General features: G+C 35.5%; 54 protein-coding genes and 1 tRNA gene (1 of these 55 only partly in view). 23 read left to right on the forward strand and 32 right to left on the reverse strand.

Annotation, left to right across the window (positions count from 1 at the left end):
• Positions 1-68: 68 nt before the first annotated feature.
• The 6 genes from ACGH6P_RS06285 to fliF are packed head-to-tail and all read right to left on the reverse strand — an operon-like array spanning position 69 to position 6,547.
• Complete coding sequence (locus ACGH6P_RS06285; RefSeq protein WP_411597001.1) at positions 69-1,217, reverse strand: flagellar hook-length control protein FliK; 1,149 nt, start codon at positions 1,215-1,217, stop codon at positions 69-71.
• Positions 1,207-1,671, reverse strand: a complete 465-nt coding sequence (fliJ, locus tag ACGH6P_RS06290) for a flagellar export protein FliJ (protein WP_267349957.1) — start codon at positions 1,669-1,671, stop codon at positions 1,207-1,209. The genes ACGH6P_RS06285 and fliJ overlap by 11 nt, the downstream gene beginning before the upstream one ends.
• 9 nt (positions 1,672-1,680) lie before the next feature.
• A complete protein-coding gene (gene fliI, locus ACGH6P_RS06295) occupies positions 1,681-3,063 on the reverse strand; it encodes a flagellar protein export ATPase FliI (protein ID WP_411597055.1) in 1,383 nt (460 codons plus the stop codon).
• Positions 3,059-3,817 carry a FliH/SctL family protein gene (locus ACGH6P_RS06300; RefSeq protein ID WP_411597002.1) on the reverse strand — a complete coding sequence of 253 codons (759 nt, stop codon included), beginning with the start codon at positions 3,815-3,817 and terminating at the stop codon, positions 3,059-3,061. Before ACGH6P_RS06300 ends, fliI begins: the two co-directional genes overlap by 5 nt.
• Complete coding sequence (gene fliG / locus ACGH6P_RS06305; protein WP_220216119.1) at positions 3,810-4,808, reverse strand: flagellar motor switch protein FliG; 999 nt, start codon at positions 4,806-4,808, stop codon at positions 3,810-3,812. The genes ACGH6P_RS06300 and fliG overlap by 8 nt, the downstream gene beginning before the upstream one ends.
• Positions 4,805-6,547, reverse strand: coding sequence for a flagellar basal-body MS-ring/collar protein FliF (gene fliF, locus ACGH6P_RS06310; protein ID WP_411597003.1), 1,743 nt, complete (start codon positions 6,545-6,547; stop codon positions 4,805-4,807). The genes fliG and fliF overlap by 4 nt, the downstream gene beginning before the upstream one ends.
• A gap of 178 nt (positions 6,548-6,725) precedes the next feature.
• Between fliF and fliE the strand changes: the two genes are divergently transcribed.
• Positions 6,726-7,037: a flagellar hook-basal body complex protein FliE gene (fliE, locus tag ACGH6P_RS06315; RefSeq protein WP_411597004.1), complete on the forward strand. Its 312-nt coding sequence runs from the start codon at positions 6,726-6,728 to the stop codon at positions 7,035-7,037.
• Positions 7,038-7,129: 92 nt separating this feature from the next.
• Here the strand turns inward: fliE and fliT are convergent, their stop codons facing one another.
• The 3 genes from fliT to fliD are packed head-to-tail and all read right to left on the reverse strand — an operon-like array spanning position 7,130 to position 9,318.
• Positions 7,130-7,477 carry a flagellar protein FliT gene (gene fliT, locus ACGH6P_RS06320; RefSeq protein WP_411597006.1) on the reverse strand — a complete coding sequence of 116 codons (348 nt, stop codon included), beginning with the start codon at positions 7,475-7,477 and terminating at the stop codon, positions 7,130-7,132.
• A 14-nt stretch (positions 7,478-7,491) separates the two neighbouring features.
• Complete coding sequence (gene fliS / locus ACGH6P_RS06325; protein ID WP_065558120.1) at positions 7,492-7,872, reverse strand: flagellar export chaperone FliS; 381 nt, start codon at positions 7,870-7,872, stop codon at positions 7,492-7,494.
• Positions 7,873-7,884: 12 nt separating this feature from the next.
• Positions 7,885-9,318: a flagellar filament capping protein FliD gene (fliD, locus tag ACGH6P_RS06330; RefSeq protein WP_411597007.1), complete on the reverse strand. Its 1,434-nt coding sequence runs from the start codon at positions 9,316-9,318 to the stop codon at positions 7,885-7,887.
• 333 nt (positions 9,319-9,651) lie between these two features.
• Here fliD and ACGH6P_RS06335 point away from each other — a divergent pair, with 333 nt between their 5' ends.
• From ACGH6P_RS06335 to flgL, 8 genes are all read left to right on the forward strand, one after another.
• Positions 9,652-10,464: a flagellin gene (locus ACGH6P_RS06335; RefSeq protein ID WP_267349944.1), complete on the forward strand. Its 813-nt coding sequence runs from the start codon at positions 9,652-9,654 to the stop codon at positions 10,462-10,464.
• A 181-nt stretch (positions 10,465-10,645) separates the two neighbouring features.
• Positions 10,646-11,362, forward strand: a complete 717-nt coding sequence (locus tag ACGH6P_RS06340) for an RNA polymerase sigma factor FliA (protein WP_411597008.1) — start codon at positions 10,646-10,648, stop codon at positions 11,360-11,362.
• Between the two features lie 191 nt (positions 11,363-11,553).
• Positions 11,554-11,874 carry a flagellar transcriptional regulator FlhD gene (flhD, locus tag ACGH6P_RS06345; RefSeq protein WP_411597056.1) on the forward strand — a complete coding sequence of 107 codons (321 nt, stop codon included), beginning with the start codon at positions 11,554-11,556 and terminating at the stop codon, positions 11,872-11,874.
• 13 nt (positions 11,875-11,887) lie between these two features.
• Positions 11,888-12,490 carry a flagellar transcriptional regulator FlhC gene (gene flhC, locus ACGH6P_RS06350; RefSeq protein ID WP_267378508.1) on the forward strand — a complete coding sequence of 201 codons (603 nt, stop codon included), beginning with the start codon at positions 11,888-11,890 and terminating at the stop codon, positions 12,488-12,490.
• A gap of 59 nt (positions 12,491-12,549) precedes the next feature.
• Positions 12,550-13,434 carry a flagellar motor stator protein MotA gene (gene motA / locus ACGH6P_RS06355; protein ID WP_065558125.1) on the forward strand — a complete coding sequence of 295 codons (885 nt, stop codon included), beginning with the start codon at positions 12,550-12,552 and terminating at the stop codon, positions 13,432-13,434.
• Between the two features lie 2 nt (positions 13,435-13,436).
• A complete protein-coding gene (motB, locus tag ACGH6P_RS06360) occupies positions 13,437-14,333 on the forward strand; it encodes a flagellar motor protein MotB (RefSeq protein WP_267360993.1) in 897 nt (298 codons plus the stop codon).
• Positions 14,334-14,514: 181 nt separating this feature from the next.
• On the forward strand, positions 14,515-16,158 hold the full coding sequence (flgK, locus tag ACGH6P_RS06365; protein WP_411597010.1) for a flagellar hook-associated protein FlgK: 1,644 nt from the start codon (positions 14,515-14,517) through the stop codon (positions 16,156-16,158).
• A gap of 14 nt (positions 16,159-16,172) precedes the next feature.
• Positions 16,173-17,129: a flagellar hook-associated protein FlgL gene (gene flgL / locus ACGH6P_RS06370; RefSeq protein WP_267349934.1), complete on the forward strand. Its 957-nt coding sequence runs from the start codon at positions 16,173-16,175 to the stop codon at positions 17,127-17,129.
• Between the two features lie 163 nt (positions 17,130-17,292).
• On the opposite strand, the gene flgJ is transcribed toward flgL, so the two are convergent.
• Genes flgJ through flgB form a run of 9 tightly spaced genes read right to left on the reverse strand, consistent with a single transcriptional unit; the run spans position 17,293 to position 24,525 of the window.
• Complete coding sequence (flgJ, locus tag ACGH6P_RS06375) at positions 17,293-18,336, reverse strand: flagellar assembly peptidoglycan hydrolase FlgJ (RefSeq protein WP_411597011.1); 1,044 nt, start codon at positions 18,334-18,336, stop codon at positions 17,293-17,295.
• 16 nt (positions 18,337-18,352) lie between these two features.
• The gene (locus tag ACGH6P_RS06380; RefSeq protein ID WP_267360999.1) at positions 18,353-19,462 is read right to left on the reverse strand and encodes a flagellar basal body P-ring protein FlgI; all 1,110 of its coding nucleotides are present in this window, start codon (positions 19,460-19,462) and stop codon (positions 18,353-18,355) included.
• Positions 19,463-19,473: 11 nt separating this feature from the next.
• Positions 19,474-20,154 (reverse strand): flagellar basal body L-ring protein FlgH, encoded by a 681-nt coding sequence (locus ACGH6P_RS06385; RefSeq protein WP_267349928.1) that lies wholly within the window; start codon positions 20,152-20,154, stop codon positions 19,474-19,476.
• Positions 20,155-20,175: 21 nt separating this feature from the next.
• The gene (gene flgG, locus ACGH6P_RS06390; protein ID WP_267361001.1) at positions 20,176-20,958 is read right to left on the reverse strand and encodes a flagellar basal-body rod protein FlgG; all 783 of its coding nucleotides are present in this window, start codon (positions 20,956-20,958) and stop codon (positions 20,176-20,178) included.
• Between the two features lie 15 nt (positions 20,959-20,973).
• Positions 20,974-21,729 carry a flagellar basal body rod protein FlgF gene (locus ACGH6P_RS06395; protein ID WP_220216103.1) on the reverse strand — a complete coding sequence of 252 codons (756 nt, stop codon included), beginning with the start codon at positions 21,727-21,729 and terminating at the stop codon, positions 20,974-20,976.
• Positions 21,730-21,743: 14 nt separating this feature from the next.
• A complete protein-coding gene (gene flgE, locus ACGH6P_RS06400; RefSeq protein ID WP_267378592.1) occupies positions 21,744-22,955 on the reverse strand; it encodes a flagellar hook protein FlgE in 1,212 nt (403 codons plus the stop codon).
• Positions 22,956-22,971: 16 nt separating this feature from the next.
• Positions 22,972-23,691 carry a flagellar hook assembly protein FlgD gene (locus ACGH6P_RS06405; protein WP_220216102.1) on the reverse strand — a complete coding sequence of 240 codons (720 nt, stop codon included), beginning with the start codon at positions 23,689-23,691 and terminating at the stop codon, positions 22,972-22,974.
• 13 nt (positions 23,692-23,704) lie between these two features.
• A complete protein-coding gene (gene flgC, locus ACGH6P_RS06410) occupies positions 23,705-24,109 on the reverse strand; it encodes a flagellar basal body rod protein FlgC (protein ID WP_411597012.1) in 405 nt (134 codons plus the stop codon).
• 5 nt (positions 24,110-24,114) lie between these two features.
• Entirely contained in the window at positions 24,115-24,525 is a 411-nt protein-coding gene (gene flgB / locus ACGH6P_RS06415) for a flagellar basal body rod protein FlgB (RefSeq protein ID WP_267349920.1), read from the reverse strand.
• Between the two features lie 213 nt (positions 24,526-24,738).
• On the opposite strand from flgB, the gene flgA reads away from it, so the two are divergent.
• From flgA to flhA, 5 genes are all read left to right on the forward strand, one after another.
• Entirely contained in the window at positions 24,739-25,338 is a 600-nt protein-coding gene (gene flgA, locus ACGH6P_RS06420) for a flagellar basal body P-ring formation chaperone FlgA (protein ID WP_411597013.1), read from the forward strand.
• A 72-nt stretch (positions 25,339-25,410) separates the two neighbouring features.
• Complete coding sequence (gene flgM / locus ACGH6P_RS06425; RefSeq protein ID WP_220216098.1) at positions 25,411-25,707, forward strand: flagellar biosynthesis anti-sigma factor FlgM; 297 nt, start codon at positions 25,411-25,413, stop codon at positions 25,705-25,707.
• A 26-nt stretch (positions 25,708-25,733) separates the two neighbouring features.
• On the forward strand, positions 25,734-26,168 hold the full coding sequence (locus ACGH6P_RS06430) for a flagella synthesis protein FlgN (protein WP_065558033.1): 435 nt from the start codon (positions 25,734-25,736) through the stop codon (positions 26,166-26,168).
• Between the two features lie 142 nt (positions 26,169-26,310).
• Positions 26,311-27,450, forward strand: coding sequence for a flagellar biosynthesis protein FlhB (flhB, locus tag ACGH6P_RS06435; RefSeq protein WP_411590474.1), 1,140 nt, complete (start codon positions 26,311-26,313; stop codon positions 27,448-27,450).
• A gap of 8 nt (positions 27,451-27,458) precedes the next feature.
• A complete protein-coding gene (flhA, locus tag ACGH6P_RS06440) occupies positions 27,459-29,546 on the forward strand; it encodes a flagellar biosynthesis protein FlhA (RefSeq protein WP_411597014.1) in 2,088 nt (695 codons plus the stop codon).
• A 107-nt stretch (positions 29,547-29,653) separates the two neighbouring features.
• Here the strand turns inward: flhA and ACGH6P_RS06445 are convergent, their stop codons facing one another.
• Complete coding sequence (locus ACGH6P_RS06445) at positions 29,654-30,289, reverse strand: NAD(P)-dependent oxidoreductase (RefSeq protein ID WP_411597015.1); 636 nt, start codon at positions 30,287-30,289, stop codon at positions 29,654-29,656.
• Positions 30,290-30,478: 189 nt separating this feature from the next.
• Here ACGH6P_RS06445 and ACGH6P_RS06450 point away from each other — a divergent pair, with 189 nt between their 5' ends.
• The 3 genes from ACGH6P_RS06450 (at position 30,479) to ACGH6P_RS06460 (ending at position 34,534) form a co-directional block, all read left to right on the forward strand.
• Complete coding sequence (locus ACGH6P_RS06450) at positions 30,479-30,814, forward strand: winged helix-turn-helix transcriptional regulator (RefSeq protein ID WP_411597016.1); 336 nt, start codon at positions 30,479-30,481, stop codon at positions 30,812-30,814.
• Between the two features lie 211 nt (positions 30,815-31,025).
• Positions 31,026-33,437 (forward strand): McrB family protein, encoded by a 2,412-nt coding sequence (locus ACGH6P_RS06455; RefSeq protein ID WP_411597018.1) that lies wholly within the window; start codon positions 31,026-31,028, stop codon positions 33,435-33,437.
• A gap of 5 nt (positions 33,438-33,442) precedes the next feature.
• Positions 33,443-34,534, forward strand: a complete 1,092-nt coding sequence (locus ACGH6P_RS06460) for a 5-methylcytosine restriction system specificity protein McrC (protein WP_411597019.1) — start codon at positions 33,443-33,445, stop codon at positions 34,532-34,534.
• A gap of 148 nt (positions 34,535-34,682) precedes the next feature.
• On the opposite strand, the gene ACGH6P_RS06465 is transcribed toward ACGH6P_RS06460, so the two are convergent.
• On the reverse strand, positions 34,683-35,231 hold the full coding sequence (locus ACGH6P_RS06465) for a hypothetical protein (RefSeq protein WP_411597020.1): 549 nt from the start codon (positions 35,229-35,231) through the stop codon (positions 34,683-34,685).
• A 206-nt stretch (positions 35,232-35,437) separates the two neighbouring features.
• Here ACGH6P_RS06465 and treR point away from each other — a divergent pair, with 206 nt between their 5' ends.
• The 4 genes from treR to ACGH6P_RS06485 all read left to right on the forward strand — a co-directional run bounded on the left by treR (position 35,438) and on the right by ACGH6P_RS06485 (position 40,889).
• Positions 35,438-36,406, forward strand: a complete 969-nt coding sequence (treR, locus tag ACGH6P_RS06470) for a trehalose operon repressor TreR (protein ID WP_411597021.1) — start codon at positions 35,438-35,440, stop codon at positions 36,404-36,406.
• A 173-nt stretch (positions 36,407-36,579) separates the two neighbouring features.
• Positions 36,580-38,007, forward strand: coding sequence for a PTS trehalose transporter subunit IIBC (treB, locus tag ACGH6P_RS06475; protein WP_411597023.1), 1,428 nt, complete (start codon positions 36,580-36,582; stop codon positions 38,005-38,007).
• 75 nt (positions 38,008-38,082) lie between these two features.
• On the forward strand, positions 38,083-39,777 hold the full coding sequence (gene treC, locus ACGH6P_RS06480; protein ID WP_411597024.1) for an alpha,alpha-phosphotrehalase: 1,695 nt from the start codon (positions 38,083-38,085) through the stop codon (positions 39,775-39,777).
• Positions 39,778-40,295: 518 nt separating this feature from the next.
• Positions 40,296-40,889: a hypothetical protein gene (locus ACGH6P_RS06485; RefSeq protein WP_411597025.1), complete on the forward strand. Its 594-nt coding sequence runs from the start codon at positions 40,296-40,298 to the stop codon at positions 40,887-40,889.
• A 316-nt stretch (positions 40,890-41,205) separates the two neighbouring features.
• On the opposite strand, the gene ACGH6P_RS06490 is transcribed toward ACGH6P_RS06485, so the two are convergent.
• The gene (locus ACGH6P_RS06490; protein ID WP_411597026.1) at positions 41,206-42,270 is read right to left on the reverse strand and encodes a DNA polymerase beta superfamily protein; all 1,065 of its coding nucleotides are present in this window, start codon (positions 42,268-42,270) and stop codon (positions 41,206-41,208) included.
• Positions 42,271-42,285: 15 nt separating this feature from the next.
• Complete coding sequence (locus tag ACGH6P_RS06495) at positions 42,286-43,041, reverse strand: DNA polymerase beta superfamily protein (RefSeq protein ID WP_411597027.1); 756 nt, start codon at positions 43,039-43,041, stop codon at positions 42,286-42,288.
• Between the two features lie 269 nt (positions 43,042-43,310).
• Between ACGH6P_RS06495 and ACGH6P_RS06500 the strand changes: the two genes are divergently transcribed.
• Positions 43,311-43,994: a JAB domain-containing protein gene (locus ACGH6P_RS06500; protein WP_411597028.1), complete on the forward strand. Its 684-nt coding sequence runs from the start codon at positions 43,311-43,313 to the stop codon at positions 43,992-43,994.
• A 49-nt stretch (positions 43,995-44,043) separates the two neighbouring features.
• On the opposite strand, the gene ACGH6P_RS06505 is transcribed toward ACGH6P_RS06500, so the two are convergent.
• The 6 genes from ACGH6P_RS06505 to ACGH6P_RS06530 form a co-directional block, all read right to left on the reverse strand.
• Positions 44,044-46,194 carry a P-loop NTPase fold protein gene (locus ACGH6P_RS06505; protein WP_411597029.1) on the reverse strand — a complete coding sequence of 717 codons (2,151 nt, stop codon included), beginning with the start codon at positions 46,192-46,194 and terminating at the stop codon, positions 44,044-44,046.
• A 258-nt stretch (positions 46,195-46,452) separates the two neighbouring features.
• Complete coding sequence (locus tag ACGH6P_RS06510; RefSeq protein WP_411597030.1) at positions 46,453-48,054, reverse strand: hypothetical protein; 1,602 nt, start codon at positions 48,052-48,054, stop codon at positions 46,453-46,455.
• 40 nt (positions 48,055-48,094) lie between these two features.
• Complete coding sequence (locus ACGH6P_RS06515; protein WP_411597031.1) at positions 48,095-48,553, reverse strand: hypothetical protein; 459 nt, start codon at positions 48,551-48,553, stop codon at positions 48,095-48,097.
• Positions 48,554-48,595: 42 nt separating this feature from the next.
• Entirely contained in the window at positions 48,596-49,816 is a 1,221-nt protein-coding gene (locus tag ACGH6P_RS06520; protein ID WP_411597032.1) for an RtcB family protein, read from the reverse strand.
• A gap of 56 nt (positions 49,817-49,872) precedes the next feature.
• Complete coding sequence (locus ACGH6P_RS06525) at positions 49,873-51,015, reverse strand: slipin family protein (RefSeq protein WP_411597057.1); 1,143 nt, start codon at positions 51,013-51,015, stop codon at positions 49,873-49,875.
• A gap of 721 nt (positions 51,016-51,736) precedes the next feature.
• A tRNA-Pro gene (locus ACGH6P_RS06530) sits at positions 51,737-51,809 on the reverse strand.
• Positions 51,810-52,127: 318 nt separating this feature from the next.
• On the opposite strand from ACGH6P_RS06530, the gene rtcR reads away from it, so the two are divergent.
• Positions 52,128-53,741 (forward strand): RNA repair transcriptional activator RtcR, encoded by a 1,614-nt coding sequence (rtcR, locus tag ACGH6P_RS06535; protein WP_411597033.1) that lies wholly within the window; start codon positions 52,128-52,130, stop codon positions 53,739-53,741.
• Here the strand turns inward: rtcR and ACGH6P_RS06540 are convergent.
• From ACGH6P_RS06540 to hsdR, 4 genes are all read right to left on the reverse strand, one after another.
• On the reverse strand, positions 53,728-54,585 hold the full coding sequence (locus ACGH6P_RS06540; protein ID WP_411597034.1) for a hypothetical protein: 858 nt from the start codon (positions 54,583-54,585) through the stop codon (positions 53,728-53,730). The two genes, rtcR and ACGH6P_RS06540, sit on opposite strands and share 14 nt — an antisense overlap.
• A gap of 3 nt (positions 54,586-54,588) precedes the next feature.
• Positions 54,589-55,926, reverse strand: coding sequence for a restriction endonuclease subunit S (locus tag ACGH6P_RS06545; RefSeq protein ID WP_411597035.1), 1,338 nt, complete (start codon positions 55,924-55,926; stop codon positions 54,589-54,591).
• On the reverse strand, positions 55,926-57,527 hold the full coding sequence (locus ACGH6P_RS06550) for an N-6 DNA methylase (protein ID WP_411597036.1): 1,602 nt from the start codon (positions 57,525-57,527) through the stop codon (positions 55,926-55,928). The genes ACGH6P_RS06545 and ACGH6P_RS06550 overlap by 1 nt, the downstream gene beginning before the upstream one ends.
• Before the next feature lie 111 nt (positions 57,528-57,638).
• Positions 57,639-57,671, reverse strand: partial view of a type I restriction-modification system endonuclease gene (gene hsdR, locus ACGH6P_RS06555; RefSeq protein WP_411597037.1) — the final stretch only. It continues 3,489 nt past the right edge of the window; only the last 33 of its 3,522 coding nucleotides appear in the window; the start codon falls outside the window, past its right edge — the gene reads right to left on this strand; the stop codon is at positions 57,639-57,641.

A 57,671-nucleotide genomic window follows, 5' to 3' on the forward strand; every position in this document is an offset into this window, starting at 1 on the left:
AATATCACCTATTCAGCCTTTTTATTTGCTCATCATTTAAAAAAATAAATGCAATGCCTTACTCAGCTTTACGCAAATATACTCAACCCCGATTTTGCCAAATGGTGACTAACCTGACTAGGTTGATGAATTTCCTCAATGACATTTGAATGTTCGATTATTGGTGTTTGACGATTCTTTGATTGTTGATATTGCGCCGACTGATCAGCATCGTTCATCATTGAAAAGTCACTAATATCGGCTTGCTCTAGTGTGATACCTTGCTCTTCAAGCGAACTTTTCAAATAGGGTAAGGCAGATTCTAAAACGCTTTTGACTACGGCATGAGCAGCCATCATATGCAAGTTCATTTTATCTTCCAACATATCCAATTTTATATGTAATGAACCTAGCTCTTGAGGATTAAGTTTAATATTCGCCGTTTGAATCCCTTGCCGGTTAAACATGATGATCTGCTCAGTAAGTGATGACGGCCATTGTTGATTTGTGACTGCGACAGGCAAGTTTATCGACGTGGTGATTTTTGCAGGCGTCAACATTACCCCTGTTGGATCTTGTCCATGCGACAATGTGGTTATTGCTGTCTCTTGATTGATAGTCATATCGCTTGTGAACTGCTGTATCGAAACATGACGTTGTTGGTTTTGTAATTCTGCTCTAGCATTATTCAACGGAAAACAATTATTTGCGACGGCTGATAATTGACGATTTGAACTCTTTTTCAAAGTGGCTATTTCAGTGTTATTTAAGTTCGCATTAAAATGATGTGGGTTACTTCCCTTTATTGCCATATTGTTTTGCAATGAAAGTTCATCGATTATTGCTTCACGCTCATCAAGGCTATTAACGGGTAATCGTTGATCGTCATCAGTGATGTCTGATGCGAAAGAATTTAATCTATTGATTGCACTATTAAGATGATATGAAAGATGACTTGCCGGTAATTTGTCACGCATTTCCGATTGAATCATACTGGTATCATAAGGGAAAACAGGGAAGATTAATCCATCAAGACTATTGTTTTGATCATCAAATTCACATCCCTCATAGTCAATTTGATTTAGGTTGTTTGGCTGTTCTGGATGCGATAACGGCTTTTCATTGTCAGCCAATAACTGCTGAAAAAGATTCGCATCATTCACATTAGCTTCCTCATCAAGTTGTTTAGATGGATTCGTTGATATTAATTGCATATCACTATTTAAATTAATATTCATGTAATACTCTCCTTGATAACTGTTGCTGGGCAAATTCATCCGTCATTTTTTGCTGTATTCGATTTTGAAGTTGTAATTGCTTTTTGTGCTGTTTTTCTAATAACGTGGTATAGGTATTCAAACTTTTATTGGATTGATTAAGTTCGTTGGTTATCTGTTGTTGTTTAATCGCTAATGTGAGTAGCAATTTTTTTTGTTGTTCGATACCTTGCTCAATATTGGCTATAAATGCGGTAAAATTAGTTAATTCGCATCCTTTAATACCATTCGATAAAGCGCTATTTAATTGCTGTTGATATTCAGCGTAATAATCATTAAGTACCTTAAGTTGTGATTGTGCTTGTTGATGACTTTCGTTTGCTTTTTTTAATCGAATTAAACTATCATCAATCGATTTTTGTGCTAACTGTTTTAAGGTTAAAAAAGCATGTTGTGTCGAATTTTTATTGTTCATGATACTTCCTTACGATCCCATGGCGTTAGGATCAACAATTGCAACTAGCTGTTGATAGGCTTCTTGATAACTACAATGTTCATTAATCCCTTGCTGTAAAAAGGTTTGCATAGCCGGAAATAGCGTAATTGCTTTATCTAATAAAGGATCAGTACCGGCGACATAAGCACCAACATTGATTAAATCACGATTACGTTGAAAGCTCGAAAACAGTTGTTTGAACAGACGTGATTTTTTCTCATCTTCAGGCGCGGTGAGATCAGTCATAACACGGCTAATGGAGGCTTCTATATCAATAGCTGGATAATGACCCGATTCAGCAAGTGAGCGTGAAAGTACGATGTGCCCGTCTAAAATAGCCCGGGCTGAATCAGCAATCGGATCTTGCTGATCATCCCCCTCGGTTAAAACGGTATAAAATGCGGTAATTGCGCCTTTACCATGATTATCATTACCGGCTCTTTCAACCAGAGCGGGTAATTTAGCAAATACCGAAGGGGGATAACCTTTCGTCGCTGGTGGCTCACCGATAGCTAAGGCAATTTCACGCTGTGCCATTGCATAGCGAGTGAGCGAATCCATAATTAAAAGGACATTTAATCCTTGTTCACGAAAAGATTCCGCAATTTTGGTGGCGTAAGTCGCCCCTTGTAAACGTAATAATGGTGATACATCCGCTGGCGCTGCTACCACGACAGCGCGTGACAGTCCTTCTTCGCCTAAAATATTTTCGATAAAGTCTTTAACTTCTCGTCCCCGTTCGCCGATTAAACCAACGACAATAACATCTGCTTGGGTGTAACGTGCCATCATACCGAGTAACACACTTTTACCGACGCCCGAACCGGCAAATAACCCCATTCGCTGTCCTTGCCCAACGGTGAGTAGAGCATTGATTGCTCTAACCCCTACATCGAGCACTTGATGAATGGGCGTACGTTGTAATGGATTGAGTGTTTTACTCGATAAGCCTTGATACTCGACATTTTCCGGTAAGGGTTTTCCGTCTAACGGTTTTCCCATTGCGTCAACAACTCGCCCCAATAACGTCATACCAACCGGTAATAATTTGTGACTAAAATGGGCTAAATCGTATTGTGCGGTGTACACTCTTGCGCCCAGTAAAATACCGTCAGTGGATTCGAATGGCATTAGGTAAAGTGTATGTGCATTAAACCCTACCACTTCGCATTCAACGGCATCGATATGACCTTGGCACTGTCTTTCAATATAACAGTTGGAGCCTAATGGTAATTTTAATCCGACTGCTTCAAGGACTAGCCCAGACGCTTTTACTAATCGACCATAATGACGAATCAATGATAAATCTTTAAGCTGGTTTGTTGCTTGAAGGAGTTTGGTTGACCATTGACTTGAGTATCGCACGTTAATGGTTCTCGCCTTGTAAGTGATCAGACATCATTTGCCAATGTTGATTAATATTGCTATTCACTTCGTTGGTATCTGTCAATAATTTACATCCGCCTTCTTCAACATTTGCATCAGCAATAAATTGCCATTGGTGTGGATTAATATCATCATTTAACATCGGTTCTAACCAGCGTAAATCAGCAGGGTTAAGGTGTAATACGATTGGATCAGATAACATAGAACATTGTTCAACTAATTGATTAATCGTGTGCATTAATTGCTTTTGTTTAACTTTAGATAGGCTACCAACCGTTTTTTGTGCTGCAACTAATGCCAAATCAAATAATTGAGGCACAATTAATTCGTCAATCTCTTTAATGGATTGCTCAAAATTGTTGATTAAGTGTGTGATAGCTTGAACAGCTTGCTTTTTTTCATCATCAAGTTGTTGTTCAATCTGTTCACGACCTTGCTGTTGACCAACTAAATATCCTTGGTCATACCCAGATTGTTTGCCATTTTCAAAGCCCTCTTTATGACCTTGTTCGAATCCTTCTTGATAGGCTTGTGATTTTGCTTCTTGCTTTAACAGTTCTAACTCTTCTTCACTGATAGAGGGAGCCGGTACAACATCTATGTGTTCTGGCTCAGGCTCACTTTCTACTTCGTCAACCTGAGTAGCCATAGATTGTTGTGTTAATGGTGAAAAGCCTGATGACGATAAATCCTGAAAACAGAGCGGTTCCCAGCTTAATTTATCTGAACTATTACACATATTCGTCGTCACCGCTACTTAAGATAACTTCACCGGTTTCAGCTAAGCGACGCGCAATAACCAAGATTTTCTTCTGCTCCGTTTCCACTTGTGATAAGCGCACCGGTGGTCTGTTTTCAAGATCTTCACGTAAAATAGAGGCTGCGCGTTGTGACATGTTGCTAAGTAACTTATCACGTAATGCAATTGATGCACCTTTTAATGCAATAATGAGCGTCTCGTTATCGACATCTTTAAGTAGACGTTGGATGCTTCTATCATCCACTTCAACCAGATTTTCAAACAAGAACATTTCATCAATAATTTTCTGTGCAAGTTCATTGTCGTAATCGCGTAATGCGTTGATAACCAACTCTTCTTGTTGGCTCTTCATTAAGTTAATGATTTCGGCTGCGGTTCTGATTCCGCCTAAGTTATTAAGTTTAATATTTTGTCCGTGTAATAATGTTGATAATGACGTAGATAATAATCGGAGTGCTGAAGGTTCAACACCACCAAAGGTGGCAATACGTAACATTACATCATTACGTAAATCGTCATCAAATAGATTAAGAATTTCCGCCGCTAAATCTCGGTGTAAATGGACTAAAATAGTGGCAATAATTTGTGGATGTTCTTTTTTAACCAAATCAACAGCTCGAGCAGCATCAACAAAATTAAGCATTTCAAGACCGTCGGTGGCTTCTTCAATATCTTTTCCTAACAGCTCATCGAGTAAACGACCAGCTTTTTCACTACCAATAGATTTTTCTAATACTGAACGTAAGTAGCCATTGGTATCTGTATTAAGTACCGCACACTCTTCCAGTGTTTTTTGGCATTCATTAAGAATACCTTTTAACTGTTCTTGTGAAAGCTGTGGCAAAGACATCATCGCACTACTGATTTGTTGCACCTCTTTAGGATTGAGATATTGCATCACTTGTGCAGCGATTTCTTCACCTAACACCATTAAAACTGTTGCGGCTTTTTGTGATTCATTTAAATTCATTCGTTGCTGTCCTCTTTACTGATCCAGCTGCGAATAATTAACGCCATAACACGTGGATCCTTCTCAACAATTTTACGGATGTACTGCTGTTGTTGCATATTATCTTCAAATATCTTCTGCTGTTGTTTACTGTGCGCTTTGTAATCTAATTTTTCATCAATACTTGTTTGGGTATCTGATGTATTATCTGGCGTACTGAAGTATTGTCGTTGTAACTTCATCCAAACATTACGTAATACTTTGCGCCAAATTATCCACGCAATGAAAATATAGATCAGATATTTAATGCCTGTTTTAGTGTTTTCATAAAATTGGTGAGTTTCCCAAAATGCCAATCCGTCATTTTCATCATCAAGTTGATCACTAAATTTTAAATTAGCTACAGTTAAGGTATCGCCGCGTAAATCTGAATATCCCATTGCTTGACGAGCTAACGCTTCAATATTTTTTAGCTCTTCATTATCCAGTTTGACCCATTGTGGCGTATTGTTGTTGGCTTCATTTGTTTTTTCGTCTGTTTCAGATGTTGCAGACACATTATTCACATCGGAATCTGAATGATTAGCATCTGGATCGACATATTTATAATTGACTAACACGGCAACCGATAAACGTTTGATTCTGCCTTCGGGTATCTTACTGTGAACAACTTGCCGGTTAACTTCGTAATTTAAAGTATTATTTGACTGTAAATTATAGATTTTTTGTTTATCATCTTGTTCTTTTGATTCAGGTTGTTCATCAATTGATGCACTTGCGGTTGGCGCAGGTTGATTAGATAGTGCACCGGGGACGCCGCCTATGCCCGCATTATTACCCACTTGACGATTTTCGATTCGCTGTTTACTGCGAATAGTTTGGTTAGCGATATCACTATTTGGATCAAAGGTTTCCGATGTCGTTTCTTGTCGACTAAAGTCAATATCAGCATTGACTTGTACCATGACATTTTTTTTACCTAAAATCGGAATAATAATTTTTTCCACACGCTCACGAACGCTATTTTCAATGCGTTCACTAAATTCTAAATGAGCAACATTAAATGTTTTATCACGATAATTTTCACCCGTAAGTAAATTACCATGCTGATCGATAATGGTAACTTTATCGGCTTGTAATTCCGGTACACTACTTGAAATAAGGTGAATAATGGCATCAATTTGACGTTGTGATAGACTACGACCGGGTAATAAGGTTAATGCGACAGAAGCTGAAGGAAATTTTCGTTCTCTGACAAATAATGAGGGTTTAGGCATAGCTAAATGCACTCTGGCATCATCAATACTACTAATGATTGAAATTGTTCGGGATAGTTCACCTTCTAAAGCACGTTGATAATTGATCTGCTCGTTAAATTGGCTCATCCCAAAACTTTCTTTATCAAGCAATTCAAAGCCAACGGCGCCCCCTTTTGGTAATCCAAGTTGAGCAATGCGTAAACGCGTATCGTAAACTTTTTCTTCAGGAATTAAGATGGTTGAACCAGATGATGTGAATTTATAAGGAATATTCATCTTATCCAATTGACTAATGATTTCACCGCCATCTTTGTCGCTTACATTACTAAACAAAACCCCATAATCGTCATTTTTCATCCATAAGTAAGTCATACTTAAGATGGCTAATATCACCACGCCGGCAATAAGTAGCAGCATTTTTGGATTTTGTTTTAATTGATTGATAAAAGGTAACTTATTTAATATTGATTCGCCTTTTTTACCGACAGTTTGGCTAGTCATAAATATCCTAATTCTAAACTAATTAGATGAATTCTAGAGTTTATTATCTGTGTATTTAGAAAAATCAATAGCTAAAAAAGAAAAGGATTTTCCCCTTACTTGTGGCATTTAAATTTTTTGTTGTATGGTAAATTGAGGATTAGTTGAGCAATTTAAATAAGATTAAAATTTTAACTACATGAATACTTTAAATAATTTTGACAATAGCGTTCTCTCATCGATAAAAGCCCCCAATCTTCTTGAAAAGAAACAATCAATTTCCAATCAATCCGGTTTTGCCACTGAACTAAAAATGGCGTTGGATTCTATTAGCCAAACGCAAATACAGGCTCAAAATCAAGCAAAAGCGTTTGAACTGGGTGACCCCAATATTGCCTTAAATGAAGTTATGGTGAATATGCAAAAATCGACGGTTTCACTTCAATTTGGTATTCAAGTTCGTAACAAACTTGTTGCGGCTTATCAAGAAATCATGAATATGAATGTTTAAGATGCATTAAACATTCATATAAGTGCAAGATCGTTAATGTCCAGTCATTATTTTCAATCTTGCACTTAGCAAATATTTAATAAATTTATCTGTTAAATTAAGTTAGCGACGTGTTGGTAATTTTCAATTTTACTCTGTTGACGGACTTTTTCTCCGATTAATTCCCCTAATTCAACATGCCGTGTGGTAACTAATTGGCTGATTTGCTGTTGATAACTTAAGATATTTTGAATATACATTCGTACTCTATCTTTACATTGCGTGGGGACGTGTTCGGTAGTTAAGGTACCGTCAAGTTCTATAATATTTTCAGATAATTGTGAGTATTGATTTTGCCAACTCAGTAACGTATTCCAATCTTCCTTATGTGCGCTGATTAACATTTGTTCTGTCACATAATCAAGTTGTTCATAGTGTTTTAATAATGTTGTTCCTTTCATAACCATCTCTTTTTTTATTTTGCAATTTCACGCCAAGATTCAGCAATATTGTTGAGTAGGTCAAAACAGTTTTGTAGCTTATCTTGATCGTTATATAAATTAGCCAGTACTAATTGTTGGCTGATATAGTGATACAAGCGCTCTAAATTTTCGGCAATTTCGCCTCCTTTTTCTAAATCTAAACAGCTTTTTAGTCCGTTATCAACGATATTGATTGCTTTTGATATCGCCATTCCTTTACCTGCTATGTTTCCTTTTTGAATGTATAATTTGGCAAGTTTGATCGCATTTAGTGCGCCATCATAGAGCAATACGATCAATTGATGTGGTGAGGCTTGGCTCACACATGTTTCTAAATTAACTTGCTCATAAGCTTGAGATCCTAATTTATACATTATTGTTAATCCTTATTTTTTCATGTTTGCCATCATTTCGAATTGGGTTGTTAAATAATTACTCATACTGTCTAATGAACTAATTAAAACATCTAATTTAGTAAATTGGACTCGATAGCGTTCGACGGTTTGCTCAATTGAATTGTTCACTTGTTCATATCGTTTATCTAACGATTTCAATGTTGAATTTAATCCTGTGGTGGCTGAATCAATCATGCCTTCACTATCTATAAATCCACTGACTTTATTAAATACTTCATTAGCAATACCGGTGGTCTCACCGTCACCGGTAAATAACGTAGCAACAGCATCACTATTTTCACTTAGCGCTTTTTTTAATTGATTTTCATTGATAGTAAGTGAACCTTTGTTATCCATGTTAACGCCAATTTGGGCAAGAACAGAAAATTCACCTGATTGACCCTTAGTAAAGATTGAACGAATACTTTGATCGATATTACGTAGCGTAGAATCACCAATTAGTGGACCATTATTGTTGCTTAACTCGTCAGAATTGGTCTCTTTAGCAGTAAATTGAGTCAGGCTTGAAATGGTTGATTGTAATTGATTAAATGCCTCAACCCATTCTTTTATTGCCGTTTCTGCTTTTTCATTATCAGCGGTGATAGCTAAATTTTGACTGGTCGTGGTGGTTGCTTTTAAGGTGATATCAACACCTTCAATCACTTCTTTAATGGTATTTGAAGCACTTGTTATAGCAACACCATTAAATGTTAATTTAGCATCTTGCGCTTTAGCAACTTCTACCATATTACTTGTGTCGGGTTGCTGATGATTAAATCCAATAATCTTATTGAGTTTTTCATCGTCCGACGAAATTGACGTAATGGCTTGTTGTTCACCGGTTTCTTTCGATGTGATAACTAATTGATAACTATCTGAACCACTGCGAACAATCGCTGCACTCATGGTTGAATGACTAGTTGTCCCATCTTCATTAACCACTTTGGCATTATTAATGGCGTTGGCAATGGATTCTAATGATGTTTCGTCCTTAGACAGGTTAACTTCAAGTTTTTGACCATTAGCTTGTTCAATGGTAATGGTTCTTGTTTCATTGTCATTACCTAAATTAGTATTCTTATCATTAATGGCTGATGTTGCAATACTGTGTGAAGTCGCCAACTGATCAACAGTCACCGCATAATTACCCAATGCCGCTTTATTATTGACTGTTGTGGTAAAATAATTGTCATTACCTGCTGATGCTCGACTATAAAAAAGTTCTTTTTTTTGGAGTTTTTCAGTCGCAGAATTAAACGAGCTCAACGCATTTTTTAACTTACCGAAGCCACTGATTTTGGCATTAATCGCTTTTTGTTGAGCGGTGATCGGGGTTAAACGTGTTTTTTCAACGGATTCTAATTGACTTAATACTTCATTAAGATCGATACCAGAACCAATCCCTAAAATGCTCATTGCCATAATTTTTTGCCCTTATTTAATCACTATTTATCAACCATAACTTATCTAGCTGTTATATCGGCTTTTGGCATAAAAAGTTTAGAAGAAATTTGTGATTGATTGCTGGTTTTAAAAAAATTAAAAAATAAAATATCTTTCTTATTGATTTAATAAACTGAATTATCGAAAGATATTTTAACTATGGGGTTTACTTTTAGTTTGATAACACAACAAAAAATAAAAATTATTAAAGTTTCCTATTTTGCTACCGATAAGTTAATTATCAGCAAATATATTGGACATCTTGCTTCAATATGCCGTTGATTTGACTAATCATATTAAGGAGATAAAAAAATGGCACAAGTAATTAATACTAATACTATGTCTTTAATGGCAAAAAATAACCTGAATAATTCACAAAGCGTTCTAGGTACAGCAATTGAACGTTTATCATCTGGTATGCGTATTAACAGCGCAAAAGATGATGCGGCAGGTCAAGCTATTGCTAACCGTTTTTCATCAAATATTCGTGGTTTAACTCAAGCTGCTCGTAATGCTAATGATGGTATTTCACTTGCACAAACTACTGAAGGTGCATTAAACGAAATCAATAACAACGTACAACGTATTCGTGAGTTAACTGTTCAAGCTGCAAATGGTACTAACTCTCAAAGCGATTTAGTATCAATCCAAAACGAAATCGATCAACGTTTACAAGAGATCGACCGTGTTTCTAAACAAACTGATTTCAATGGTTCAAAAGTATTATCAGAAGATAAAACCCTTAAAATTCAAGTAGGTGCAAACGATGGTGAAACCATTGAAATCAATTTGAAAAAAATCGACAGTACTGAGCTTGGTTTAGCGGGTTTCAATGTTTCTGATAAACCAACTGCCGATCCATTAAAAACCCTTGATGCAGCGCTATCTAACATTGATGCATTACGAGGTCAATTAGGTGCGGTGCAAAACCGTTTTGAATCAACTGTAACTAACATCAACAACACAGTAAACAATTTAAGTTCTGCACGTAGCCGAATTGAAGATGCGGATTATGCAACTGAAGTTTCAAACATGACTCGTGGTCAAATCTTACAACAAGCAGGTACTTCAGTTTTAGCACAAGCAAATCAGGTGCCACAATCTGTACTTTCTTTATTACAGTAAGAGTTAAATCTATCTGATATTCTACTCAATTGAATTGTACAACATAGTAATAACGGTATTTTTGATATCGTTATTACTAATAATCATAATTACCTCTTTTTTATATCTTTATTCATCACATTAAATCTACTTGTTAACGACATAATAGTATTAAGCATATTTTTAACCTTGGCTCCTAAAAATGGATGATAGCTTATATAACTCGCAAGGCATAATTAATCAAGTCGACTGGCAACAGTATATCCATTTAGTTCGTAATGAAGCATTAAAATTAGCCGTTCGTCTGCCTATCACAATTGAACTCGATGATTTACTGCAAGTTGGTTACATCGGCCTGTTAGATACGATAAAGCGTTATGATGTATCTCAAGGCTATACGTTTGCCACTTTTGCTATACCGAGAATAAAAGGGGCAATGTTAGATGAACTCCGTAGTCGGGACTGGCTACCAAGACAAACTCGGAAAAAGATTAAAGATATTACTCAAGCCATTAATCAACTGGAACAGAAACTCGGTACCACGCCGAATGATCACCAAATTGCAGAATATTTGCAATTATCGATTTCTGAATATCGTAAAGCGTTGTTGGATTCAAATTGTAGTCAAATCTGTTCTTATGACGAAATGCAGAAAAAATTAGGGGATAACATCGATGCTATTGTCGATCATGGTGAAGATAGTGATCCTTTTTCGACTATTATCAATGACGAAATTCGTGACCAAATCGCTCGACAAATTGATAAGTTACCCGAAAAAGAAAAGATGATTTTAGCCCTGTATTACCAAGAGGAACTGAATTTAAAAGAGATTGGAAAAGTCATGGATATTAGTGAGTCACGAGTCAGTCAACTACATAGTCAAGCGATAAAAAGAATACAAAGTAAAGTGAAACCATAGAAAAATAAAAATAAACTGCGTAAAACAAAGCGTAATTAAACGAAAATAAATTGAAATGATTTTTTTATTGACCTTTCTCGTTTAAAAATGTAATTTTATGTGTAAAAAAACAGTTAATAATAAATTTTGATTGTTTTTTGTTTTTTTACTGCGAAATAAAATAAATAGGATTGGTGATTAAATTGGGTAATATACTAGAAGACGATATTCTTAAATGTATACATCATTTAAATCTTTCAACATTATTGTTATGCCAACGAATGCTTGAAAAAGACAAAGAGATGGCGATGTTTAGATTAGGTATTGATGAAGAAACTGCTGACGCAATAAGTAATTTAACTACATCACAAATGTTAGTGTTATCTGAAACAAATCAATTAACATTTCAATTACGATTTGAAAATTCAGAAATGATTAAAAAACTGACTGAAGATTCTCGGATTAGCGATATTAAACAGATGCATACAGGGATTCTTTTATCTAGTTTACTGTTAGATTCAATCAATAAGTAGGTAGGTAATTAAGATGAGATGTACAAGTATCGTTCAATCATATAAAGAAGTCCAACTCGCTATTCGTTTAATTTCACTCGGTGCCAGAATTCAAATGCTTGAAAGTGAAACAAATCTTAGTCGTGGTAAGTTGATAAAATTGTATAAAGAAATTCAAGGTTGCCCGCCACCGAAAGGATTGTTACCGTTTTCAACAACGTGGTTTATGACATGGGAACCGAATATCCACTCAAGTATTTTTTATAATGCTTATCATTTTTTAGTGAAACATGGCACCAAACCCGGAATACAATCGATTTTAAAAGCTTATCAGCTTTATCTTGAACAATGTCCGGCTCATAACGAAGAACCAGTATTAGGATTAACTCGAGCTTGGATATTAGTTAAATTTGTTGAAAGTAAAGTGATGCAACAATCATGCTGTAAAGAGTGTAAGGGGCGTTTTATCACGCATGCATACCAACCACACAACAGTTTTGTTTGTAGCTTATGTCAACCACCATCACGGGCAGAAAAAAATCATAAGACACATCAAGAAAATCAGGCTAAATGTTTGCAAGTGCTATCTGTCGCTCATGGTTTTAATTCAGAGGTTGCAAAGCAGTTAGCAAGTTAAATAAATATTAGGAATATCAGTCCTATTTACTGTTATTTTATGGAGAAAGAAGAAAGCCAATGCTAATCATTATAGGATATATTGTTGTTATTGCCTCTGCTTTATTAGGTTATGTACTTAGTGGTGGTTATTTAGCAGTACTTTTTCAGCCATTAGAATTTTTGATTATTGGTGGTACGGCTATCGGCGCTTTTATTGTCAGTAATGAAAAAAAAGTGATCAAAAAAACGCTCAAAGCATTAGGGCAGTTATTTAAATCATCCAAATACAATAAAGCATTATATTTAACGCTAATTAATTTAATGTACACCATTTTAACTAAAATCCGTCAAAGTGGCGCACTATCGATAGAAGGAGATATTGATAATCCACATGAAAGTGAATTGTTTAAGCAATATCCGCTTATTTTAGCCAATCCTCGAATTTTAGATTTTATCACTGATTACTTGCGTCTGATGATTAGTGGCAATATGGATGTTTATGAAATCGAAGCCCTAATGAGTGAAGAAATTGAAACTTATGAACATGAACTCGAAAAACCGGTTAGTGCGATTTCAAGTATTGGTGATGGCTTACCAGCTTTCGGTATTGTTGCTGCCGTTATGGGGGTCATTAACACTCTAGCTCAAGCCGATAGACCAGCAAGTGAACTGGGTGAACTGATTGCACATGCGATGGTAGGAACGTTTTTAGGTATTTTATTGGCTTATGGTTTTGTTTCGCCTTTAGCTGCATTGTTAAAGCAACGAAATTCAGACACGGTCAAAACTCTTGAATGTACCAAAGTGATATTGATCGCCAGTATGCATGATTATGCGCCACAAATTTGCATTGAATTTGGTCGCAAAATGATATTTTCTGATGAACGACCATCTTTCTTTGAATTGGAAAAATATATTCAAGACGTGAAAGATAAAAATGCCAACTCAACCGAAAATAATTAACAATGAAAGATAACTCAATAAGAATTATTACTCGCAAAAAGTCAGGGCATGGAGAAGGGCATCATGGTGGTTCGTGGAAAATCGCTTATGCTGACTTTATGACCGCCATGATGGCGCTGTTTTTAGTTATGTGGTTAATCGCAAAATCAACACCGCAGGAACTACAAGGAATTGCTGAATATTTTAGAACACCGTTACTTATGGGGCAAAATGGCGGTCAAAATATCAGTGATAGTGAAAGCCCGATACCTGGCGGTGGTGATGATGTTACTCAGCAACTGGGTGAAGAAAAAAACGATATTGCCAATCAACAACAACAAAGCGAATTTGAAAAAAAACAACTCGAAAAGATCCAGTTGATTGAAACAGCACGCAAAATTTTTGAAATGTTTGAACTCGATCCTCGTCTAAAAAAATTAGCACCTAATTTAATTATTGAACTCACTGAAATGGGGTTACGTATTCAAATTCTGGCATCAGATGATAAACCGATGTTCAATGTAGGCAGTGCGGTTATACATCCTGATATGCAAAGCATTTTGCATGCCTTAGCACCTATTTTAAATTCATTACCTAATAAAATAACCTTATCGGGTCATACCGATGAACGTCAATATGTCACTGGTGATAGAGGTTATAGTAATTGGGAGTTATCAGCTGACCGAGCCAATTCATCAAGACGAGAACTTATTGCAGGTGGATTAGATAAAAATAAAATTATTCGTATTGTTGCGCTTGCTGATACCGTGGGATTAAACAATCCACATTATAGTAAAGATGCCAATCGACGAATCAGTATTTTAATTTTAAATAAATCGGCACAACAATATATTGAGGATGAAAACAATATGACTGGCATTGATTTTTTAAAACAGGCTAAGCCAGTTAAACAAAATTAATCCTATCGTTATATTATGACAGGCATGAATCAAAAAAAATCTGCTGAATTGAAAATAAAAAAATAAAAATTCAAAAAAAATAGCAAAAATGATTAAAGCTTTAATGAATTGTGCCGATATAAAAATTAAGTTTACAAATAATCATGATGTTATTAACTAAGTTATATTAAGGAGTTTTTTAATGGCAAATTCATTGATGAATACTGGAATTAGTGGATTAAATGCAGCGCAAAATATGCTTAATGTAATTAGCAATAATATCAGTAATGCCCACACCGCAGGCTATAATCGCCAACAACAGATATTAACGCAGGCAAATGGTACTCATCATCATTTTGGTTTTGTCGGTAATGGGGTTTCAGTGACAGCGGTAAATCGTGCATTTAACCAATTTGTTGTTGGGCAATTGCGACAATCGCAATCACAAAATGGATCGATTAAATCATATTATAATGAATTATCAAAAGTTGATAATCTTTTAGCTGAAAATGAAAACAGCATTTCATCGCAAATTAATAATCTTTTTTCTAGCTTAAATAAGCTTACGTCAAATGCGGGTGATGCCTCGACAAAACAATCGGTTATCAGTAATTTGACGTCGTTGGTTGGACAATTTAATAAAACCGAAAATAATCTTAAAAATCAAATTGCCAATATCAATACTGAATTAACGAATAATGTCGCTCAGGTTAATACTTATTTAGAGCAAATTGCCGAATTAAATCAAAAAATTTCAAAATTACAGGCCGTGAGTGGTGGTAATGAACCTAATGCCTTGCTTGATCAGCGTGATCAGCTGGTCAATGAATTGAGCGAAATTATAGGAATTACCGTGACGGAGCAAAATGGACAATATAATCTGTCGTTAGCTAACGGTTTAAGTTTAGTGCAGGGATCGTCGGTGAACTTACTATCTGTTCAACCGTCACAACAAGATCCTGCAATAAATACAATTGTTTACACGCATAATTCTGGTGCGACTCAAGAACTGACAAGTCAAAATATCGCATCAGGCCGATTAAATGGATTATTAACTTTTCGTGATGGACCACTTTCTCAAGCTCGCAACCAATTGGGCTTAATTGCACTTAATTTAGCTGAGCGTTTCAATGAAGTACATATGTCTGGCGTGGATATCAATGGTCATGCCGGTGAAAAAATGTTTGATTACCGTCAACCAAGTAGTATCACCAATGCTAAAAATCAAGGTAATGCTGCCGCTAAAATCAATTTTGATTCAGTCACCGAAGTTAAAGCCTCGGATTATAAAATTGAATTTAATGGTACTGATTGGGTTGTGACAAGACTGTCTGATCATCAAACTATTACCCCTCAAATTGAAGATGGCAAACTAATGTTTGATGGTTTATCAATTGAAATAACGGGTAATGCGGTGAAAGGTGACTCGTTTTTAATTAAACCTGTTGCTGATATCGCATCGTCATTAGCGTTGTTAGTGACAGATGTGAACAAATTGGCAACCGGAATTAATGATGAAGAAAACGGTGCGGGTGATAACCGCAATGTGAGCAAATTATTAGACATACAAAATGAAAAATTAATTAACGGTACCACGACCTTAAACAGCGCTTATACCACGTTAGTTAACTATATTGGTAGTGAAACTCAAACCGCTAAAATTTCGGCACAATCAAGCCAAAATATAACGCAGCAGATTGACGAACAAAATCAATCAATATCGGGCGTAAATATTGAAGAAGAGTATATCTCTATGCAAGTTTATATGCAGTATTATCAAGCAAATGCTAAAGTTATTGATGCTGCAACAACGCTATTTGACACTATTTTAGGTTTAGCGAAGTGATAAAAGGATAAAAAATGCGTGTAAGTACCAATTCAATGTATCAAAAAAATTTAAATAGTATTTTAAATACCAACAATAAATGGCAAAAATCGGGATTACATTTAGCAACGGGTAAAAAGATTTTATCGCCTTCTGATGATCCGATGGGCGCATCACAATCATTAATATTAAAACAAGCGCAATCTCGAAACGACCAATTTCAAGCCGCACGTGAAAGTACCGATAAGTCACTTAGTCGTCAAGATACTATCTTAAAAGAGGTCAATACTGTCATACAAAGTATTCAAGAAACATTGGTTTATGCCGGTAATGAAACGTTAAACGATGAAAACCGACGTGATTTGGCAAATAAATTACAAGGTTTAAAAGATCAGCTTGTCGCTTTAGCCAATTCAAAAGACACTAACGGCAATTATCTGTTTGCCGGTAATAAAAATGATACGCCCCCTTTTGTGGTTAGTGAATCTGGCGAAGTGAGTTATGTCGGTGGTACCACCACAATTAATATTTTTATTGATGATTCACGCGAAGTCCCACTCAGTTTTACCGGTCTTGAAGCCTTTATGACAGGCTCTACCGTTAAGTTGCCAGACGGATCGCCAGCAGAAAGTAATCTATTTGCAAGTATCGATTATGCGCTTGACGCATTAAAGCTCGATTTAGATGACAACAATGAAGATACCATTAAGCAATATCGAGAAGGCTTATCTAAAGCAAGTTGTGGTGTTGATAACTCATTTGATAATGTTTCGACCCTTAGAGCAAAAGGCGGAACAGTATTACAAGAAGTCGAAAGATTAACAACACTGGGTAAAACGCTAGATATTGAGTTTGAAACGCAAATTAGCCAACTTGAAGATGTAGATTGGTACGATGCCATTTCAGAATACGTTATGCTTCAAGCTAACTTACAAGCAGCACAGTATACTTTTATGAGTATGCAAAGCATGTCACTGTTTCAAATGAAATAGTCGAGTGAAAACAGATAATAGTATTCATTTCTACTCATTATAACTAGAATATATATCCAACACGTTTAGGAGGCTTAAGCCTCCTTTTTTATGTCTATTTTTTAATGAGCCAAAGCCAAAAATCAGACATTAGAATTGAAGTGTTTTACTGGCAAAAACAGAATTAATTAAACGCTATTTTTCTGAAACCTGAAACGATCGTTATCGGATTTTGTTGAGCAATTTGTTCTATACGCGCAATAATTTGTATGAGTTTGTCACTGTAGTTGGGATCGGTTGCGTATTTGGCTGCTTGTAATGCTTTGGCGGCGGTTCTTGCATCGGGTGCTTTGACCACCGCTTGATAGCGAGGGCTTTTGGTTAATAGATTGATATAGTCAGTTAATGCATGTTGTTTACTGGTATAGACTTTGAAATTATCTTGAATTTTTATCATTCGGTCATTGATAAATTCTTGTGTTGTTAAGCGGGTCGCATTACCTTGCCATGTCGGCGTGGCTTTGATACCAAAGTAGTTATGGCTTGATTGGTTATCTGCGGTTTTAATCAGTTTTTGTCCCCAACCTGTTTCTAGTGCAGCTTGCGCTATGATAACTTCGTAAGGTATACCTGAACTTTTAGAAGCTTGTTGAGCAGGAATAAGCCATTCTTTGACAAATGCGGTTATATGATCTTGATTTGCCTTATCGGCAGGTTTTAACGATGTGATTTCAGATGCATTTATTTTTGAAGCATTATCGATTTTATGGCTATGATAAAGCATTTGTCCTAATGCTTCAGGCGTAACAGTCGCTGATGCGTTGCTAAATAAAGATTGTGCAAGTTTAAGGTTAGGTTGTTGCGACGATTTTTGGGGTTGAATAGGAATAGTGCCCGACGACGATACATTGGGTGACAAAGGTTTGCCATGCGTGAGTTGCTTGGTAATGATATTAGCAAGCCCCAACCCTTTACCTGCTGCTTGCTGAGCAATTTGCTGATCAAACATCGAGGTAAAGAGTTGTGTTGCAGGTTGATTGAATAATCCACTGTCCGGCACTGCTTTACGCATTGATTGCATCATCATATTAATAAATAGCGTTTCAAATTGTTCAGCAACTTGTTTAATACTTTGGTTAGTCCCTTTTGCCACATCGCGCTTTAATTGATTTAGTCCATTTACATCATAGGCAAAGCGGTGAACAGATTGATTAATCAGATTATTCATATTCTATTTTTTATATCTAAATGGTTTCTAACGAAGCATGTAAGCAACCGGCTTTTTTAAGTGCTTCAAGGATTGACATTAATTCGGTCGGATTGGCACCCAGTAAGTTGAGCGATTTAATTACACTATTTAAATTCACCCCTGCAGTGACTTTTTGCAATGCACCACCTTGCTCTTCAACCGCAATTTGTGTTTCAGGTGTGACCGCTGTTTCCCCACCCGCTAAAGGTGTATTGGGTTGGTTAACTTTGAGTCTGTTATTGACGACAACCGATAAGTTACCATGCGCGACAGCGCAGTTATCCAACTGGACTTTTTGATTCATGACCACAACCCCAGTACGAGTATTAATGACGACTTTGGCTGAGATCGGCGTTGCACCAATTTCAAGATTTTGTATTCGTGATAATAATTTAACCCGTTCTTGGCTGGTAACAGGCATTTTGACTGTCACCGTCGTACCGTCCTGTGCCACCGCGGTGTTTTTTTGTAATTTATTAATCGCTTCGGAGATTTTTAAGGCTCGAGTAAAATCGAATTGATTCAGATGTAGGTGAATAATGTCTTGTTCATCTAATCGCATGTCTAATTCACGTTCAATCGTTGCACCATTCGGGATTGTCGCGCCAGCTAATTGATTGACACTTACACTACTTCCGCCACTACTTGCGCCCATGCCACCCAGAAAAAGATTACCTTGAGCAATCGCATATACTTGGTTATCTGCGCCTTTTAACGGCGTCATAATTAATGTGCCCCCTCGTAAACTTTTGGCATTACCCAGTGAGGATACCACGACATCTATTTGTTGTCCTACTCGTGAATAAGCGGGTAATTTTGCTGTGACCATAACGGCGGCAACATTTTTAAGTTGCATATTGCTGCCTGTTGGAACAGTAATGCCTAATTGAGATAACATATTGGTGATACTTTGAATTGTAAACGGTGTTTGCGAGGTTTGGTCGCCTGTTCCATCAAGTCCCACCACAATGCCATAACCTACTAACGCATTATCACGTACCCCTTGTATGGTGACTAGATCACGAATGCGCTCAGCGTAACTATAAGGTATCGCTAAAATCATCATTAAGATAAAACAGATAAGAGTAGGTAATTTTTTTATCATGCTAAGACTCGTTAAAACGGTGAAAGATTGAGAAATAAACGCTGTAGCCAACCCATTGTTTGTGCTTCATCGATGTAACCATTTCCGACATATTCAATACGGGCATCGGCTACTTGTGTTGAGATAACGGTATTATTGCCGCTAATTGTTCGAGGGTTAACTACACCTGAAAATCGTATAAATTCCGTTCCTTGATTAATCGCAATTTGTTTTTCACCAATGACTTTTAAATTGCCGTTTATCATGACATCTTGTACGGTGACAGTAATAGTACCGCTAAAGGTATTTTTAGCGTTTGCTCCTCCAGATCCTTTAAAATCATTACCGCCAGACATGTCTGTTTCGACTTTTCCACGTCCAACCAGTCCATCTAAAAAAGTGGGCACAGCTTTTACCCCTAAATTCAGTGAACTGTTACGTCCGGCATTGATTGATGAGCTTTTGCTGGCACTGACGTTTTCTTGTAATACTATGGTTAGCACATCACCAATATTGCGTGGACGGCGATCTTCAAACATGGGTTGGTAACCAAAATTACTTGGTTGTGCTGCTTGATAGATAGAGCCGCTGGTGTTAACAATTTCTGGCATTTGCGGAACGATGCTTGTTTCGCCTTTGACTAATGGTTTTTTCGGTAACTGTGCGCAATTCACTAAGCACAGCGCAGCGATCACGATATACAGGGATTTCATCACGTTTATCATGGTATTAATTTATAACTGATTCAATCGTTGTAGCATCTGATCGGATGCCGAAATCGCTTTACTGTTAATTTCATAAGCACGTTGTACTTGAATCATATTTACCAGCTCTTCGGCAACATTGACATTCGATGTTTCGGTATAACCTTGGTATAGCAATCCTGCACCATTTAGCCCCGGGGTGTTTTCAGTCGGCGCACCAGAACTTTCGGTTTCTAAGTAAAGATTTTCCCCCATGCTTTCAAGTCCTGCATCATTAATAAAGGTGTGTAATGTCAGTTGACCTACTTGTACTTGCGAGGATTGATTGGCAAGGGTGACATTGACAATACCATCACGCGCGACCGTCATTTTAATCGCATTTGCGGGAATATTAATGGTTGGTTGAATTTCATAACCGTTGGCGGTGACGAGTTGTCCATTTTGGTTAACTTGAAATGCGCCACTACGGGTATAAGCTTGGGTTCCGTCGGGTAATAGCACTTGGAAAAAGCCTTGTCCATTAATGGCAATATCACTACTGTTGTCGGTTAATTCTAAATTACCTTGGCTGTGAATTCGTTCGGTGGCAACCGGTCTTACCCCTGTGCCAATTTGTAAGCCTGACGGTAAGGTAGTTTGTTCTGAAGATTGTGCGCCCGGTTGGCGAACAGTTTGATAGAGCAGATCTTCAAATACTGCTCTTTGCCGTTTAAAACCACTGGTACTGACATTGGCTAGATTGTTGGAAATAATATCCATATTCATTTGTTGTGCGGTTAAACCGGTTTTGGCAATCCAGAGTGATTTAATCATTGGTGATACTCCTAATTAAGTCAGTGATAATATTTGATTCGCTTTTTGAGCATTTTCGTCAGCGGTTGTGATCCCTTTCATTTGCATTTCAAAATGGCGAGAATGGCTGATTAAATCAACCATTGCGACAACGGGATTAACATTACTGCCTTCCAATACGCCCGACATCAATTTGGCATTGGGATTATCGGGTAATACGGCGCCACGGGCATTACGTGTTTGTTCAGTCAATTGAAACAAGCCATTATCACCGCGAGTTATTTCGTTGGGTTTAAGTTGGACTTTTTTAATTTTACCCACTTGGGCTATGGTGGTCGGTTTATCGCCTGCGCCTAAAGCTGATAAAGTCCCGTCTGAACTGATACTGACTTTTGATTGTTGCGGAACAGTTAGTACACCGCCATCACCCATTAAAGGGTATCCTTGAACACGCAATGTACCTTCTTCATCAATTTGGATCGCACCATTACGGGTATAAGCCTCACTACCATCGGCAAGTTGTACCGCTAACCAGTTATCTTCGGCTAAAGCAACATCTAATTCTCGACCAGTATAATTAAATGCCCCCATACTGGCATCAAATGTGGGGGTGGTTGCCGTGACCATTGTTCGGGTTGGCATAGTGCTGCCAACAATAGGTATCGCTTTCATTGCGGCTAATTGGGCACGAAAGCCTGATGTTGAAACATTGGCTAGGTTATTACTGGTTATTGCTTGCCGATGAAGAGTCTGACTTGCTGCCGACATGGCTGTATAAATAACGCGATCCATAATTTATTCCTTAATTAACGCAAGTTAACCAATGTGTTAAGTATCTGATCCTGCGTTTTTATGGTTTGTGAATTAGATTGATAATTGCGCTGGGCAACAATCATGTTGACTAATTCTTGACTCATATCCACATTGGATGATTCCACTGCACCGCTGGTCAATGCGCCCATCGTGCCTGAGTTTGCGATACCTAATACTTCAGCGCCGGATTGAAGTGTTGAACGCCAATTGTTATTGCCTGCTGACTCTAGTCCGTTAACATTGGCAAAATCCGCCATCGCAATTTGACCTAACAACATGGTTTGTTGGTTAGAATAGATACCGTAAATCGATCCATCATTATTGATGTTGTACCCGACTAAGTCACCCGGTGCATAACCATCAACGACAGGGGTTTTGATACTGCCCACTTCTTTGCCCATATTTTGTTGAGAGCTATTAGCCAGTGATAGTGTAAAGGTGTTGTCAGCCGAGCCATTAATACCGTTAATATTTATGGTCATTTCTGGATCACTGATTAATTTACCGGATGAATCAAATTCCATTTGCCCCATTTTTTGTAATGTTGCATTCGGGTCGCTGCTGTCAAGATAATGCACATCCCATTGATTATCGGCTGTTTTGACATAAAACAGTTGTACATTACGTTGATTACCGAGCGAATCGTAAGTTGTCAGCGTTGTTGAGTAGTTGAACGTATCGGCATCAAGTGCATTAATAGGCTGTTTTTCAGGTACCGTACTATTTGAGTTTAAGTTAGTTTGTAATGATGCTTTTGTTGTTGCGGCAGCATTTAACATTTCTTGTGAAATTTTAAGCGGCCCCGGTGCTGCACCTTGTGCAATTTGTGGCGGTGTGCCGGTGGCTAAGTAGCCAGTGAGTTGCAAACCATCCGCCGAAATGATGTTGCGCTCGGCATCTAATTGAAATTGACCATTACGGCTATAATAAATTTGTCCACTACTATCCACTAAGCGAAAAAAACCATTGCCAGAAATAGCAACATCTAAACTATTGTTAGTGGCGGTTGTTGTTCCGTCACCAAAATTTTGCATGACGGCTGCAACTTTCACACCCATACCAACTTTTGATCCGGCATACATGTCGGCAAATGAGATACTCGCACTTTTAAAGCCAACGGTTGCAGAATTGGCAATATTATTACCAATGACGTCTAATTGTTTTGATGCAGCATTCATGCCGCTAATTGCTTGAGAAAATCCCATTTGAATTTCATCTCCCTTAAAGAATTTGACGTACTTCGTCAATACTAATTGAACCAAGTATTCCTAAATCGAGTAATACTTTATTATTAACTTTACTGTTTATCACACCATAGACAACCGAATAGCCAAGTGACGTTGAGGATACTTTTTGCCCATCGTAACTGGCATTGACCGAAAAGGTATAACTGCCATCGGGAGCGGTGGTGCCATCGTTTAGCTGACCGTCCCAAGTGAAGGAGCTAACCCCAGCAGGAATCGAACCTAAATCGACTTCACGTACGACATTACCATTTTCATCTAAAATCGTAATGATGACTGAATCAGCATCACGCATTAGCTCAAAACCAAATGGTGTGGTAATGGTTTCGGTTTCGTTATCAGTACCTTCAAGCTCAGAGGTCGCCACTAAAATTTTATTGCCAGGTACCATTACCCCTTTACCAATCATGTTGCTGGCATTGACCGATAAACTATCGTCAATTTGCCCAGACACCATGCCTAGCGTGGTATTTAATCTTTCAATCCCCGCTAATGTGTTAATTTGAGCAAGTTGCGAGGTTAATTGGCTATTATCCATTGGATTGGTTGGATCTTGATTCTTCATCTGGGCAATCAGTAACGTTAAAAAGTTATCTTGTAATTCTTTACTCGAATTGCCATCAGTTGTACTTTTTTGTTTGGTTTGAACACCATTTACGCCTACCGATTCGGATACAGACACATTTGTTACACCCATCTATCACTCCTTGCTATTGACCTAATGTCAATGTTTTTAACATTAGGCTTTTGGCGGTATTAATGACTTCGACATTGGCTTGATAGCTGCGTGATGCTGATATGGTGTTGACCATTTCGGCAACAACATCGACATTGGGTTTTTGGATGTAACCTTTCTCATCTGCTAATGGATGATGTGGCTCATAAACTAAGTTCATAGGTGACGGGTCTTCAATCACTTGGGCGACTTTAACGCCAGCAATACTATTTTGCTCACCGTCATTATCCACCTGAAAAATAACTTGTTTTGCTTGGTATGCTTTTCCTGATGTGCTGGTGATGCTGTCAGCATTCGCTAAATTACTGGCGCTGACATTCATTCGCTGAGTTTGTGCCATTAAGGCCGAGCCAGAAATTGCAAAAATTGAAAAACTCATATTGATTATCCTTGCTGTAATACAGACATTACATTTTTAAATTGTTCACCTAAAAAAGTTAAATTGCTTTGATAGTGGATACTGTTATCCATAAATGCTGTGCGTTCTTGATCCATTTCGACCGTATTACCGTCCGCTGATGCTTGATAAGGAATACGATAAAGCATATTTACATTTGTCATAGCAGGTGCATTGATCTGTATATGTTGATTCGACGTTACATTAAGTTGTAGGTGATGGCGACTATTCTGATGAGTTAGTGCTTTTTTCAATTCGGCATTAAAATCAATATCACGCGCTTGATAATTCGGTGTATCACTATTAGCAATATTTGATGCTAAGATAGTTTGTCTTTTTTCACGTACATTTAATGCTTGTTGATGAAAATTAATAAAGGTGTCTAATTTATTCAGCATAAAATCGTCTCACTTTGTTTGATATTTAAAATTTTATGTGAATCAAAAAAAACTCATCGTATAAATAACAACAAAAATTGTCCTTATTTCAACATTCAATAAAATTGTTCATACAGTAAAATCGGCTTACAAATAATTTTAAAACAAGCAAATATGATTAAGGTTATTAGATTAATACAGCTTATTTCACTGTTATTGGTGAGCAATATGGCGATGGCTGATTCATTTGAAAGAGCGGTGAATGATTTAGTTTCAAAACATATAACGGTTCCTGTCGATAATATTTCGATATCTTATATATCGCCTAAACCGCAGTTAATGTGTGATGAGCCCAAAATTACGCTACTGAATAATAAAAAACAGTGGGGTACAATGACCATTGGCGTTAAATGCGGTAATAAAACCCAGTATTTGCAAATAAAAGTCAGTGCTGAGGGACGTTATTTTGTCGCTGATAAACCTATAAGTGCAGGAACGATCATTACTGATGCACTGATACGGTCAAAATTGGGGCGACTTGATCTTCTAGCCAATTCGGTAATTTTAAATAAACAGCACATTATTAATCATATTGCATTACGTAACATTGAGCTTGATGAGCCAATTCGAACTTCAATGCTGCAACAAAATTGGCACATCAAGGCTGGTCAAATGGTGAAAGTCTTGATTAATGGAGAGGGGTATGTGATTGCAACAAAAGGTAAATCTCTTAATAATGGCGCCTTAGATGATCATATTAGTGTAAAGCTTAATTCTGGCAATATTGTTGAAGGTATTGTTACGCAAGAAGGTGTGACAATTTTCGATAAATAAAATTAATGATTTTTTTATTTTTGCCGATAATTAGACTAAACAAATCATTAAATTTTTGATCAAAGGTATTTTATGAGTATAGAAGCGACTAAATCGGTAACGACAATAGCAGGATTACTTAATCGTGATGTTATCAATGAGCAACAAAAAAGCCCACGATCATCTCAGCAGACAGAAAATAGCCTGACCAGCAGTGCTAATGTGACATTAAGTCAAAATACCTTATCGCTTTTACAGTCTACGCATAATGACATTGATATGGAAAAAGTTGATAACATAAAACAGGCTATTACTGAAGGTAAATTAGTGATAAACACCACAAAAATAGCTGATGAACTTATCAAACAGATGATTGAAAATATTGAATAGTTAGTAAAGTTTGAAAGGAAATAAAAATGTTAGAATTAAATGACATCTTAAATAAAATAACCGTCATGTTACAAACACTTTCAGACATTTTGCAGACCGAGCAACAAGTGCTTATTGAAAACAGTTCTATCAATCAACTCAATGAAATCATCAATAAAAAGAGTCAATTACTTATTGAATTAAAATTATTAGATGAAAAACGAATTAATACCAGTAAACAACTCAATCTATCTTCCCCTTATAGTGAAAATCCAGAACTGGCAGAGCAATGGCAATCCATTACAACCACTACGCGGTTATTAGCGAATATCAATCGTGATAATGGTTTGATTATTCAAAATCGTATGCATCGTACTCAGCAAACTATCGATCATTTAAAAAGTATTCATAATCCGGTTGTTTATACCAATAATGGTTATCAACAAACTGAAACAATCTCATCAAAACGAGCAAAAGTTTAATGATAATTGCGGTGTGTTCAGTGTAAACGCGTTAAATACACCTTAATTTGTCGTTTAATCAAGCCAATAACTTTAGTGTGTTAAGTACATACTGTGACTATTTTATTTCTATTTAGACAGTTAGATACTATTAACCCCTATCATGGCTAATGAAAGTGATGTAGATAAAAGCGAACGCCCCACCGATAGCAAACTAAAAAAAGCTAAAGAGAAGGGACAGATACCCCGTTCACGAGAATTGACTTCCGTCATTATTTTGTTGGTGGGCATTATGCTTTTTTGGTTAATGGGTTCTGCATTAGTCCAGAAGTTAATCATCATAATAAAAATTGCGATGCAGGTCTCTTTTCGTGTAAATGATGAATCTCGTATTCTGAGCAATTTGATTGAGTTGATGACTGCAGGTTTTTGGGTTATTGTTCCTCTGTTTTTTGCCTTGGCTATCTTTGCTATTGTGGCACCGCTTTGTGTGGGTGGCTTGTTATTTAGTTGGCAATCAATTAAACCCAATTTTAAAAAGTTGAATCCGATTTCTGGTTTTGGGCGGATGTTTAGTCGCCGAATTTTAGCGGAATTATTTAAAAGTATGCTAAAAGTCATATTAATCACGATAGCTGCTTCATTGTTATTATTCGACTTGTTTCCAAATCTGCTTTCTCTTCCAAAAATGTATTTAAATAGCGCATTAACAAAAGCAATAGATCTTATTTTGATTTGTGGATTATTCATGGTGTTGTCACTTATTCCGATGGTCGGTTTTGATATCTTTTATCAGATTTGGAGTAATTTAAAAAAATTGATGATGTCAAAACAGGAAATTAAAGATGAGTTTAAAGAGCAAGAGGGGAATCCTCAAATAAAAGGCCGTATTCGGCAGATGCAGCAAGCCATGGCAAGGCGTCGCATGATGAAAGATGTCGCTAAAGCAAATGTCATTGTAACCAACCCGACTCATTATGCGGTTGCTTTACATTATGATGAAAAAACCATGATAGCCCCTAAAGTATTGGCAAAAGGAACCGATCAAATCGCTTTACGAATTAGGGAGATCGGCAATCAACATCATATTCCACAATTAGAAGCGCCACCACTGGCTAGGGCTTTATATCGTTATGGTGAAATTGGCGAGACCATTCCAACCGAATTATATACAGCTGTTGCGCAAATTCTTGCTTGGGTTTATCAATTAAAACGGTGGCATAAATTTGGCGGTGATAAACCGATAACACCTAACAATTTGCTGGTACCTGAGTCATTAGCAGAAAATCAATCAAGGCGGTAATTAATTACATGATTAAAAATAAAATAGTTTCGTTTTTATCAACCAATGGGCTTAAAAAAGGGCATTATCAAATTTTAGCAGGTCCACTGCTAATTTTATTGATTCTTTCAATGATGGTATTACCGTTACCTGCGTTTATTTTAGACCTGTTTTTTACCTTCAATATTGCGTTATCAATTATTATTTTGATTGTGGCATTGTTTACTAAGCGTGTACTTGATTTTGCTGCTTTTCCAACTGTATTACTGTTTGCGACTTTATTACGCTTGTCATTAAATGTTGCCTCGACGCGGGTTGTTCTGTTAAAAGGTCATACTGGCAGTCATGCCGCAGGTCGGGTGATTGAAGCCTTTGGTCATTTTCTGGTAGGTGGCAATTTTGCGATAGGTATTGTGGTTTTTATCATTTTGGTGATTATTAATTTTATGGTTATCACAAAAGGGGCTGGGCGAATAGCCGAAGTTGGGGCTCGTTTTGCATTAGATGGTATGCCCGGTAAGCAAATGGCAATTGATGCGGATCTAAATGCTGGATTGATTGGTGAAGACGAAGCCAAAGCACGCCGAGCCGAAGTCACCCAAGAAGCCGATTTTTATGGTTCAATGGACGGAGCAAGTAAATTTGTTCGGGGGGATGCGATTGCTGGCTTATTGATAATGGCAATTACCATTATCGGTGGGCTGTTAGTTGGGGTTGTACAACATGGTATGGCACTAGCGGATGCGAGTCAGACGTATGTATTATTAACTATTGGTGATGGTCTGGTTGCTCAAATCCCTTCTTTAATTATTTCAACGGCTGCTGGCGTGATTGTGACAAGAGTGACATCACAAGAAAACATCAGTGAACAGATGCTAAACCAGTTGTTTAAAAATCCACAAGTATTAATCTTGACTGCGGTAGTCATTGGATTATTGGGTTTGATTCCGGGTATGCCAAATCTAGTGTTTTTACTGTTTACTGCGATATTAGTTGTGTTGTCTTGGTGGCTTAATAAGCAGAAGAAAAATGATACGACTGCCAGCACTAAGCAAGTTGATACGCAAGCAACGACACCTAGTAATATTGAAGCATCTTGGTCGGACGTCAGTATTGAGGATATTTTAGCAATGGAAGTGGGGTATGGATTAATCCCTATGGTAGATCAGACTCAAAATGGTGAATTATTGGGTCGGATACGCAGTTTACGGAAAAAGTTTGCTCAAACATTTGGTTTTTTGCCGCCTCAAGTTCATATCCGAGATAATTTATCTCTCGCGCCTTATCAATATAAATTATTTATTAAAGGCGGGGAAATAGGAAAAGGTGAAATCGTAAATAATAAATGGTTAGCGATTAATCCGGGGAATGTGGCAGAAACCATTGACGGAATACCCACTACCGAGCCTGCGTTTGGTTTACCTGCGGTATGGATAGACGCAAGTAATAAAGAAAATGCTCAAATTTTAGGTTATACCGTTGTTGATACCAGCACCATGATTGCGACCCATTTTAATCATTTGTTACAACAGTTCGCCAGTGATTTATTAGGACGAGTGGAAACACAAGAGTTATTGGATCATGTTAAACAAGATATTCCAAAATTGGTGGAGGACTTCATACCAGGCGTCATTACGTTAACGACGTTTCATAAAATACTCCAAAATTTAATCGCCGAAAAAGTGTCAATACGTGATATGCGCACAATTATCGAAACTATAAGCGAACATGCACCGAATCAAAACGATGCTTATCAATTGCTTAGCCTAGTGCGAATAGCATTAGGAAGAGTGATAACACAACAATGGTTTCCGGGGAATGGGGCAATTAATGTCATTGGTTTAAATGTGAATTTGGAACGGTTGTTGCTACAAGCACTCCAAAATACCAGTAATGTTGAACCAGGATTAGCGGATCATATAATTCAACAAGTTAAGCAAGCTTTAAATCAGCAAGATGCCATTGGTGCACCGCCTGTACTCTTGGTTAACCACACATTAAGACCGATGCTATCACAATTTTTAAGACCCCATTTTCCACAGCTAGTGGTATTGTCAAACTTAGAAATCACGGATAATCGAGAAATTAAAATGACTTGTCAAATTGGTGCAGAATAGTACCAGAAATCTGATTAATAGAACTTAAATAGATAGTTCAGTAATAAAAAGCGCTATCATATAGTGAACAGGCATTAGCCGTTCACTATATAAAATAGGTTGTTATCTTATTCTGTCACTACTGTAAAACGTTGTTTAATGTGTTTGGCATTTTCTGCTTCATCAACCATGGCAATGGCATAATCAGCATAGCTAATTTGGCTTTTTCCTTGAGTGTTGAATAAAACCTGTTCACCGCCTGCTTTGTAGTGACCTGTTCTTGCGCCATCGGCAATAAACTCAATAGCTGGGCTTAAGTAAGTCCAGTTCACATCCTGACATTTTTTTAATTCATCAAGTGCTTTAGCCATATTATTAGCTAATGGTTTGAATTCTTCCGGAAACTCGGGTGTATCAACTAAACGAACAGTATGTTCAGGATTGACATATAAACTACCTGCACCACCAACAACTAATAAACGGTTAGGTTTACCTTTTAAAATGTCAGTTAAATGTTTTAAACTTGTTTGATGTTGAGGCAGTGATTCAAGGCTCCATGTCGCAAATGCATCGACAATCGCATCAAAAGGTTTCAAATCTTCATAAGTCAGATCAAACAAATCTTTCACTAAAACTTTCGCCTTGGGATCGACATGCGCATTTTGATGACGAACAATCGCTGTCACGTCATGCCCACGCGCAATCGCTTCTTTAACTATCAGGCTGCCTGATTTACCACTTGCACCAATAACAGCTATTTTCATCTTTTTGACTCCTTTATTCTTTATTAATTTAATAATATTGTTGGATTCTGGTTTTAGGTTCTGTAAACAAAAATCGTTAAGTAATGAATATTTTTAGATTAATATTCAAAGTATCTATTGTAAAGTAGGTACTAAACAGTAATATAGTTACCAAATTAATACTATAATTGAATTTAAAGGATTTTTATTATGTCTCTCAGTGAAAATTTACCCCCTTGTCCCGTCGAAACTACGCTTATGCTAATGGGCGATAAATGGAAAGTTTTAATTGTTCGTGATTTATTAACGGGCACTAAACGCTTTGGCGAATTAAAAAAATCCTTAGACGGAATATCGCAAAAAGTCTTAACCCAGCACCTACGTGCAATGGAAAAAAACGGATTAATTCATCGTAAAGTCTATGCCCAAGTACCTCCTAAAGTGGAATATACCTTGACCGAAGTCGGACAAAGTTTAAAACAGGTTCATGATGCTATGTTAGCGTGGGGAAGTGCTTATAAATTAAGGCAATGTGTTAAGAAATAGGTTTTTAACATGAATAAAAAGCTATTTTTTGCCAATTATATTTAATGATCGTTTTGTTAATGATATTAATAGTTATTTAAGATTTTTTTGAAAATTTGACCTGTATCACATATTTAATTAGATTTGTTCACTTTTTTATCTTATTTTAAGTTAAACTTCGTTACAAAAATTTATCTTTACAATAGATTATCTACTTTTGAAAGGAAAAACATTGGAAGCAATAAAAACATATTGGTTTTTAAGCGCTAAATTTAATGGTAGTGAAGACCAAACAGAACGTTTTGTCAAATTAGGTATTTGGGAAAATGGTTACGATAATAAATATTTAAATACTGTACGTGGTATTAGTGTTGGAGATCGTGTTGCAATCAAGTCAACCTATAACTTAAAAAATAATTTACCCTTTGATAATAAAGGTCAAGCTGTTTCAGTCATGGAGATTAAAGCGACCGGTATTGTGACAAAAAATTATGGTGATGGAAAGTTATTAGAAGTTAAGTGGAAAAAAAAGAATTTGAATAAAAAATGGTATTTTTTTACCAATATAGCCACTATTTGGAGTGTTAAAGATGATGAATGGTTATCAAAACAATTAATCAACTTTACTTTCTATAATAAACCACAGGATATTGACTATTTTCGTAATGCGCCTTATTGGCGATCTCGTTATGGAGATAACGATACTAATTTTCGTACACAATTATTTAAATGGATACCATTTTATGAAGCAGTTGCTGATAATTTATTAATTTATCAAAATAAAGAGAAGCGTTCTGAATTAATGGTTTTTATAAATGAACTTGCAATAGAATTTAATCTCTCTTATTTACTTAATAAAAATATACATGATATTTGTCCGTTTACAGCACTAGGTACTTTTAACCGAAATATCAAAGAAATCACACGAAAACAAATAGCAAAAAAGTGGGCGGAATTTCTTAATCTAAATGAATCGATACCCAATTCCTTTGAAGGAATACCATTACTCAATAATCAAGCTTCTTGGTTTTTTACCAACTCCGAAAATCAACAACAAGAGATTGATAATTTGTGGGAATTTTATGCTACTGCACTGAAATTTTCTAATGCTGATGAAAACTATCAAGATGAGTTTGAACAAAAATTTGACTTAGTCATGTCACAACCTTATTGCTCATGGCAATTAACCAATGGTTTATTTTGGATTCGCCCTCATGCTTATGTCGTATTGGATAAGGTTTCAAAAGTTTATCTTACAGATGAATTGGGTTTGATAAAAGATAAGGGATTATCCAAAGGACATTTTAACGGTAATGATTATCTTAAGTTACTTGATAATTTAGCTGTGAGATTTAACGAAGATTACTTTCCTATTCACTCTTTTCCAGAGCTTTATTTAACCGCATTACGTAAATATCAAAGTAGCATATCACATAATGAAAGTTTAATATCAAATAATCAATGGCAATTTAAATTATTACAACTGATTAAGGAGCTTTGTCAAAAGAATGGAACTGATGTTTTTCAACGTAAAGAGTTTCTTAATAAATATCGAGAACAGCTTGAAGAAGAATTTCCTAATAATAGTGTAATAGGAGAATCGGTCAGCAATACATTGCAAAGATTAAGAGATAAGGATTTCTTGCAATTTTTGGGAAATGGAAAATATCGATTACGCAGTGATAATATTGATGAGCAAAATGAAGAAATTATTGAAAGTGATGATGATATCGTTGAACAATTATTAGTTAAACAACCTTATACATTAGAAAGTTTAATTCAAGAAAGTTGTTTTGTCGATGAACAACAATTACAACAGATGTTGGCAAGCTTAAAAATGAGAAAGAATATCATTTTACAAGGTCCCCCAGGTACGGGTAAAACTTGGTTAGCTAAAAGATTGGCTAATATTGTAATTGGCTATAAAGATTCAAATAATATTCGAGCAATTCAATTTCATCCTAATCTATCTTATGAAGATTTTATTCGTGGTTTTCGTCCCGCTAGTGATGGTAAGTTAGCGCTGATCGATGGTCCTTTTTTGGAGATAATTCATCAAGCCAGAAATGATCCTCAATCTAAATATGTTATGGTTATTGAAGAGATTAATCGAGGTAATCCCGCACAGATTTTTGGTGAAATGCTAACACTGCTTGAAGCTGATAAGCGAACACCGAGTGAAGCATTAGAATTGACCTATCGCCGTGAACAAGAAAACGGAATATATATTCCCGATAACTTATATGTTATTGGTACAATGAATATAGCGGATCGATCTTTAGCATTAGTCGATTTTGCACTACGTCGACGTTTTGCGTTTTTTACTTTAGATCCTAATTTTTCAGAAAAATGGTTACGCTATATGATTAAAAAAACAGGGCTCAATAGTAAGCTTCTAGAAGAAATAAAAGAAAGAATGAATGAATTAAATGAATTCATTGCTCAAGATAGAATGTTAGGAAGTGCTTTTGCTATTGGTCATAGTTATTTAACTCATCATAGAGCTATACCGAAAAGTGAAGGTTTAGTGTGGTATCAAAATATTATTGATACAGAAGTTAAACCATTATTGGAAGAGTATTGGTTTGATGAAAAAGATAAACTTAACAAAGCAATGAAACTTATTACGATTGCATATAAATAATCTCAATGAATACTGAATCGACAGCAAAACAAAATACCACATTAAATAAAATACCTATTAGAAACATATGGTTACTTTTATTGTATGCATCAGATTATTATAAAGAGCTTGATAAACAGCAGCGAATAAATTTTGAAGAAAATCCTGAAAAAATTGTTGAGCTGGCTGCTGAGATTTATTGCAAGGCAGTACACAAAGGATTGCGTTATTCATTATCTAACAGTTATCAATCTAAAAAGCAGGTTTTAACACGTGTTAGAGGAAAAATTGATTATTTAATAACCTCACGTAAATTATTACTTGAAAAAGGTAAAATCCATTGTCGATATGATGGATTAACAAATAATACACCAAAAAATCAATATATTCATGGTGCTGCTCATGTTTTATTAAGGCAATTAAATAATGATAAATTGATTAAGCAATGCAAACAAATAACCAATCGTTTTAAAGAGTTAAAAATCGGTAAATCTAACTATTACAACCCTGTTATCGATCAGTTCAATCGATCAAATCCTCATGATAATCTATTAGTTTCGGTGGCTAAATTGGTTCATAGTTTGTCTATTCCAACAGAATTATTCGGTAAAGAAACACTTAATACGTTGGAGAAAACTGATCAGTGGTTAAGAGCATTATTTGAGAAAGCGGTAATTGGTTTTTATCGGGTTAATCTCAATCCAAATGAATGGCAAATCGAGTCGGGAAAAAGGTTTAAATGGCAATGTACCCAATCGACGGACAACATTGGACAGTTTATGCCAGAAATGATTACCGATTTAATTATAGAAAATAACAAAACAAATTCTCGCTTAATTGTGGATACTAAATGTACCTCAATTTTTAATCATAACAGTTTTTCTTTTAAGACAGATCATTTGTACCAACTTTATGCTTATGTAAGAAGTCAAGAAAGAAGTGATGACCGATTATCCTATTCTGCATCAGGTATGCTGTTATATCCAACAACAAATCAATCGATTAATGAAAATACCACCATTCAAAATCATCAGCTATTTTTTTGTACGATTGATTTAAGTCAAGCAAACATGAGAATTAGAGAGTGTTTGCTGTCTTTATTAGCTCAAAGTACATAAGCAATTTACATCAAGATTAGATACCATTAGAATGCATTGATGCATTCAATCGAAAAGTTTATAACCAAGTACCACCTAATATGGAATTCACACATTATCCATACATAAGATAAATAAATTAATAGGATAATATTGATTAAGCAAAGAATTATGGTTCATTAGCCTCAACTTTAGAACAAATAACATAAAATTCATTCGGCTTTGAGTCTTTTTCCTGACCAATAATTATTGTATCAGGGTAAAGTTTATTGTCCGTAATAGGGGTAATAACTTTTCGGTATATGTCTGTATCATTCAAAGGAATGGGTTCTTCACAGCTACGCAATATAGCGTTAGCACCAATCAATTTAGCGAATTTGTGCATATCCCCTTTGGCTTTAGCATAAAAAGATGTGACAAAATTATCGCTTTCATAACGAATCATATTAACCCATACATTCTTGATTTTGATAGGTTGCTCAAAATGGTATTTGATTTCAGTGATATTATCTTGTTGTCTATTTTTTATGGTAATTTTTTGTTTTTCAAGTTCAGCAATGATTTTTTTATCTTCGATGGCAAAAGGCTTTGATTGACATAATAGAGCAGTTTTAAATTGTTCTGTAACGTTAGCTATTTTGGTGTTATCACTTGATGCGTGTCCGGATAAACTGACAAAAAATAAGATATAACCTAACAGTAAACAAAATTTTTTCATGTTTAATAGCTTGTCGTAAAGTGAGATATTGAGTTAAACAGTACTACTAATGACCTGTTAAATTTTAATCTTATTTTACCATTAGACATTAAATTAGGTATATCAATATTTCATGGTTTTTAATATCATCCAAGCAGCTACCATATCGCAATTTTGTTGAAACTATATTACTATAATTTTATTGATCTTTATTCAGCAAAATTATTATGAGCAAGTCATCGAGCCACTTAACCATTAAAGATATTGCCAAACTAAGCGGAGTAAGCAAATCAACGGTTTCAAGAGTAATTAACCATGACCCAATGGTGAAGGAAGCGACACGTAATAAAGTCAATGCAATTATTGAACAATATCAATTTACGCCGTCTAAATCTGCAAGAGCAATGCGAGGTTATGGCAATAAAGTGATTGGTATTATTGTCACTCGTCTCGACTCGATGTCTGAAAATCAAGCTATCAGTAGCATGCTGCCAATATTTTATCAACATGGCTATGATCCGATTATTATGGAAAGCCAATTTAATGTTGAAAAGGTTGAAGAACATTTAGCCATGTTGAAAGATAAGCAGGCTGACGGTGTCGTAGTTTTTGCCTTTACAGGATTGGATAAGGGATCATTGTCTTTCTGGCAAAATAAGAGTGTGGTTATTGCTCGTTCATTCCCTAATCATATGTGTGTTTGTTACGATGATATCGGTGCAGTAACATCTGTACTTGAGCATTTATATCATCAGCAAAAACAGCGTAATATTGCTTTTATTGGTATTGAACAACAAGACCAAACTACCGGTGCGCTACGTTATCAAGCTTATCTGGATTTTTGTCAGCTTCATCAAATAACGCCTAATGCTTGTTTAGGAAAATTAAGTTATCTATCAGGCTATCATCTTGCTCAAACAGTCATTAAATCATCACCTTCTGCCATTGTTTGTGCGACTGAAACGCTTGCGTTAGGCTTACATAAATATCTTCATGAAAAGCAATATAAAAATATCATTGTTGCGAGTATCGGGCAGAGTGAATTGCTCCGTTTCCTTTTTCCACAAACGTTATCTGTGGAGTTAGGTTTTGATAAAGCTGGAACTTATACCGCTCATGAATTACTCCGAATGTTAACCAATGGGGTGGAACTTAAAACGGTGACGATCCCTTGCCAACTGGCTGTTAATAAATAGTAATAACAATCTAACAGTATTATATTTTTTATTAATTATGTGAGATCAATCACAAATAGGGAACGTTCCCATTTATTGTTTGTCTTTTTCAATCTATGCTAAATCCTAATTTAAACATAGCCAATGTATTAATAGCTAATTCGGCTAAATATTTATGATAGGGAGACTTGGAGATGGCTAAAGATCCTAACATCGCCTCAGAATCGATAACCGCATTAATTGATTGTGTGGGTGGAAAAGAAAATATTGCGAGTGTTACCCACTGTTTAACACGATTAAGATTTGCACTGTCTGATCCCAAATTAGCCGATATAAAAGCCATAGAGGGATTACCTTTTGTAAAAGGTTGTTTTAATAATGCTGGGCAGTTTCAAGTTATTATTGGAACGGATGTTGATAGTTATTACAAATTATTGATTGATCGATTAAATATTGATGAAGCGACTAAAGAGCAAACAAAAGCCGCAGCTAAAAAAAATATGTCATGGTTTGAACGCTTAATTTCAAATTTAGCTGAAATTTTTGTGCCATTATTACCCGCACTGATTGCAGGGGGATTATTACTCGGCTTACGTAATGTTATTGGTGACATGCCAACTATAAACGATAAACCGCTTACTGACACTTATACTTGGTTGGTACCTATTCATAGTTTTCTTTGGTTACCTTGTGAAGCGATTTTCAACTTTCTACCGGTAGCCATATGCTGGTCTACAGTCAAAAAAATGGGCGGTTCCCCTGTGTTAGGGATTGTTTTAGGGATAACATTGGTTTCCCCACAACTGATGACTGCTTATGATCTAGGGAAAAAGATTCCCGAAGTGTGGGATTTTGGTTGGTTTACTATTGCTAAAGTTGGTTATCAGGCACAAGTTATACCGTCAATTTTTGCCGGTTTAGCGTTAGGGTGGATTGAAACTCGATTACGTAGAATTGTCCCTAATTACCTAACTTTAGTGATTGTACCAATTGTATCAATATTATTAGCCGTTGTACTTGCGCATTTTCTTTTAGGACCAATCGGACGAATGTTGGGCAATGGTATTGCTTATGTGGTTAAATACCTAATGACGGGCGATTATGCCTTCATTGGTTCGGCTATTTTTGGATTCTTCTATGCACCTTTGGTTATTACTGGAATTCACCATACTACATTAGCTATCGATATGCAGATGACACACAGTATGGGTGGTACACCGATTTGGCCAATTATTGCCTTATCTAATATTGCTCAAGCTTCAGCCGTTGTTGGTATCATTCTAATCAGTAAAAAACATAATGAGCGCGAAGTTTCCATACCTGCTGCGATATCAGGTTACCTAGGTGTAACTGAGCCAGCTATGTACGGTATCAACTTACGCTATAAATTCCCAATGTTCTGCGCCATGATTGGAGCGGCGAGTGCTGGGTTAATCTGTGGTTTACATGGTGTATTATCTAATGGTATAGGTGTGGGTGGATTACCTGGCATTTTATCCATAAAACCGATTTATTGGGGAATTTATGCATTAGCCATGGTTGTGGCAATTGTCGTACCTATTGTTTTAACATCAGTTGTTTATAAAATAAAATTGAAAAAAGGTACGTTAGATATTCGCTAAACATGATTTAATAACCGTTAACCGTTCTATTATGGAACGGTTAATTTATGACAGATGAATAATTAAGAGCAAACAATGAATACGAACGAAATCCCTTGGTGGCAAAATGGAACTATTTATCAAATCTATCCCAAAAGTTTTCAAGCCAGTGGTACTGGTTCAACGGGGGATTTATTAGGCATTATCAGCCGATTGGATTATCTTAAAAATCTGGGCATTAGTGCGATTTGGTTAACGCCAATTTATCCCTCTCCGCAAGTTGATAATGGTTATGATGTATCGGATTATTATGATATTGATCCGGCTTATGGCACGATGGAAGACTTTGAATTATTGGTTAAGCAAGCGCATGAACGTGATATCCGTATTATGATGGATATGGTATTTAATCACACGTCAACAGAGCATCCATGGTTTAAATCCGCCTTAGATAAAACCAGTCCTTTTCGATCGTTTTATATTTGGAAAGATGCAAAAGCTAACGGCTCAGAACCCAACAATTGGCGGTCAAAATTTGGCGGTAATGCTTGGCAGTGGCATGAGCAATCAGGACAATACTATTTACACCTGTTCGCAAAACAGCAAGCTGATCTCAATTGGGAAAATCCAACTGTTCGCCAAGAGATTAAAAACGTCTGTCAATTTTGGGCGGATAAAGGGGTTGATGCATTAAGGCTTGATGTGATTAATTTGGTCTCTAAACAGCAGGATTTTCCGGATGACGTGAATGGTGACGGACGAAGATATTATACAGACGGCCCGAAAATACACGAATTTTTGCAAGAGATAAGCCAAGATGTTTTCCTACCTAATGGTTTAAAAACAGTGGGCGAAATGTCATCCACTACATTAGAAAACTGTCAAAAATATGCCGCATTGAATGGCAAAGAGTTGACCATGACGTTTAATTTTCATCATTTAAAAATTGATTATCCAAATGGGGAAAAATGGACGCTGGCTAAGCCCGATTTACTTGAACTCAAAAAGATACTTGGCTATTGGCAAGTGGGTATGCACGGAAAGGCGTGGAATGCGATTTTCTGGTGTAATCACGATCAACCTCGCATTGTGTCACGTTTAGGTAATGAAGATCAATATCACAGCGAATCAGCAAAAATGCTAGCGATGATTCTTCATGGACTACAAGGCACACCGTATCTTTATCAAGGTGAAGAGATCGGGATGACAAACCCCCATTTTACTCATATTTCGCAATATAAAGATGTGGAAAGTCTTAACATCTACCAAGAAAAAATTGCCGAAGGTATGTCAGAGTCTGACATGTTAGCGATTCTTGCCAGTAAGTCACGCGACAATAGCCGAACGCCAATGCAGTGGGATAACACCGTCAATGCCGGATTTAGCCAAGGTAAACCTTGGATTGAGGTGGCAAACAATTATCCAAAAATCAATGTTAAGGCTGCGCTTGATGATCCCAATTCCATTTTTTATTGCTATCAAACTTTAATCAAATTACGCAAAATGTATTCGATCTTTATTTTCGGTGACTATCAAGATTTGACGCCTGATATTGCTAATTGCTGGTGCTATGTCAGACATTGGAATAATCAAACGTTACTTGTGATAGCCAATCTGACCGAAAATACGGTTAAATGGCAATTACCTAAAGGGTTTGAAAATCGTCATTGGCAAAGATTGCTAGGTAATTATGAAAACCAAACTGTATTAAAGCCAGAAATGGTGTTACAACCTTATGAGGCAATGTATTGGTTGCATCTAAATAGTGAATCGGTTGTATCAGGTTACTAGGATTTGTGCTAAATCATTTTGTTCTATTGGATTAAAAAATATTGAGCAAATTGATAGTAAGAAAATGCCAACTATTGTGTTGGCTTTTTGATTGAAACGCCATAATAAGTTGTTCATCGAAAGTTGTGGATAGTTCATATGGGACATCAATTCCTTTATGTTAGTTAATCAAAATCATGTAAAATAATGGGTAAATCATACTCTCTTTATGTGTAAATCTAACTTTCCTGTTATAAAAAACGGGTTATCAGAACGTCAACTATACCCACTTTAGCAGTAATTAATTAGCATAAGTGATGAATATTAATAATGGGTTATCTTAAGATAAAGTATTATAGAAATTATGATAAATGACCTAATTAGTAAAACTATCGAGAAATAGAGCAATAATACATTCGTTTTATACTAAAAAATATTTTTCAATCATATTCATTGGGATAATTTTGATTTTTAGCATTTGGTATATAAAAATAATTATTATAAAATAATAAATTATAATTCAATGAGTAATAATTCCATTGAAAATAATAGATTTATCATTGTTAAAAAACATAGAAAAAATGAATACAAAAAGAAAACAAAATAAACCTTTAAAAAAATCTTTTATAGAAATTATATTAACAGCACTGGTTTTTGGTGTTTTATTTTGGTCTCTTTTGTTATTAGTTTTTATTTTTCTAGCTGTTATAAATTTATTTATAGGTGTTGATGAATTATTATTTTCAATTCACGGTGTGTGGTTTTTTCCTGCTACTATTTTAGCATGGCTATGCATGACTCCAACTTTCCATATCATAAAGAAAAGCATTATTATTTTACCAAAAATTAGACCAAAAATTTATATTCCAATTTGCCAAGATCTTGAAGTTAAAATCATTAAGGTCGAATATTTCAAGTATCCACCTAAAGGGATACAATGGAAAAGTATAAGACGGATAGGGAAATGGCATCCTATATATATATTATTTATAACTTTTAAAAATAAAAAAGTAAAACTAAAAAAAAGCGTGATAAGTGGGGTATACACACATGACCAAATTGATTATTTTTTACGTAATTTATATTTGTCAGGTGTTCGCTATGAAGTCAAAAATTTACATATACCTGTTTAGTAAAAATTTAGGGATTTATTTCTATATAACTTTAATGATTTGGATGTTTCATTTTTATAATTTGGAACATTTTGGTAATTGATTTCTCTTTCCTTAATTGTATATATTCAATAATTTTTATAGTTGTATCTATTATAATTTATACATCGAAAAAGAGTGAATGATTCAAAATAAATCTCTTGAATTAAATGGTTTGGGTGATAAATATGTTGTTTGAAAGTATAGTGTTTATTAAGAATAAACATCTATAATTTTATTGTTTAGAGATTAAAAAGAATTATTGTAATTTACTCATTAGCTGATTATTTTTTATTACTTACCATCGATTATATAACAACTCCCGCATTTTAATTAACCGAGCAATAATTTCATCTGAATCGGGCTTTTCAGGTAAGGTTGTGGTTAGTGTTGCGGTTTCAATGTCATCAAATAATGATTTGGCCATATTCATAATTTCGTCATAGCTTAATTGACCATTTTTAATTGCGAGCAGTTCGTTTCGATTAGTGCGTTTATTGGTAATGGTGCCTTTGGTCATAATTTCATGAGCAACTTGTAATAAGCGAATGGTATGCATCATATTTTTAGCATCAAAATCATTACCATTTTCAATATTACTGCGATAACGCTGTTCATTACGTTTAGCAACCCATTGCCAGTAAGCCTTATAATCACGACAATGCGATGAAAAACCATCACGATTAAAACTTAAGTAAGCATTTACTGGGGTGTCAACTTTTACTGAAGACAAGCACAGCTCGGTCGAATCATCCTGTTGAATAATACCATGATAACCACAATCCCCTGATGCATCATAAAAAAGGGCATATAAATCTCTACTATGTGGAACATTCACCAAACCACATAAGTGTTGATCAAAACACTTTTCATTTAACCAATTGGTGAGAGGATAAGCATGCTGACCTTGAATAATATAACAAAAATCAAGGACCGTTTTACGCTTCACCTCGACCGGATTATTAATCTTTTTATTCAAACCCTTGGCTTTTTTAATTTGTGACATGGCATAGTGAGCAAAGGTTTGTTTAGTTTGTTGGGATAAAAATAGATCAAGGGTTAACTGCTGCATAATTGGATGCTGATATAAAATACAGTCGGGTGCAGAAGCCAATACTTCTAAAATATTCGGGTTATTTTTAAGTAAAAGCTCTACAAAACGACCTAATTCATAATAGACGATATCATTGGTTTCATTACTAATTTGCGGAATATACTCGAGTCCATAAAATTTATCTTTAGGTAAATAAAACACCCCTTTGATATCTGTATCCGATGTTTCAGTAGCTAATCCGAACGAACGACTACCACTAATCACTTCAAACAAAATGAGATTTTGTGCTTTTAAATCATCAATTGTCATGTCGTATTCCTTTCCTTATTTTAAGCTCATTAACGTTTGTATAAAAAAGCGATCTAATTTATCTGCCTTAAAATGCTGTTCAGTGATAGACTCAACTTCTGCACTGATATCAATCATGGATTGTTCAATGAACGATAAGATTTCTGGCGCAATAGTTATCGATGCTGATTCCACCATAGTTGCTTTTAATCTAATAATATCATAAATTTGCTGGCTTAAATTATCTGGTAATAGTGTTAATAATGGCGCAATTGCCATAGGAGCAATTTGCCGTTTTTCTAAACACCATTTAGCACACAATAAAGGTCTTAACACATAAAACAATTTTTTAACACCAATCTGTTTGCCATTGATAGTTTGCAGCGAGCTTTTAGCAATACCTAAATAGTGATAGATGTTACCACGTGCATTAAAAAAGTCTGCACACAATTGCCATAATTGCTGAGCAATTGATTGATTTTGCCGATAAATAATTGGAGATTGCAACCACTCAAACGGCGTAGTATTGGATTTTCGGATTAACTGTAGGGTCTTTTTCAAATCCCAACCTTGTAAATCCAGTTCGTTGTCTACGGGAAAAGTAAAATGTGATTCAGGATTATCAATGGCTAAATATCTATCCAACGGATGAACATAAATAAAACGTACATCATAATCGCTATTTGGCGAAGGAAACCCCCACGCCCGACTGCCCGATTCGCAGGCATAAAGAATATGGATACGGTATTGTTGTTCTAATTCGGTAATTTTTTGTTTTATTCGCTGTTCCATTTTTATTATTCCTTAATTTTTGACACAATTTAAGCATTTTACTCATTATCATTGATAACAAATTATTTAGAAATGAAAATTTATGATTAGAACCTTCAAATCTGAAAAAAATTAACAAAAAATAAGCTGTAGCATTTTTTTTATTAAATTTGTACATTTAATATAAAATCCATCATACCTATCAATCATGTAGTGGTTTGAGTTAATCACTGCTAAGTTTAAGAAAAATATGCTATATTATTTTTTAAGTGATTTTACAAGGTGATAAAATGGATATTAAATTAACCAAGCATGACAAACGCTATATTGAAGGCACAGACGATGTCTACAGCATTATGCAGCGTGTGTTATTACGTGATAACCAAATCGACCAAGAGAAAGAACATCTTTGGATGATTGGCATGAATCAAGCTGGTTATATCCTGTATATCGAACTGATTGCGCTTGGCAGTTATAAATCGGTCGATGTTGAACCGATGAATGTATTTCGTGTTGCGGTGATGAAAAACGCCTCACGCGTGATATTAGTACATAATCACCCGTCAGGATCGCTGACGCCGTCCGAAGCAGATAAAGATATCACCGATCGCCTAATACAAGTCGGCCGTATTTTAAATATCGATTTAATCGACCACCTAATCATCACCCCAAAAACCTATATCAGCTTCCGCTGTACTAAACTTATGGACGAGTTAGAACAAAGCCTAAAATACGTACCAACCTATCAAGTGATCGAACGCATCCGTAGGGAAGAAAAGTTGATTGCTAAAGAGAAGTTAGCGGTTGAAAAGGATAAGACGAAAACAGAAAAAGCACGTCGAGAAAAAGCAGAGACTGAAAAGAAAATACTGATTAATGCTTTGTTGGATAAAGGTGTTCCCGTTGAAGATATTGCTAAGATTTTGGGGATAACGGTGAAGGCGGTGGAGAGATTGGTGAATAAAACGGAATGATAAAAGAAAGATAAATTGTAAACCGCAAGCTAACTTGCGGTTTCATTATCTATTCCGATGGTTTATTATCTTCAGGGTTATTATGTAGCCACAAAAACTGTTGTATAAAGAGTTCGCCCTCATTTTGATTTTCTCTCTCATAATTTTTTGGATAATCATTTGGTATATCTTGCAAATGTGGAAAATTGTCTCCAATAATTTTAATAAAAATAGACATTTCTAGTTTTTCAGCTAAATCTTTATAATGGCTCCTTTCAAAATCAGTTTTATGTTTACCTGAATCACTCCATGCAGTGGGAACATACGCGGTAAGTAAACGTACAATAGCAATAGGATCTCTAGAAATTAACCGCATAACATACTCATTTACAACATCCTCGTTAACATACTTATGTAATATATAAAAAATATGAGATAAAATTCTAGGATAAGTTATAGTGATATCTTCATCGTGAGACATATTTTGTTGTATGATATTTTTACCTAAATATTTTCCAGTTTGAGTTAAAAATTCATCCGAAAAATGTTCTTCTTCTGCTCTCTCTTTATCGTTTATATTCAACCAGCGTAGAAGTTCCAATTTGAACTCAAGAGATGAAGCAATATCAATACATGTGTAAATTAATTCTGCTCTTTTATCTTTTTCAACATTTTGGATTAAATGCTTTGATAAAATGGCGGATTGTACTAAAGTTGTTGAGAAACTATATAATGTTTCAGGATTAGGCATTAATACACTTTTTTGGGATATTGCAATTGCTAATGGATAAGAAATGTAACTTGAAAGACTTTTAGCTTTATTCCTCAATTTTTGAATAATTTTTTCTGCATTATTATTATTTAATAATTTATTTAATGGATTATCATCTTCGTTAAAAGGTGATTGCCAAGACTCTAATTTTAATAATAAAAAAGATATAGACAAATCAGAAATATCATCATTTGGAATTGAATACGAAAAATATCTTGAAAAATAATTTTCTGAACAAATTCGTTGAGCATTATCCCATGTTGAATACCAATCTGAACCATAACATGTATTACTATACACTTGACTTAACTTGGGAAATAAAAATTTTAATAAATAGATAATTTTTTCTTTATTAATATTATGTTGCGAATCAATTATAGGATTAAGAATATTTTTTATATTCTCTATTTCTGGCTTATTATTTGAATACATACCTTGATAAAAGGTTCCCGTAAAAAATTGCTTATTATTTCTAATGACTTCATATAAAGATGGATAAAAAATTCTAATTCCCTCAATAAGCATTAAATCAACGGGATTAACTTCTCCTTTGAGTATAGGAAGAGAAAATAATAACGTATTACCATAGAGTTTAGCTTTACGAGGTGTACATAATTGCTCATCAAAGGTGATAAAATAGTGTACAAACTCATTAATTTGTTGTTCAGTAAGCTCAATCTCAGCCAAGTCTAAAGCATTATTAATATCATCGTAACAAAATTGTTTTAAAACCTCTTTTTTCACTGCTGGTAAATTTAATGGAATGTGGATGATTTTTTCTAAAAATGCCTCACCGGCTTTATGATTAGAACTCGCATATCTATCTTGTAATGATGAAGCAACAATATCTTTATCAAATGCTAAAATATAGGAGGTATATTTAAAATCGGCTATCAATTTGACGATCTTAAATAATAATTGGATTTCCGCCTTATCTAATCTATCTACATCATCAATCAAAATTAGAACTCGCTTTTGAGATTTTTCTAGCGCTTTTTCAACTCTTTTTTTTAACTCATCCGTATTAATTTTTTTTATAAAATGGCTAATTATATTACCGAGCCAACTCAGCTTTATAGGTGTTCCTGCATGCGGTGCTATGTTTTTTACAAGATCCTTAAAATTATCACTACGTGTAATTAATTTAGTATCTAAGGCCTCAGCGATAGTAAAAAAGAAACCCTTTAATAATTCATCTTCAGATCCAAAACGCCATGGATTAAATTTAATGCAAATAACTTTTTCTTCAGATTTGAGAGATTCTTTTATAAAGTTAAGGACAGACGTTTTTCCATCACCCCATACACCATATAACCCAATTACAAGACTACTTGGATCATCTCTTTTAGCTATTACTTGTGCAACTCTTTCTGAAAATTCCCATCGAGAAAATTTATCATGTTCTTTTAGAAATACTGGAGCATCAGCAGAATAATTTTTATTTTCCATATTTGCATAACCTAAATAATTGTTTAATTGGTTAACTATAATTAGTTTAGCATAACTTCTTTGTGTTATTCTTAATTATACATGTTGATTTAATTAGTCAAAAAACAAAATATCCAAAATTTTTCTTTAACAAATCCATCATATACAAATTAAATATTCGTTCTAACACTGTACATAGTAGAATAAAAAGTCAGGAGCATTGAGTATTTGTGATATTGTATAGATTATTGTAATCGCTCAATACGCCAACTAATATCCCTAAGAATTTAGAGAATTTAATAACGTAATTATGCTTTGTTTGGTTTCTTCATCTGGTTCAATTTTAGCTAACTTTTCGAGTTCATTTTTAAGTTCAGTTGACCAAATCTGCCGATCCCAACCTTCAATAGCTCTCAACGCCATATTTCGATTTCGTACCACAGGGCTGTTTAAACCAATAAATATTAAATCTTCACCAATACCCGGAAATCGATTAAGTTCTTGCAAAATATAATCCAATACACTATGCACTTGATATTCGATGCCAAATCCATGTTCTAACGCCGGTCCGGTTGCCACTAATGAAAAATCATTTTGTTGTTTTGCTAATGTGATAACTTGTTCAATCCGCCGGTTATCATCCGTTTGCATCAAGTAAAACCATTGATCATTTTGATATCGTTTTTGATGTTCAAAACGAGCATCCCATGCATCATTACCCAAACGTGTATAAACATCAGTGGCTAACCAAAACAACGACTGATCATCAGTCTGTAAGCTTTCTTCAACTAAAGGTAACCAGTGTTCTTGTTGTATTAGATCTGTTATTGTTGTTTTTAATTTCGCTTTAATGTCATCATTCCAATTAGGGTAACTATCATCAATTTGATTAACCACAAAATCTTGCATAATCTGGAGTATTCTTAAAGTATTGATATCGGTTAATTGATGCTGTGCTAATTGAGCTAAGTAACATAAACAAACGTTGGCACCTGCTTCATAATCATGCATATCTTCAGCCGGCCCACCCATTATCAACGCTTCAATCATCTCACCCGTTGCCACCAGTAATGCTATATCAACAGATGGTTGTGCTAATGCGGTTTGCAAATCACCGGCAGTTGCGCAGGTATAGGCAAGGTATTCATACATCACGCTATTTTTATACCCTTCTCTTAATAACCAGTTTTTGACTTCCTGAGAAGGATTTTTGGCTAATCGTTCCACTAAGTGAATGCGCCCCCAACCAGTCACTCTTTTTGCTAATGTAAGTAAAGCATTTTCAGCTTCGATCGGCGATGATAATGTATTTTGTAACGCCACCGCTGAGTACAACGTAAACTCTTCATGCATACCAAATAGCAAAAATAATTCTGTCTGCGGGGTATTAAAACGCCCCAGTATGGCAATACTAAATTTAATTACTTCGCGATCTGGGCTATTGAGTAATAACCAATAAGCAAATTCATATAATTTATTGAAGTTAATCTCAGCATTTGTCATTTTACCCGTTAATTCATCAATATAACTTAAAGTGCCTTGCTCTTTAATTAAGGTATACAGTTTAGCAATGTCTTGATTATTGGGTTGTACTGAAACAGCACTAAGTAATGACAAAATTTGTTCAACACATGTTTGTTCAGTTGTTGATGAATGATGATTCATTACACCATCCATCGCGCCTGCTGCCCACTTTATTTTTGAGTTATCATCTGATTCGTCGGGTAAATTTTGCGCTATGTCAGGAAGTTTATCCGCATCTTTATAAGGTAATAGAAACTGATAAATACTTATCAATGAATTATCCCAAACAATCGGAAGCCCGTTATCGTCTTGTATTCTTTTTTTGCTTGTAAACAAGTTTTTTAACCAATTTTTCATTTGTTTTCTCTACTTATTATTTTGTATTTTATGCTAAAACCTAATCATCTAAATCAAGATGCAATAAGTAATAATCATTTTGATATGCAATAACTAAATCACACCAACGTGTTGCATACCAGATAGGTGGTTTCGTTTGAATTTCATATAAATAACATTGATTTAGCTTTATCGGCAACAGTATATCAATAAAACCGGCAATGCCCCAATTTCCGTTTTCTTTGTGCACTGTCGGTGAATAATACTGCTGAAAAAACCATGTATCAATTTGCTGTATAAATTCATCAACCGTGAGCGGTTTAGGGTTTATATGCCATAACTTAGCGTCGAAACATTGTCCTTGTCCATCAGTAATGGATTGAAAGTGATGGGCTAATGTGTCAGTAAAATTCCCTTTATTATTCAGTAATTTCATTGAATAATCGCAATAATGGTTAAGTCCAGCATTCAAACAACACATTGCATTTAGATATCCATTTATGTAATCAAGATTTATCATACCTTAATCTCCATCAATATCGAGGATCGCTCCTCGATAGTTTTATCCCTTCACACACACCACTTGCCTTAATTGATGCACTATCTCAACCAATTCATTTTGCGCGGTCATCACTGCATCAATATCTTTGTATGCCATTGGGATTTCATCAATCACATTAGCATCTTTTCGACATTCAACATGTGCAGTTGCTTTGATTTGATCCTCAATGGTAAATTGCTTTTTGGCTGCTGTTCGGCTCATTACGCGGCCGGCACCATGTGAACAGGAACAAAAACTTTCTTCATTTCCCAGTCCTCGCACAATATAGCTTTTAGCCCCCATTGAGCCGGGAATAATGCCTAATTCTCTTTTACGTGCGGATACTGCACCTTTACGTGTGATAAAAATTTCTTCACCAAAATGTTCTTCTTTTTGAACATAGTTATGGTGACAATTTACTGCCGACATATGGGTAGTAAATGGTTTAGTGATAATTTTCCGCATTGCCAAAATCACATTATGCATCATTGCCTCTCGATTTAGCCTTGCAAACTCTTGCGCCCAATGGACAGCCTCGACATAATCGTGAAAGTGCTCTGTACCTTCTTCCAAATAGGCTAAATCTTTATCCGGTAAGTTTTGGATATGCACTTCCATGTCTTTTTTAGCCATTTCAATAAAAAAACTGCCAATGGCATTACCCACGCCACGTGAACCACTGTGCAACATAATCCAAACACGATCGGCCTCATCTAAACAGATTTCGATAAAGTGGTTGCCGGTACCTAATGTGCCTAAATGACGGTAGTTATTGGTTTTTAAAAAGCGCGGGTATTTTTCCGTCAGCTTATTAAAACCTGGCGCTAGCTGTTGCCAGTACTGTTCGACAATAGCAGGGGCGTCATGCCAGCTACCATAATCCCGTCCTCGGTGTTTTGGGGTAATTCCATGTGGCACCGCTTTTTCAATTTCAGTACGTAATGGTAATAAATTATCTGGCAAATCAGCCGCCATCAACGAGGTTTGTACCGCAATCATACCGCAGCCAATATCTACCCCAACTGCGGCAGGAATAATCGCGCCGCGCGTTGGGATTACACTGCCAATGGTTGAGCCTTTACCTACATGCACATCGGGCATCACGGCGATATGTTTAAAAATAAATGGTAGTTTTGCCGTTTTGGTTAGTTGTTCTTTAGCCTCGGGTTCGACCGGTACCCCTTTAGTCCACATTTTGATTGGCTTGGCGTTTTCTGCCTGTAATAAATTATATTGTGTCATTTTTATTCCTCACACCGCCCTGCGATTGTACATGGCGGCTTAATATTTTCTTTTTATCACGCGCTTTTAGGTTGGATATTTACCAAGCCATGTAACACTTGATCAAGTCCGCCTACTACCGAGATTTTATCGATACGTTCAGCAATGCGTTCTAAAGTTTCCATCTCTTTTAACCGCAAGGCTACTGGGTTATTTTCCATTACTTTGGCGGTGTTCAATAATGAACGGGTTGCTGATGTTTCCTCGCGGCGACGAATCACATTGGCTTGCGCCACTTTTTCCGCCTCGACCACTTGTGATAGAATCGCTTTCATATCGCCCGGTAAAATAATGTCTTTTACCCCTAGTGAAACAGTTTGTAAACCATAGCCATCTAAACGCATTTTGATATGTTGGGTTACCACTTCATCAATAATATTTTTGTTCTCAAGTAACTCATCCAACGTACGCATACCAATCGCTTCGCGTAATCCAAATTGTAATTCACGATACAATAAATCAACCGGCTGCGCAGTTTTTTCAAACGCGGTTAATACGTCAGTATAGTGCCAGTTAGCCACTAAGTTTACCCGCAAATTGACTTTATCTTTGGTTAAAATCTCTTGTCCTGCCACTTCTAAGGCTTGCAGGCGAGTATCCACCATATCAACCGAGATTTCCCGGTTAAAACGCCAATAAGCGGTAATGCTAGCTGTTAATAACTGCTCAATTTTACCGTTCACTTTTAATACCCCGACATGATAAGCCGGCACTTGTGCAATTAATACGCTGTTATCACCGAGTACTTCTTTTTGGCGTAACTTTGGTTGTAGTAATTGCTGTACCATTTCATCACTTAAGGTATACCCTTGGTTTAAATCCACTGTCACCATATGCTGTTTATGGCTATTTTGCCAATATAGGCGTTTAGTACCCGGGGATAAAATTTCAACCAATAGATCGTTTTCATAACGCAAACCAGCCTGATTTGCACCGACTTCCATTGCGATACAGTATTGTGATAGTTGTTGTGGTGTACGTTGTTCTATGGCATCAGCGATACGATCATCAATGCGGTTGTCCCTTAAGTTAAATTTACCCAGTACAATCGTATGTTTAAATTGGCAATAACCGACGATTGATTCTGGCGCAATAATCTGTATTAGCTGGTTATCAACAAATAAAGTCCCAATTTGTTCATGAATAAAGTGATGTAGCACTAGTTTTTCGATATTCACAATGGCGTTATTGCTATTTTTAGCTTCAATCAATTCTTGTGCGATATCGGTTGGCAGTGCATAACCGTCTTGTAATGCCACTTTTTTAATCGCATGTGCTTTGTAGCTTTTCCAATATAAAGCTTTGTTTGTTGGTAAAATGACTTCAACCAATTTTTGCTCTTCATAACGTAAGGCAATTTCGTTTTCAGCTACATCCACTAAATAACAGTGTTGGTTAATAATATTTGGATAGAAGTTGATTAACTGTTCTGCTATGTCGGCTGCAATTTTTGTCTCTGCTAAATTAATCAATTGATAACTTAATATATTTAATAGATCAAAAATTCGGTGTACCCCCGCAGTTAATACTTTTTCAATCTCATTATTTTTAAATAAAATTGCAATTTCATATTTTTTGACTTTAATAGTTTTTATCATTTTACATTTCCTTTTTAGCACAATCAGCAACCGAGTTTGCACAATTGAAACGGGTTAAGTAACGAAATAGCAGGGTGAAGGCTAAAAGCAATAAGAAAAATAGTGCGCCACTTATTGGTATTTAACATTCTGCCTATTATCCAGTTTGTTTACCTTGAAAGTCGTGGTGACCTGACAAGTTAACCGGTTTTTTTTTGCGGATAAGCTTGTTAAGGTGCTTTGTCACTTAGCTTATCTAACGACGATCACTGACTGTGTTTGTTTTTCTACTTTTGTTTTACGGTTTTTGAAGTGGGATTCGAACCCACTACATATCGATCCCTAGTCGATTGTTCTACCAGATGAACTATTCAAAATTGACTTTTCTACAGTCACCTAATCACACAATAAGGAATACATGTTGATAATCTTCCGTCCTTTTATCCCGTAGATAAACCCGTAAAGGATTCGCGATGTACCTTGCTGTGATAAAAACAGCATTTGCTTGCTTAGGTATATTTAATATTGCGAAAAGCGTGCCAAAAAATAAAAAGTAATAAAAATATTTTTTAAATATTTGATTTATAGATATAAAAAATAAATATCATATAATGTATATGATATTCAAATAGATTTTAATGACTATAAATATTATAATTTAATCTAGCTGTTTATATAATATTATAAATTTAATCATGAAAAAGAATGTGATATTTGGTTTTTTGGGTAATGTGCTGGATAACCGAGGTAGAGGTAAAAAACGCTGGGCGCGTTGGCGACCAACGATTGATTTGTGCCGACAAACTGATTTAGCTATTTCTCGTTTGGAACTGCTTTATTTTGCCAATGATGAGCAGCTACTTTGTGATATTGTTAATGATATAAAAATTCTATCCCCCAATACCGAAATTAAACCCATTGTCATTAATATTGCTGATCCATGGGATTTTGAGCAGGTTTATACTTGTTTATTTGATATTGCTAAACGATATTCTTTTGATCCAGATAAAGAAGATTACTATTTGCATATCACAACCGGAACCCATGTGGCGCAAATTTGTTGGTTCTTATTAGCTGAATCACGTTACTACCCAGCTAAGTTATTGCAAACTTCACCACCAGTAAAATCAAATAAAGTTGAAGAAAGAATTTATAATAATGAGGCGGAACTGATTGCCAATAGTCCTAAAGGAAAAGCTAACACCATTGATTTGAATCTTAATCGTTATGATCAAATTCTTAACCGCTTTCAGCAGTATGCCAGTGAAGCTACCGAGCTTTTAAAATCGGGCATCGCCACGCGTAATCAACTGTTTAACCAGTTAATTGCTGAAATCGAACAAGTGGCCAGCCGTTCTTATGCCCCTATGTTATTATGTGGGCCAACTGGTGCAGGAAAATCATTTTTAGCAAAACAGATCTATTTACTTAAACAAAGTAACCATCAAATCAGTGGTCAATTTGTTGAGATTAACTGCGCCACCTTACGTGGCGATAGTGCTATGTCTACCTTATTTGGTCATGTCAAAGGCGCGTTTACGGGGGCAAATCTGGCGCGGACTGGATTGTTAAAAAGTGCCGATGGTGGATTACTGTTTTTAGATGAGATCGGGGAGCTTGGACTAGACGAGCAAGCAATGTTATTAAAAGCGATTGAAGAAAAGCAATTTTATCCATTTGGTAGTGATAAACCAATTAAGAGTGATTTTCAGCTGATTGCCGGCACCAATAAAGACCTTAAACTGGCAATTAGCCAAGGTGAGTTTCGCGAAGATCTTTACGCCCGTATTAATCTGTGGAATTATACATTGCCAGGGCTAGCCGAGCGTAAAGAGGATATCGAACCGAATATTGATTATGAACTGGCGCGTTACGCCAAAGAATATGGCTTGATGCCACGTTTTAATCGTGAGTCGCGTAGCGCCTATTTACAGTTTGCCACCTCGAATGAAGCATTATGGCAAGGAAACTTTCGTGAACTCACCGCATCTATTACACGCATGGCAACGCTGGCACCACAAGGAAATATTACGATTGAGCAAGTCGAACAAGAGATTAAACGTTTAAAACAAAACTGGCAAGGCGATCAGCCAAATAATTCATTAATTCCACAAGAAATTGATGAATTCGATCGCTACCAGTTAGAAAAAGTTATCGAGATATGTCAAAAAAGTGCCAGTTTATCAGAAGCTGGTCGAAAGCTTTTTGCTGTATCGAGAACCAAAAAACAGAAGAATAATGATGCCGACAGGTTGAAAAAATATTTGGCGAAGTTTGGGCTGAGTTGGGATGAGATTAAACAGGTATAACTAAATGAATAGCATTAGAGAACTTTTTTTCTATATTATGAATTTTGACTGGTTTTAATTCGATTTTATTTGGTGTTGAACAATGATGAACTAAATAGCAAGTTAAAAAAGTTAACAGTTGAGCTCGATTAAAAAGTTGTTGGAAGGAATAAGAAATCGGCGTATCAAGATATTTGATATTTATGGATAAGGTTTTATCGATTAAATAGTTAGTAATATTTTTCAGTGGTTCACTATTTTTTTGTAATTGAGATAGTCCTAAATTCGTGGTTAATTCATAGAGAGTTAAATAATCTGATATACAACTATATTGATTGCAAAAAGTTCTAAACTGTTTTATTAAATAAGCATCTAAATAACATTCTTTAATTTTGAGATGGAAGTTTTGTGAATTATCGATAGGTTGTATAATTCCCGCCACCTCATATACTGCGATGGTCGTATAAATATAAAAACCGACTAATGTATCTTGCCCTTGTGATGATAATTCATCAAAGTTAAGGTTAGCTTTTTCGAGATCTTCCGAAATTACTTCTTTGTACAAATTTAATTGCGCTAAGAAATTTGCTTTATTCCCAGTTTTGCTATCACTAAGCACTAAATCAATTCCACAAATATAAGTTTGGTAGCAATTAAATTTAGTTGTATTAAATACAAAATGTAACACAGACTGTTTATATCGTTTTATTATTTTTGCTAATGATTTACTAACATATTTATCGATTAATTTATTCGAGCATTGCCAAGGTAAATATAATAACCCTTTAAACAATGTGTTGATTTCAGGGTTACTATTTTGTTTATTGGTGATTATTTCCAGCAAATCAATTTGTTCTTGACGCATTGATTATTTTTTCTTTTTGTTTTTATTGTTTTGCGCGCGCTCAACCTGAATTTTTTCAAGTAAGGATGCCGCTGAATTTTCGCCCGTAATTAAATCAACATTTTCAGCGCGCCATTGTGCGGTTAATTCACCACGAAACGCTTTGGCTAAAATTGATTGCGGTAAATGATTCACTTTTTCTAAAGCTGTATTAACCTGTTGTTCAATTTTATCAGCATAGGCAAATAATTGTTCTACACGACGGACGATTTCGTTTTGTTCTTGTATTGAGGGGTAGCTAATAATAAGTCTTTCAATCATTGATTTAGTTAGGGCTTGTCTCGTTGCGCCATAATTTTCTTTCACTATCCATTTTTGGATTTCTGGAGATGCCAGATATATCTGTAAAAATTTAGGGAGTAATTTTTGTTTTTTACATCTTATGATAGAAACATGTTGATTAACTCTACCTCCAACAAATAATTGTGGGGCTATGTTTACTCTACCTATAGATGCTCCAGTTATATTCAAAAGTATATCATCAGGTTGTATTTCAACATTAGCTAATTTTTTAGCTTGTTCATCATCAATATATGCTAAATCATCATATTTAATATAATTTGAATAAATATTCATTGATCTAACTAATGGTATCCCTTTATTTTTATATACATTATTACCACCTTTAGGGGTAGAACCCGAACCAATTTTGGTAGTAAGTTCTTTCAACGAGCTTTTTTTCCAAAATTGATACTTATCAGAATTTGTAGAAAAGTCGCAAAAACAAGCATCCGATAACACCGACTGACGAAACTGTTTTAAAAGTTCGGGAATTTGTTCAAGGCGTGATTTTGTTTCTTGTACTTGGGCTAGTAATAAATCAAGTTTTTCAGCTATGATTTTTTGTTCTGATAGAGGAGGAATAATTACAGGAATATCTCTCATACGAGCTTGAGTTAATTTTAAACGAGTACCACCATTAACATAGTCGTGATAATCAAATTGATTTAAAAAATAATAAATATATTTATTAATACTTATTCCATTTATTGATTTTAATACATGTGCATGATTATTTACCCATGTTTTACCATAAAGCATATAGGCTTTATTTTTATTTCTATCAAGAAATGGTGCTCCATCCTCACCTAACGCAATTAATTCCTCATCAAACAAATAGCCATCAATTTTTCCAACTTCACCTGTAGCCCCATAATAAGGATATAAATGTTGAATATCAACACCATTAATCCTAGTTTCTCTTTCTTTATTATTTACAGGTTTACGCAATGAATCAAGAATAGAAACAATATTTTCTAATTTTGAAATCACCCAATTTTTCGGAAAAAAAGTATCACTCATTATTCAGTTTCTCCCAAAGCACTCAACAAACTCTCCAACTCATCCAAAGCAACTATTAACTCATCTTTAGCTTGCTTGGCGAGTATCGCTGGTTCTGGGAGTTTGGTTGCATCCACACTATTTTTATCTTTTAACCAACTGATATCGAGTGAATCCTGTTTTGTGTCAGCAATCCAATCGCGGCTAAAACAGCGCCATCTTGATTGTGCTAGTTGATCATTAACGTCTAAGTTTTCTTGACTGGCTGACGAGTCTGCTTCGATATCATCTGGATTGAATGACCATTCACCTTCCTGTCTTGAGCTGGTGCCGTCGGGATTGATACCATAAACGGTTTCAAATGGTTGTAAATATTGCTCAGTAAATGGTGTACGTTTACCAAAGTTTGGCATATTGGTACGCAAATCATAAACCCAAACATTTTGCGTACAGTTTTCTTGTTGTAGTTTGTCTGTTACTGAGCCCTTAGTGAAAAATAGTACATTGGTTTTTACACCTTGGGCATAAAAAATCCCGGTCGGTAAGCGTAGTATTGTATGTAAATTACATTTATTCATTAAATCGCGACGAATATCAGTCCCTTTACCCGCTTCAAACAATACATTATCAGGTAATACTACGGCAGCGCGACCACCGGGTTTTAAATTACGGTAAATATGTTGTAAAAAAGCTAATTGTTTGTTGGTGGTTTCATAAGTTAAATCTTCACGAGTAATACTGGCATCGCCACCTTTACTGGTACCAAATGGTGGATTAGCGAGAATAATATCAGCAGGTTTTAGGTTTTGCCCAACTTGACCAAGTGAATTGCCTAATAAAATTGCACCATCATTACCGCCTTCTATACCGTGTAATAAACAATTCATTAAGGCAAGTCGACGAGTATTTGGCACTAATTCAACACCAATAAACGCTTCGTTTTTTTGAAAATCAGCATCTTTAGCATCAAGATCATAATAATCGTTGGTTTGTTGCCGTAAATACTGATCTGCTGCGACAAGAAATCCTGCCGTTCCGGCAGCAGGATCTTGGATGATATGTTTTATTTGTGGTTTAATACACCGCACCATACAATTAATCAGTGGTCTTGGCGTAAAATACTGACCGGCACCGGATTTTGTTTCATTGGCATTTTTTTCTAATAATCCTTCATAAAGATCGCCCAGCCCATCTTTTTGAATACTAAACCAATCAATTTGATCTAATGTTTTAATCAATTGCTCTAAATGCCGTGGTTCTCGTAATCGAGTTTGTGCATCGTCATAAATGGCGCTTATTAATGGGTCATTATGTACTGTCACTTCAATGTATTGTTCTGGATTTTCAGGATCGATTTCTTGACGCTTACCTGTTGATAAAGCTAATAAAATGGCTTTATAATCATTTAATAGGGTAATACCTGATTTATCATTGAGATTAGTCCAACGACACCCAACAGGTAAAGGATGTTTTTGCAAAATCCCGGCTTCAGTATTTTCATGTACCATTTTAATAAATAATAAAAGTACTAATTCAGTTACATAATCTGAATAGTTAATACCATCATCACGCAATACATCACATAAATTCCACAGTTTTTGTACAATATTGTTATTAGTCATTTTTTATCCCAAGTTTATACTCGTATACTTAATAGGCAAGACTAGTATTTTCATCGCCATTATGAATTAGAGTAAATGTATATTTTAGTAACTTCAAGTGACTTTGCTATATTATGCGGTAAGTGCTGGCCAAATAGCCTCGCT

Source organism: Gilliamella sp. CG25 (assembly GCF_046635705.1).
Lineage (GTDB): Bacteria > Pseudomonadota > Gammaproteobacteria > Enterobacterales > Orbaceae > Gilliamella > Gilliamella apicola_I.

Bases quoted from the DNA above. Each gene is read 5' to 3' on its own strand.
- ACGH6P_RS06335 (WP_267349944.1), top strand. From the start codon at position 9,652: ATGGCACAAGTAATTAATACTAATACTATGTCTTTAATGGCAAAAAAT.
- ACGH6P_RS06545 (WP_411597035.1), bottom strand. From the start codon at position 55,926: ATGAGTGATACTTTTTTTCCGAAAAATTGGGTGATTTCAAAATTAGAA.
- ACGH6P_RS06285 (WP_411597001.1), bottom strand. From the start codon at position 1,217: ATGAATATTAATTTAAATAGTGATATGCAATTAATATCAACGAATCCA.
- ACGH6P_RS06445 (WP_411597015.1), bottom strand. From the start codon at position 30,289: ATGAAAATAGCTGTTATTGGTGCAAGTGGTAAATCAGGCAGCCTGATA.
- flgG (WP_267361001.1), bottom strand. From the start codon at position 20,958: ATGATTAAATCACTCTGGATTGCCAAAACCGGTTTAACCGCACAACAA.
- treB (WP_411597023.1), top strand. From the start codon at position 36,580: ATGGCTAAAGATCCTAACATCGCCTCAGAATCGATAACCGCATTAATT.
- flhB (WP_411590474.1), top strand. From the start codon at position 26,311: ATGGCTAATGAAAGTGATGTAGATAAAAGCGAACGCCCCACCGATAGC.
- flgA (WP_411597013.1), top strand. From the start codon at position 24,739: ATGGCTGATTCATTTGAAAGAGCGGTGAATGATTTAGTTTCAAAACAT.
- ACGH6P_RS06495 (WP_411597027.1), bottom strand. From the start codon at position 43,041: ATGGAACAGCGAATAAAACAAAAAATTACCGAATTAGAACAACAATAC.
- ACGH6P_RS06505 (WP_411597029.1), bottom strand. From the start codon at position 46,194: ATGGAAAATAAAAATTATTCTGCTGATGCTCCAGTATTTCTAAAAGAA.
- flgE (WP_267378592.1), bottom strand. From the start codon at position 22,955: ATGGGATTTTCTCAAGCAATTAGCGGCATGAATGCTGCATCAAAACAA.
- ACGH6P_RS06380 (WP_267360999.1), bottom strand. From the start codon at position 19,462: ATGATAAAAAAATTACCTACTCTTATCTGTTTTATCTTAATGATGATT.
- flhC (WP_267378508.1), top strand. From the start codon at position 11,888: ATGAGATGTACAAGTATCGTTCAATCATATAAAGAAGTCCAACTCGCT.
- flgK (WP_411597010.1), top strand. From the start codon at position 14,515: ATGGCAAATTCATTGATGAATACTGGAATTAGTGGATTAAATGCAGCG.
- ACGH6P_RS06490 (WP_411597026.1), bottom strand. From the start codon at position 42,270: ATGACAATTGATGATTTAAAAGCACAAAATCTCATTTTGTTTGAAGTG.
- fliT (WP_411597006.1), bottom strand. From the start codon at position 7,477: ATGAAAGGAACAACATTATTAAAACACTATGAACAACTTGATTATGTG.
- flgC (WP_411597012.1), bottom strand. From the start codon at position 24,109: ATGAGTTTTTCAATTTTTGCAATTTCTGGCTCGGCCTTAATGGCACAA.
- ACGH6P_RS06550 (WP_411597036.1), bottom strand. From the start codon at position 57,527: ATGACTAATAACAATATTGTACAAAAACTGTGGAATTTATGTGATGTA.
- ACGH6P_RS06540 (WP_411597034.1), bottom strand. From the start codon at position 54,585: ATGCGTCAAGAACAAATTGATTTGCTGGAAATAATCACCAATAAACAA.
- treR (WP_411597021.1), top strand. From the start codon at position 35,438: ATGAGCAAGTCATCGAGCCACTTAACCATTAAAGATATTGCCAAACTA.
- treC (WP_411597024.1), top strand. From the start codon at position 38,083: ATGAATACGAACGAAATCCCTTGGTGGCAAAATGGAACTATTTATCAA.
- fliS (WP_065558120.1), bottom strand. From the start codon at position 7,872: ATGTATAAATTAGGATCTCAAGCTTATGAGCAAGTTAATTTAGAAACA.
- flgB (WP_267349920.1), bottom strand. From the start codon at position 24,525: ATGCTGAATAAATTAGACACCTTTATTAATTTTCATCAACAAGCATTA.
- ACGH6P_RS06385 (WP_267349928.1), bottom strand. From the start codon at position 20,154: ATGAAATCCCTGTATATCGTGATCGCTGCGCTGTGCTTAGTGAATTGC.
- ACGH6P_RS06510 (WP_411597030.1), bottom strand. From the start codon at position 48,054: ATGAAAAATTGGTTAAAAAACTTGTTTACAAGCAAAAAAAGAATACAA.
- motB (WP_267360993.1), top strand. From the start codon at position 13,437: ATGAAAGATAACTCAATAAGAATTATTACTCGCAAAAAGTCAGGGCAT.
- ACGH6P_RS06500 (WP_411597028.1), top strand. From the start codon at position 43,311: ATGGATATTAAATTAACCAAGCATGACAAACGCTATATTGAAGGCACA.
- fliG (WP_220216119.1), bottom strand. From the start codon at position 4,808: ATGAATTTAAATGAATCACAAAAAGCCGCAACAGTTTTAATGGTGTTA.
- fliF (WP_411597003.1), bottom strand. From the start codon at position 6,547: ATGACTAGCCAAACTGTCGGTAAAAAAGGCGAATCAATATTAAATAAG.
- ACGH6P_RS06300 (WP_411597002.1), bottom strand. From the start codon at position 3,817: ATGTGTAATAGTTCAGATAAATTAAGCTGGGAACCGCTCTGTTTTCAG.
- ACGH6P_RS06515 (WP_411597031.1), bottom strand. From the start codon at position 48,553: ATGATAAATCTTGATTACATAAATGGATATCTAAATGCAATGTGTTGT.
- flgL (WP_267349934.1), top strand. From the start codon at position 16,173: ATGCGTGTAAGTACCAATTCAATGTATCAAAAAAATTTAAATAGTATT.
- ACGH6P_RS06430 (WP_065558033.1), top strand. From the start codon at position 25,734: ATGTTAGAATTAAATGACATCTTAAATAAAATAACCGTCATGTTACAA.
- ACGH6P_RS06340 (WP_411597008.1), top strand. From the start codon at position 10,646: ATGGATGATAGCTTATATAACTCGCAAGGCATAATTAATCAAGTCGAC.
- ACGH6P_RS06395 (WP_220216103.1), bottom strand. From the start codon at position 21,729: ATGGATCGCGTTATTTATACAGCCATGTCGGCAGCAAGTCAGACTCTT.
- flgJ (WP_411597011.1), bottom strand. From the start codon at position 18,336: ATGAATAATCTGATTAATCAATCTGTTCACCGCTTTGCCTATGATGTA.
- ACGH6P_RS06450 (WP_411597016.1), top strand. From the start codon at position 30,479: ATGTCTCTCAGTGAAAATTTACCCCCTTGTCCCGTCGAAACTACGCTT.
- ACGH6P_RS06460 (WP_411597019.1), top strand. From the start codon at position 33,443: ATGAATACTGAATCGACAGCAAAACAAAATACCACATTAAATAAAATA.
- fliJ (WP_267349957.1), bottom strand. From the start codon at position 1,671: ATGAACAATAAAAATTCGACACAACATGCTTTTTTAACCTTAAAACAG.
- flgM (WP_220216098.1), top strand. From the start codon at position 25,411: ATGAGTATAGAAGCGACTAAATCGGTAACGACAATAGCAGGATTACTT.
- ACGH6P_RS06465 (WP_411597020.1), bottom strand. From the start codon at position 35,231: ATGAAAAAATTTTGTTTACTGTTAGGTTATATCTTATTTTTTGTCAGT.
- fliD (WP_411597007.1), bottom strand. From the start codon at position 9,318: ATGGCAATGAGCATTTTAGGGATTGGTTCTGGTATCGATCTTAATGAA.
- fliE (WP_411597004.1), top strand. From the start codon at position 6,726: ATGAATACTTTAAATAATTTTGACAATAGCGTTCTCTCATCGATAAAA.
- flhA (WP_411597014.1), top strand. From the start codon at position 27,459: ATGATTAAAAATAAAATAGTTTCGTTTTTATCAACCAATGGGCTTAAA.
- rtcR (WP_411597033.1), top strand. From the start codon at position 52,128: ATGAAAAAGAATGTGATATTTGGTTTTTTGGGTAATGTGCTGGATAAC.
- ACGH6P_RS06520 (WP_411597032.1), bottom strand. From the start codon at position 49,816: ATGACACAATATAATTTATTACAGGCAGAAAACGCCAAGCCAATCAAA.
- ACGH6P_RS06405 (WP_220216102.1), bottom strand. From the start codon at position 23,691: ATGGGTGTAACAAATGTGTCTGTATCCGAATCGGTAGGCGTAAATGGT.
- motA (WP_065558125.1), top strand. From the start codon at position 12,550: ATGCTAATCATTATAGGATATATTGTTGTTATTGCCTCTGCTTTATTA.